The sequence below is a fragment of the Kitasatospora sp. NPDC050543 genome, from assembly GCF_044457565.1.
Classification (GTDB): domain Bacteria; phylum Actinomycetota; class Actinomycetes; order Streptomycetales; family Streptomycetaceae; genus Kitasatospora.
On sequence record NZ_JBITGZ010000001.1, the window covers coordinates 505,630 to 548,735 of the forward strand.

The 43,106-nt window shown below is 72.8% G+C and carries 40 protein-coding genes, 2 tRNA genes and 3 pseudogenes (1 of these 45 running past the window's edge); 25 read left to right on the forward strand and 20 right to left on the reverse strand.

The annotated features are described in order from the left end of the window. The 3 genes and pseudogenes from ACIBH3_RS02095 to ACIBH3_RS02105 form a co-directional block, all read left to right on the forward strand. Positions 1-513, forward strand: the 3' portion of a protein-coding gene (locus ACIBH3_RS02095) for a nuclease-related domain-containing protein (RefSeq protein WP_396309895.1). It extends 429 nt beyond the left edge of the window; only the last 513 of its 942 coding nucleotides appear in the window; the start codon falls outside the window, past its left edge; it ends in the stop codon at positions 511-513. A gap of 97 nt (positions 514-610) precedes the next feature. Further along, on the forward strand, positions 611-1,267 hold the full coding sequence (locus ACIBH3_RS02100; protein WP_396309896.1) for a DUF6461 domain-containing protein: 657 nt from the start codon (positions 611-613) through the stop codon (positions 1,265-1,267). Positions 1,268-1,289: 22 nt separating this feature from the next. Continuing rightward, positions 1,290-1,934: pseudogene (locus tag ACIBH3_RS02105) on the forward strand (transposase). 20 nt (positions 1,935-1,954) lie between these two features. Here the strand turns inward: ACIBH3_RS02105 and ACIBH3_RS02110 are convergent. Then, a pseudogene (locus ACIBH3_RS02110) lies at positions 1,955-2,113 on the reverse strand (NUDIX hydrolase); the annotation flags it as partial. A gap of 168 nt (positions 2,114-2,281) precedes the next feature. Between ACIBH3_RS02110 and ACIBH3_RS02115 the strand changes: the two are divergent. Next, positions 2,282-2,836, forward strand: a pseudogene (locus tag ACIBH3_RS02115) (site-specific integrase); the annotation flags it as partial. Positions 2,837-2,909: 73 nt separating this feature from the next. Here the strand turns inward: ACIBH3_RS02115 and ACIBH3_RS02120 are convergent. From ACIBH3_RS02120 to ACIBH3_RS02155, 8 genes are all read right to left on the reverse strand, one after another. Further along, positions 2,910-2,983: transfer RNA gene (locus tag ACIBH3_RS02120), tRNA-Ala, on the reverse strand. A 77-nt stretch (positions 2,984-3,060) separates the two neighbouring features. After that, the gene (gene glpR, locus ACIBH3_RS02125) at positions 3,061-4,263 is read right to left on the reverse strand and encodes a gephyrin-like molybdotransferase receptor GlpR (RefSeq protein WP_396309897.1); all 1,203 of its coding nucleotides are present in this window, start codon (positions 4,261-4,263) and stop codon (positions 3,061-3,063) included. A gap of 150 nt (positions 4,264-4,413) precedes the next feature. Beyond that, complete coding sequence (locus ACIBH3_RS02130) at positions 4,414-5,040, reverse strand: GNAT family N-acetyltransferase (RefSeq protein WP_396309953.1); 627 nt, start codon at positions 5,038-5,040, stop codon at positions 4,414-4,416. Beyond that, a complete protein-coding gene (locus tag ACIBH3_RS02135; protein WP_396309954.1) occupies positions 5,037-5,558 on the reverse strand; it encodes a molybdenum cofactor biosynthesis protein B in 522 nt (173 codons plus the stop codon). Before ACIBH3_RS02135 ends, ACIBH3_RS02130 begins: the two co-directional genes overlap by 4 nt. A gap of 74 nt (positions 5,559-5,632) precedes the next feature. Further along, positions 5,633-6,067, reverse strand: coding sequence for a cyclic pyranopterin monophosphate synthase MoaC (moaC, locus tag ACIBH3_RS02140; protein WP_396309955.1), 435 nt, complete (start codon positions 6,065-6,067; stop codon positions 5,633-5,635). Positions 6,068-6,273: 206 nt separating this feature from the next. After that, on the reverse strand, positions 6,274-7,533 hold the full coding sequence (glp, locus tag ACIBH3_RS02145; protein WP_396309956.1) for a gephyrin-like molybdotransferase Glp: 1,260 nt from the start codon (positions 7,531-7,533) through the stop codon (positions 6,274-6,276). 157 nt (positions 7,534-7,690) lie between these two features. After that, positions 7,691-8,611 carry a UTP--glucose-1-phosphate uridylyltransferase GalU gene (gene galU / locus ACIBH3_RS02150; protein ID WP_396309898.1) on the reverse strand — a complete coding sequence of 307 codons (921 nt, stop codon included), beginning with the start codon at positions 8,609-8,611 and terminating at the stop codon, positions 7,691-7,693. 53 nt (positions 8,612-8,664) lie between these two features. Next, a complete protein-coding gene (locus tag ACIBH3_RS02155; protein WP_396309899.1) occupies positions 8,665-9,528 on the reverse strand; it encodes a GGDEF domain-containing protein in 864 nt (287 codons plus the stop codon). Between the two features lie 61 nt (positions 9,529-9,589). Between ACIBH3_RS02155 and ACIBH3_RS02160 the strand changes: the two genes are divergently transcribed. Continuing rightward, the gene (locus ACIBH3_RS02160; RefSeq protein ID WP_396309900.1) at positions 9,590-10,165 is read left to right on the forward strand and encodes a 5-formyltetrahydrofolate cyclo-ligase; all 576 of its coding nucleotides are present in this window, start codon (positions 9,590-9,592) and stop codon (positions 10,163-10,165) included. A 58-nt stretch (positions 10,166-10,223) separates the two neighbouring features. Here ACIBH3_RS02160 and ACIBH3_RS02165 read toward each other — a convergent pair whose 3' ends face one another. Continuing rightward, positions 10,224-12,965 carry a penicillin acylase family protein gene (locus tag ACIBH3_RS02165; RefSeq protein WP_396309901.1) on the reverse strand — a complete coding sequence of 914 codons (2,742 nt, stop codon included), beginning with the start codon at positions 12,963-12,965 and terminating at the stop codon, positions 10,224-10,226. Positions 12,966-13,252: 287 nt separating this feature from the next. Between ACIBH3_RS02165 and ACIBH3_RS02170 the strand changes: the two genes are divergently transcribed. The 5 genes from ACIBH3_RS02170 (at position 13,253) to ACIBH3_RS02190 (ending at position 18,392) form a co-directional block, all read left to right on the forward strand. Beyond that, a complete protein-coding gene (locus ACIBH3_RS02170; RefSeq protein WP_396309902.1) occupies positions 13,253-14,737 on the forward strand; it encodes a potassium/proton antiporter in 1,485 nt (494 codons plus the stop codon). A gap of 378 nt (positions 14,738-15,115) precedes the next feature. Continuing rightward, entirely contained in the window at positions 15,116-16,405 is a 1,290-nt protein-coding gene (locus ACIBH3_RS02175; RefSeq protein WP_396309903.1) for an MFS transporter, read from the forward strand. A 303-nt stretch (positions 16,406-16,708) separates the two neighbouring features. Further along, positions 16,709-17,050: an FmdB family zinc ribbon protein gene (locus ACIBH3_RS02180; protein ID WP_396309904.1), complete on the forward strand. Its 342-nt coding sequence runs from the start codon at positions 16,709-16,711 to the stop codon at positions 17,048-17,050. Positions 17,051-17,633: 583 nt separating this feature from the next. Further along, positions 17,634-17,906 (forward strand): hypothetical protein, encoded by a 273-nt coding sequence (locus tag ACIBH3_RS02185; protein WP_396309905.1) that lies wholly within the window; start codon positions 17,634-17,636, stop codon positions 17,904-17,906. Between the two features lie 45 nt (positions 17,907-17,951). Continuing rightward, positions 17,952-18,392 carry an MscL family protein gene (locus ACIBH3_RS02190; RefSeq protein WP_396309957.1) on the forward strand — a complete coding sequence of 147 codons (441 nt, stop codon included), beginning with the start codon at positions 17,952-17,954 and terminating at the stop codon, positions 18,390-18,392. Positions 18,393-18,434: 42 nt separating this feature from the next. Here the strand turns inward: ACIBH3_RS02190 and ACIBH3_RS02195 are convergent, their stop codons facing one another. Both ACIBH3_RS02195 and ACIBH3_RS02200 read right to left on the reverse strand, forming a co-directional pair. Next, positions 18,435-18,710: a hypothetical protein gene (locus ACIBH3_RS02195; RefSeq protein ID WP_396309906.1), complete on the reverse strand. Its 276-nt coding sequence runs from the start codon at positions 18,708-18,710 to the stop codon at positions 18,435-18,437. A gap of 249 nt (positions 18,711-18,959) precedes the next feature. Then, positions 18,960-19,931, reverse strand: a complete 972-nt coding sequence (locus ACIBH3_RS02200) for a sigma-70 family RNA polymerase sigma factor (RefSeq protein WP_396309907.1) — start codon at positions 19,929-19,931, stop codon at positions 18,960-18,962. 465 nt (positions 19,932-20,396) lie between these two features. Here ACIBH3_RS02200 and ACIBH3_RS02205 point away from each other — a divergent pair, with 465 nt between their 5' ends. From ACIBH3_RS02205 to ACIBH3_RS02215, 3 genes are all read left to right on the forward strand, one after another. After that, complete coding sequence (locus tag ACIBH3_RS02205) at positions 20,397-21,335, forward strand: phosphatase PAP2 family protein (protein ID WP_396309908.1); 939 nt, start codon at positions 20,397-20,399, stop codon at positions 21,333-21,335. Positions 21,336-21,437: 102 nt separating this feature from the next. Further along, positions 21,438-21,965, forward strand: a complete 528-nt coding sequence (locus tag ACIBH3_RS02210) for a GNAT family N-acetyltransferase (RefSeq protein ID WP_396309909.1) — start codon at positions 21,438-21,440, stop codon at positions 21,963-21,965. Positions 21,966-22,009: 44 nt separating this feature from the next. After that, positions 22,010-23,080 carry a carbohydrate kinase gene (locus ACIBH3_RS02215; protein ID WP_396309910.1) on the forward strand — a complete coding sequence of 357 codons (1,071 nt, stop codon included), beginning with the start codon at positions 22,010-22,012 and terminating at the stop codon, positions 23,078-23,080. 88 nt (positions 23,081-23,168) lie between these two features. On the opposite strand, the gene ACIBH3_RS02220 is transcribed toward ACIBH3_RS02215, so the two are convergent. Then, a complete protein-coding gene (locus ACIBH3_RS02220; RefSeq protein WP_396309911.1) occupies positions 23,169-24,221 on the reverse strand; it encodes an NAD(P)-dependent alcohol dehydrogenase in 1,053 nt (350 codons plus the stop codon). Positions 24,222-24,321: 100 nt separating this feature from the next. Here ACIBH3_RS02220 and ACIBH3_RS02225 point away from each other — a divergent pair, with 100 nt between their 5' ends. After that, complete coding sequence (locus tag ACIBH3_RS02225) at positions 24,322-25,176, forward strand: helix-turn-helix domain-containing protein (protein WP_396309912.1); 855 nt, start codon at positions 24,322-24,324, stop codon at positions 25,174-25,176. 172 nt (positions 25,177-25,348) lie between these two features. Here ACIBH3_RS02225 and ACIBH3_RS02230 read toward each other — a convergent pair whose 3' ends face one another. Together ACIBH3_RS02230 and ACIBH3_RS02235 are read right to left on the reverse strand one after the other, a co-directional pair. Next, complete coding sequence (locus tag ACIBH3_RS02230) at positions 25,349-26,284, reverse strand: M56 family metallopeptidase (protein ID WP_396309913.1); 936 nt, start codon at positions 26,282-26,284, stop codon at positions 25,349-25,351. 3 nt (positions 26,285-26,287) lie between these two features. After that, a complete protein-coding gene (locus ACIBH3_RS02235; protein WP_396309914.1) occupies positions 26,288-26,749 on the reverse strand; it encodes a BlaI/MecI/CopY family transcriptional regulator in 462 nt (153 codons plus the stop codon). A 380-nt stretch (positions 26,750-27,129) separates the two neighbouring features. Here ACIBH3_RS02235 and ACIBH3_RS02240 point away from each other — a divergent pair, with 380 nt between their 5' ends. Continuing rightward, positions 27,130-27,705, forward strand: a complete 576-nt coding sequence (locus tag ACIBH3_RS02240; protein WP_396309915.1) for a TerD family protein — start codon at positions 27,130-27,132, stop codon at positions 27,703-27,705. Positions 27,706-27,844: 139 nt separating this feature from the next. After that, entirely contained in the window at positions 27,845-28,420 is a 576-nt protein-coding gene (locus tag ACIBH3_RS02245; protein ID WP_396309916.1) for a TerD family protein, read from the forward strand. Positions 28,421-28,473: 53 nt separating this feature from the next. On the opposite strand, the gene ACIBH3_RS02250 is transcribed toward ACIBH3_RS02245, so the two are convergent. After that, positions 28,474-30,483: a sigma-70 family RNA polymerase sigma factor gene (locus ACIBH3_RS02250; RefSeq protein WP_396309917.1), complete on the reverse strand. Its 2,010-nt coding sequence runs from the start codon at positions 30,481-30,483 to the stop codon at positions 28,474-28,476. A 100-nt stretch (positions 30,484-30,583) separates the two neighbouring features. Then, the gene (locus ACIBH3_RS02255; protein WP_396309918.1) at positions 30,584-30,907 is read right to left on the reverse strand and encodes a YciI family protein; all 324 of its coding nucleotides are present in this window, start codon (positions 30,905-30,907) and stop codon (positions 30,584-30,586) included. Positions 30,908-31,165: 258 nt separating this feature from the next. On the opposite strand from ACIBH3_RS02255, the gene ACIBH3_RS02260 reads away from it, so the two are divergent. From ACIBH3_RS02260 to ACIBH3_RS02270, 3 genes are all read left to right on the forward strand, one after another. Further along, positions 31,166-31,300, forward strand: coding sequence for a hypothetical protein (locus ACIBH3_RS02260; protein ID WP_396309919.1), 135 nt, complete (start codon positions 31,166-31,168; stop codon positions 31,298-31,300). A 165-nt stretch (positions 31,301-31,465) separates the two neighbouring features. Next, on the forward strand, positions 31,466-32,134 hold the full coding sequence (locus ACIBH3_RS02265; RefSeq protein ID WP_396309920.1) for a DUF998 domain-containing protein: 669 nt from the start codon (positions 31,466-31,468) through the stop codon (positions 32,132-32,134). Between the two features lie 103 nt (positions 32,135-32,237). Then, on the forward strand, positions 32,238-32,609 hold the full coding sequence (locus tag ACIBH3_RS02270) for a DUF1801 domain-containing protein (protein ID WP_396309921.1): 372 nt from the start codon (positions 32,238-32,240) through the stop codon (positions 32,607-32,609). Positions 32,610-32,818: 209 nt separating this feature from the next. On the opposite strand, the gene ACIBH3_RS02275 is transcribed toward ACIBH3_RS02270, so the two are convergent. Continuing rightward, positions 32,819-33,544 carry a TetR/AcrR family transcriptional regulator gene (locus tag ACIBH3_RS02275; RefSeq protein ID WP_396309922.1) on the reverse strand — a complete coding sequence of 242 codons (726 nt, stop codon included), beginning with the start codon at positions 33,542-33,544 and terminating at the stop codon, positions 32,819-32,821. A 104-nt stretch (positions 33,545-33,648) separates the two neighbouring features. Between ACIBH3_RS02275 and ACIBH3_RS02280 the strand changes: the two genes are divergently transcribed. Continuing rightward, the gene (locus ACIBH3_RS02280) at positions 33,649-34,719 is read left to right on the forward strand and encodes an alpha/beta fold hydrolase (protein ID WP_396309923.1); all 1,071 of its coding nucleotides are present in this window, start codon (positions 33,649-33,651) and stop codon (positions 34,717-34,719) included. Between the two features lie 175 nt (positions 34,720-34,894). On the opposite strand, the gene ACIBH3_RS02285 is transcribed toward ACIBH3_RS02280, so the two are convergent. Further along, positions 34,895-34,967, reverse strand: a tRNA-Arg gene (locus ACIBH3_RS02285). Positions 34,968-35,237: 270 nt separating this feature from the next. Between ACIBH3_RS02285 and ACIBH3_RS02290 the strand changes: the two genes are divergently transcribed. Next, positions 35,238-36,749, forward strand: a complete 1,512-nt coding sequence (locus ACIBH3_RS02290; RefSeq protein WP_396309924.1) for a glycosyltransferase family 39 protein — start codon at positions 35,238-35,240, stop codon at positions 36,747-36,749. Positions 36,750-36,907: 158 nt separating this feature from the next. Next, complete coding sequence (locus tag ACIBH3_RS02295; RefSeq protein ID WP_396309925.1) at positions 36,908-37,936, forward strand: YhjD/YihY/BrkB family envelope integrity protein; 1,029 nt, start codon at positions 36,908-36,910, stop codon at positions 37,934-37,936. A gap of 102 nt (positions 37,937-38,038) precedes the next feature. Here the strand turns inward: ACIBH3_RS02295 and ACIBH3_RS02300 are convergent, their stop codons facing one another. Then, on the reverse strand, positions 38,039-40,057 hold the full coding sequence (locus tag ACIBH3_RS02300) for a D-alanyl-D-alanine carboxypeptidase (RefSeq protein ID WP_396309926.1): 2,019 nt from the start codon (positions 40,055-40,057) through the stop codon (positions 38,039-38,041). Between the two features lie 624 nt (positions 40,058-40,681). Between ACIBH3_RS02300 and ACIBH3_RS02305 the strand changes: the two genes are divergently transcribed. From ACIBH3_RS02305 to ACIBH3_RS02315, 3 genes are all read left to right on the forward strand, one after another. Beyond that, a complete protein-coding gene (locus ACIBH3_RS02305) occupies positions 40,682-41,419 on the forward strand; it encodes a GPP34 family phosphoprotein (RefSeq protein WP_396309927.1) in 738 nt (245 codons plus the stop codon). 371 nt (positions 41,420-41,790) lie between these two features. Next, a complete protein-coding gene (locus ACIBH3_RS02310; RefSeq protein ID WP_396309928.1) occupies positions 41,791-42,648 on the forward strand; it encodes a helix-turn-helix domain-containing protein in 858 nt (285 codons plus the stop codon). Continuing rightward, positions 42,645-42,854: a DUF397 domain-containing protein gene (locus ACIBH3_RS02315; protein WP_396309929.1), complete on the forward strand. Its 210-nt coding sequence runs from the start codon at positions 42,645-42,647 to the stop codon at positions 42,852-42,854. The genes ACIBH3_RS02310 and ACIBH3_RS02315 overlap by 4 nt, the downstream gene beginning before the upstream one ends. Positions 42,855-43,106 lie beyond the last annotated feature (252 nt).

Genomic DNA, 43,106 nt, shown 5'->3' on the forward strand with positions numbered 1-43,106 from the left:
ACCACGCTCCTGGGGCTGGAAGGCGAGCGCATCGTCGGGGCTGGCTTGGAACCGCTGAGGATCGCCGGGTGGAAGGTCCTGCACGGTATGCCGCTGCCCAGCGGTGCCGACATCGACCACGTGGTGATCGGCCCACCGGGCGTCTTCACGATCAATACCAAGCATCATCCGGACGCCACCGTGCGGGTCGGCGACAAGATGGTCGGCGTCAACCGCAACAGCTTCCCGTACCTGGCTAACGCCGAGTTCGAGGCCTCACGAACGGCGGCACTGCTGGAGGAGTGGTGCGGGTTCGAGGTGCCCGTTCACCCGATCATCGCTGTGGTCGGCGCCCGGAAGATCACTCGTGCCGGAGCCTCCCCCGTGGCCGTGGTCGCCGGCGAGCAGATCGCCTCGAACCTCCCGCAAACGCCGACACGGCTGACACCGGAACGCGTTGAGAGGGTCTTCACCGTCGCGCGACACCGACACGTCTGGAGCCAGATGGGAAGCCGCGGCAAGAAGTCCAGCTAGGAGCTGTCTCCTTGATCGGGCCGGGTCGGCGGCCGGGTCGGAGCAGTCCCGCGGCCCGGGGCGGGGCGTGTCGGTGTGATGCGGCAGGATCACCTGCATGACGGACGGAATCGCCTGGCTCGCGGAGCCACAGAGCATTGCCTTCGGCGGCTACAGCGTGACCCTGGCCCGAGGGCTCGGGATCGAGGTGCTGGCGGCGCGGATCGCGGCCTCGGCCCAGTGGTCGGAGCGGACCGTGGAGCCGGTCGGGGAGCTCACCGGGGACGAGCTGGTCGAGGCGTTGGACTCGGAGTACGGGGACGCCTGGGACGGGATCGGGCTGCGACTGGGGGTGAGCGACGGGTGGACCTTCGCGGTGGCGTACGGGGGCTGGTTCGGGGAATTCCGGGACGATCCGGCGATCTCCGAAGGCGGGGCCGACGTCTTCCTGCTGGAGTACGAGGAGGAGAACGGCAAGCCGGTGCCGCCGACCTTCCACTACCACCGGGACGGCCGGACGGTCTGCTCGTTCAATCTGCACCTGGACGACTCCTGGGGCAACGGCCAGGTCGCCGGAGACCCCGAACTCGTAGATACGGTCATGGGGTTGCTGAGCATAGAAGGTCTGCCGGACGAGGAACGAGCGCACCGAGAGGTGCACCGGACCACCCTGGGGGTGCTGGAGCGGCAATTCGGTCTGACACTCCCCCGGGCCATAGTGCTGGAGGCCCCCCTGCCGGCCGTCCTGCTCGCCGACCAGAGCGTGACTCTTTGATGGGTTGAGCTGTTGATCGGATGTGTCTGTCCGATTGATGATCAGTGATGCCGTGTGGGAACGGATCGAGCCGTTAATGCCGGCCGATCCGGTCCGCGGCGGCGATGGGCGAACCACCGCCGCACTCTGGAGGCGATCGCGTGGAAGTACCGCACGTGCTCGCCCTGGCGGGACCTGCCCCACGAGCTCGGCTCGTTCAAGACCGCCCACAAACGGCTGCTGCGCTGGGCAGTCGACGGTACCTGGGCCAGGGCCTTCGCAGCTGTTCTCGCCGCAGCGGACGCGGGCGACGAGATCGGCTGGACCGTCTCGGTGGACTCCACCGTCTGCCGGGCCCACCCGGTCGTCCCGGACCGGTGCGTGGGACGTGGTGCTCGCGGACCGCGCCTACTCCTCCCGCGCGATCCGCGCCCACCTGCGCAACCGTCACATCCGGGCCGTCATCCCACAGCCCGCCGACCAGGTCCAGCACCGCCGACGACGTGGTCCTCACGGCGGCAGGCCACCTGCCTTCGACCCCGAGTCCTACAAGGAACGCAACACCGTCGAGCGGTGCATCAACCGCTTCAAGCAGTGGCGCGGCCTGGCCATGCGCACCGACAAACTCGCCATCGCCTACCAAGCCGCACTCCACCTCGCCGCCATCCTCATCTGGGCCCGCAGATAACCAAAGAGACAGACCCTAGCTCAGCTCGCCTGCGGCAAGTCGATGAGCGTCCGACCGTCGTGGGTACGGATGTGCGGGGCTGCTTCGTCCTGGAGGGCGTCGAGCAGGCGGACGGCGTAGACCTCGCCCATCCGGGCGGCTACCTCGTCCGGGGTCAGCCATGCCACCGCCGTCGACTCCTGACCACCGCCATCGCCGAAGAGCTGATCACGAAGAACCTGGCGGCCCTGGTGAAGCTCCGGTCGCCTCGGCGGACCGCCCGGAACCCCTGGTCGGTGGAGGAGGCGAAGACCTTCCTGGAGTCGGCACGCCGCGATGGTGACCCGCTCTACCCGGCGTACGTGCTGATCCTGGTCCTCGGGCTACGGCGCGGGGAGGTGCTGGGCCTGACCTGGGGTTCGGTGGACCTGGACGCCGAGCTGCTGACGGTGGAGGCCCAACTCCAGCGGATCCGGCGTCAGCTCGTTCACGACGAGACCAAGACCGACGCGTCGACCGCCGTCCTCCCGCTGCCGGACATCTGCACCGCGGCACTGAAGTTCCGCCGTCAGGTACAGGCCGCCGCCAAGCGGGCCGCCGGCGACTTGTGGGCGGGGCTCGACTTCGCGTTCACCACCCGCACCGGCTCACCGATCGAACCGCGCAACTTCAACCGGTCGTTCAAGCGGCGGTGCGAGCTGGCCGGCGTCCGGGTCATCCGACTGCACGACACCCGGCACACCTGCGGGTCGCTCCTCGCCGCCCTGGATGTGCACCCGCGGATCGCGATGCAGATCCTGCGGCACAGCAAGATCGCCGTCACGATGGAGATCTACACCCACGTGCCGTCAGAGGCCACCCGGCGGGCGCTGAAGAAGCTCGGCCGGCACATCACCACCGAAGCACCAGAGCAGCCGGAGTAGCTGCTGTACTTCACTGCTGTACAGACGATCAAAGGCCCTCCCGGATGATCCCGGGAGGGCCTTTGACATTGGGTGGAGCTGAGGGGATTCGAACCCCTGACCCCCTCGATGCGAACGAGGTGCGCTACCGGACTGCGCCACAGCCCCAACGAGAAGAAACTTTAGCACCTTCGGGAGGGGGTTCGTGACCACCCCCTCCCCCGGCCGGCCCGGCGGGCCCGCGATCACTCGTTGGCGGCGCGGGGGCGGTGGGCGTACTCGTCGTCGTGGACCTCGGCGCCGGCGGCCGGCGGTTCGGCGTACTGGTCGTAGAGCGGGGTGTTGCGGGCCTCCCCGGGGCGCCCGGCCGTCCAGGTGCCGGGGGCGCCGAGGTCGAGGCCGCGGGTGACCCGGGGCGCCACCGGTGCGGTGACATAGGTCGGCAGCGGGACGGGGACGGGCTCCCAGGAGTCGGGGCCGGCCGCGCCGCGCTCGCGCATGCCGTCGACCCATTCCTCGTGGTCGGTCGCCTCGGCGAGCGCCGAGGAGGCCTTCGCGGTCTGCGGGGTCGGGTCGGCGGCCAGCCGCAGGTGCGGGCGGCCCCGGTCGGCGGGGTGCGTCGCATTGTGCGGGGTGTCCGCCCGGCCGCCCTGGTGGGCGGGCCCGTCATGGGCGCCCTGCCGGCCGTCCACGCCGGCCTCCTCGGCCCCGCGCTCCTCCGTACGCCGGCGCTCGCGCTTGCGTAGCTGCTCGGCGGCCTGCGCTGCGCGCGAGCGGTCGAGCTTCACCTCGTACCGCTGGCGCTCCAGCTTGCGCAGGTGGCCGATGTAGAGCGTGAGGAGCACGGCGGGCAGGGCCGGCACCCAGAGGAAGGCCAGGCCGGCCACCGCCGCGATGACCGCGCCGCACGCGAAGGCGAGGAAGAGGACGGTGACCATGCGGCGGCGGCGGGCGAGCAGCCTGGCGCGGCGCTCGGCGCCCGCGCGCTGATCGGCCCGGTGTTCCGCCCGCTCCTCCGTACGCTCGTCGGCGTGGCGCGAGGATGGCTGCCCGCCGTCGTCCGCCGGCTCGGCCTGCCCGGTCGGCGCACCGGAGGCTTCGGCCGCGTCGGGCACGCCAGGGGCGACCTCGTCCGTTTCGGACAGGTCGTCGCCGGTGCTCGTCCGGTCCTCGCGCGGGTCGTCGCGCGGGTCGTCGCGCGAGTCACCGTCGCCCGAGTCGCCGTCCCGCGAGTCGTCCTCGCGTGAATCGTCACGCTTGTCGTCACCAAGGGCCCGGGACACCCGCCGCTCCATCGCCGAACGCCCGGCCAGCAGGCGGATGGCGGTGCTGAAGCGTTCCGTCGGGCGCGCCTCGTTGAGCTCGTCCTGCCTGCGGAGCCACATCGGCACCAGATAGGCGGCCCAGGCCCCTACGATGACCGCGTAGATAAGGCCGCTACTGCTCACGTTTCACACCGTACGGGCGTAGGGGAAGGCCTGGCAGCAATTTGGCGCGGCGTGTCGTGTGATCAAGCTGATTCTCCGACTATTTTGCCGGCATTTGTGCCCGTCCGTCGCGGCGACGATGCCATATCGATATTTGATTCGAACATATATTCAATTACTGCTCTCGCGGCCCGCCCTGATCTCCCGCCAGCGCTCCAGCATGCCCTCGGGGACCTCGTCGACGGTCAGCGCGTACACGAGGTGGTCGCGCCAGTCGCCGTCGATGTGCAGATAGCGCGGGCGCATTCCCTCCGGCCGGAAGCCCAGCTTTTCCACCACCCGGCGGCTCGGCACGTTCTCCGGCCGGATGCAGACCTCGATCCGGTGCAGCCCCAGTGTCCGGAAACAGTGGTCGACCGAAAGCGCGACCGCCGTCGGCATGATGCCCCGGCCGGCCACCGTCTCGTCGATCCAGTAGCCGACATTGGCGGAGCACATCGAGCCCCAGGTGATGCCGCCCACGGTCAGCTGGCCGACCAGCTGGCCCTTGTAGAGGACGACGAAGGGCAGCATCCGGCCCGCCGAGGCCTCGCCGCGCAGGTAACGGACCATCTGCCGGTACGTCGGGCGCGGGCCCGCCGGGCGGCCCGGGCCGGCCGGGGGGACGGTCGCCTCCCACCGCCGCAGCCAGTCCCGGTTGCGGCGGCTCACCTCCTGCCAGGACCGCTGGTCGCGGACCCTGATCGGGCGCAGCGCGACCTCCCCCTCGTGGAGTTCTACCGGCCAGCCGGCGTTCAGTGCGTACTCCCGTCAGCATCAGCACCGGCACCGGCGTCGGCGTCGGGCCGGGGGTGGTCACCGCCGCCGAGCTGGTCGACGGCGTGCGCGAGCAGCGGCTCCAGCACGACGAGGCCGTCCTTGACGCCGCCGGTCGAGCCCGGCAGGTTGACGATCAGGGTACGTCCGGCGAGCCCGGCCAGCCCCCGGGACAGCGCGGAGGTGGGGACCTTGGCCCGGCCGTACGCCCTGATGGACTCGGGGATGCCGGGGATCTCGCGGTCGATGACGCGGGCGGTCATCTCGGGGGTGAGGTCCATCGGCGAGATGCCGGTGCCGCCGGTGGTCAGCACGACGTCGTAGCCGGCCGCGGCGGCCTCGCGCAGCACCGCCTCCACCGGCTCGCCGTCCGGCACGACGCGGGGGCCGTCGGTGGCGAAGCCCATCGCGCGCAGGCCGGCCACCAGCAGCGGGCCGCCCTTGTCCTCGTACACGCCGGCGGAGGCGCGGTTGGAGACTGTGACGGCGAGCGCCCTCATCCCGCCGCTCGCGCCGGGGCGGGCGCCGGCGGGCGTGCTCGACCCGGCGGGCGTGCCCGGCCCCGCAGGCGCGCTCATTCGGCGCCCCGCTGCCAGTCGCCGCTCTTTCCGCCGGTCTTGGTGAGCACCCGGACGTCCTCGATGCTGGCGGCCTTGTCCACGGCCTTGACCATGTCGATCACCGTCAGCCCGGCGACCGCGACCGCGGTCAGGGCCTCCATCTCGACCCCCGTACGGTCGGCGGTGCGCACCGTGGCGGTGATCTCGACGGCCTCGTCGGTGACGGCGAGGTCGACCTTGACGCCGGAGATGGCGATCGGGTGGCAGAGCGGGATCAGCTCGGGGGTCTTCTTGGCACCCATGATCCCGGCGATCCGGGCCACCGCGAGGGCGTCGCCCTTGGGGACGCCCTCGCCGCGCAGCAGCGCCACGACGTCGGGCGCCACCCGCACCCGGCCGGCGGCGACCGCCGTGCGCACGGTGGCGGCCTTCTCGGAGACGTCGACCATGCGGGCCGCGCCGCTCTCGTCGACGTGGGTGAGGCGGTCACCGGGGGGTGTGGTGGTCACGGGTGCTCCAGGGAGGGCGCGCAGATCGAATACCGCGCTACCGTACCCCCAGCTCCCGCCGCAGGGTGGGACGGGCCGTGTCAGTGGGTGAGAACGCCCGGCCCGCCGGGCCCGCCGACCCGGGGGGCGAGCCCGGTGGCGGGGCGTCAGTCGGTGAGCAGGACAACGTCGACCTCGCTGCCGGCCGGCAGGGCGGTGACGTTCTCGGGCACGGTGATCAGACAGTTCGCCATGGCCAGCGCCCCGACCAGGTGCGAGCCCTCGCCGCCGACCGGCTCCACCCGGCCGGCCCCGTCGTAGTGGCCGCGCAGGAACTGCCGGCGCCCGGCGGGCGAGCGCAGCTCGGCCGGGCAGACGGCCCGGACCACCGGCCGGTGGACGTCGGGGGCACCGAGCATGGTGCGGATCATCGGGCGGACGAACAGCTCGAAGGAGATGTACGAGCTCACGGGGTTGCCGGGAAGTGCCAGCAGCGGGACGCCGGTGCCGGCCCGGGAGCCGATCCGGCCGAAGCCCTGCGGCTTGCCGGGCTGCATCCGCAGCCTGCGGAAGTCCACCCCGCCGTAGCTCTCGAAGACCTCCTTGACCACGTCGTACGCGCCGACGCTGACGCCCCCGCTGGTGACGATCAGGTCGGCCCGGCCGAGCTGGTCCTCCAGGACGCCCCGCAGCACGGCGGCGTCGTCGGGCACGCCGCCGACCCGGTAGGCGATGGCGCCGGCGGCCCGGGCCGCGGCGGTGAGGGTGAAGCTGTTGGAGTCCGGGATCTGCCCGGGGCCCACCGGCTCGCCGGGCTGGACGAGCTCGCTTCCGGTGGAGAGCACCACCACGCGCGGGCGGGGGCGGACCTTGACGGTGGCCCGGCCGATGGCGGCGAGCAGGCCGAGCTGGGTGGGGCCGAGCAGGGTGCCGGCGGTGAGCACCTGCCGGCCGGCCGTGATGTCGCTGCCGCGGCGGCGGATGTGCGCGCCCTCGGTGACCGGGCGCAGCACCCGTACCTCTTCACCGGCGGCCGCCGCGCCCATCGAGTCGGCGGCCTCGCCGGTGCCGGTGCCACCGTCGGTCCACTCCACCGGGGCGACGGCTTCGGCGCCCGGAGGTACCGGGGCGCCGGTCATGATGCGGGCGCTCTGGCCGGGGCCGACCTTGGGGAGGTCGCCCGCGCCAGCGGCGATGTCGCCGATGACGGTGAGCACCGAGGGGTAGCGGTCGCTGGCCCCCGCGGTGTCGGCGGTGCGGACGGCGTAGCCGTCCATCGAGCTGTTGTCGAAGGGCGGCAGGTCACCGTCGGCCGTGACGTCCTCGGCGAGCAGGCAGCCCTGCGCCTCCAGCAGCTGCAACTCGATCGCGGGCAGCGGGGCGGCGGCCGCCAGGACATCGGCGAGGTGCTCGTCGACCGTCCACATCCGGGCGGCGGGCGGCTGCCCGGCGGGGGACGGCACCGAGTCGGCGGACGGCCCCGGGGACGGCGATGCCGGGCCTGCGGATCCTCCGCAGCAGGAAGCTGGGGCGGTACTGCTCTCCGTGGGCCCGGTCATCGCTGGCTCGCTCTCCGTCGTCGGATCAGTCCTGCATCTCGGTGCGGACGAACTCCTTGAGCCAGGTGCGGAACTCCGGGCCCAGGTCGTCGCGCTCGGACGCCAGTCGGACGATAGCGCGCAGGTAGTCCGCGCGGTCGCCGGTGTCGTAGCGGCGGCCCTTGAAGAGCACACCGTGCACGGGGCCGCCGATCCCGGAGTCACGGGTGGCCAGCTCGCGCAGCGCGTCGGTGAGCTGGATCTCTCCGCCGCGGCCGGGTGCGGTGTTGCGCAGCACCTCGAAGATGGCCGGGTCGAGGACGTAGCGGCCGATCACCGCGTAGTTCGACGGGGCGTCGGCGGTGTCGGGCTTCTCGACCAGGTCGGTGACGTGGAAGACGTCCTCGCCGAAGCCGTTCGGCTTGACGGCGGCGCAGCCGTACAGGTGGATCTGGGAGGGCTCGACCTCCATCAGCGCGACGACCGAGCCGCCGAGCTCCTGCTGCACCTCGATCATGCGGGCGAGCAGCGGGTCACGCGGGTCGATCAGGTCGTCGCCGAGCAGGACGGCGAAGGGCTGGCCGGCGACGTGCTGCTCGGCGACCAGGACGGCGTGGCCCAGGCCCTTGGGGTCGCCCTGGCGCACGTAGTGCATGTTGGCCAGCTCGACGGACTCGCGCACCCGGCGCAGGCGGTCCTGGTCACCCTTGCGGGCGAGCAGCTCCTCCAGCTCGTAGGCGCGGTCGAAGTGGTCCTCAAGGGCGCGCTTGTTGCGGCCGGTCACCATCAGTATGTCGCTGAGGCCGGCGGCCGAGGCCTCCTCCACCACGTACTGGATGGCGGGCTTGTCGACGACGGGCAGCATCTCCTTGGGAGTCGCCTTGGTAGCCGGAAGGAACCTCGTGCCGAGGCCTGCGGCGGGCACCACGGCCTTGGTGACGGGGATGCGGGGGTTCGTCGTCGTCATGCGTTTACCTTACTAAGGCGTGTTTTCGCCTGGCTGAGCGCGAGGTCAAGCGGCTATGAAAGGACGTCGCGGGGCGCGGCCACGGCTGCTGGCTTGTACGGAAGTCCGGTGGGGGCGAGGGGCTCCCCTCCGGCACAGGGCGACACACTACCGGGCTTTTCCGAACGGTCACGCTCGGCATCGGAGCCGCCCTTGGACACCCGGGGGCCGGGCGCCCCGCGCCAGCAGTCCCCGCCCTCCTTCTTCGCCTGGGCCAGGGCCCCGTCGGCCGCCCGCAGCAGCAGCGCGGCATGGGTGCCGTCCCTGGGCAGCACGGCCAGGCCGGCGGCGGCGGTCAGTCCGTTGCCGTGTGCGTGGCTCGGTTCGCGCGGGCCCGACGACCAGTCCAGCAGCCGGTGCCGGCGGACGGACCAGATCAGCCGCTCGGCGACGGTGATCGCCCCCTCGACGCCGGTGTCCGGCAGCACGATCAGGAACTCGCCTCCGCCGCACCGGCCGAGGGTGTCGGAGCGGCGGATCTCCATGCCGAGCCGCTGGGCGAGGTCGCGCAGGATGGCGTTGCCCCGGCCCCGGCCGTGCTCGGCGATGACCGCCTCGAAGCCGGAGATCTCCAGCATCAGCAGGGCCAGCGGCCGGGGCTCCTCGTGCTCGTCCGCGCGCCGGCAGCGCTCGACCTCGCGGTCGAGGGTGAGCTGGAGGTGCCGGTGGTTCCACACCCCGGTGAGCGGGTCACAGGAGGCGGTGCGCGCCAGTTCGGCGCAGCGGGCCTCCAGCTCGGCGATCCGCCCGCGCAGCCCCGACTCCCGGGCGGCGGCGGCCCGCTCGCCGCAGCGCGCGCGCAGGCCGAGGAGGACGGCGCCGCCGAGCGCGGGCGCGCTGAGCACGGCCAGGGCCTGGACCAGGAGCGGGGTGGACATCGGGGCGCCTTCCGCATGTCAGGCTCTGAGCGTCACCGGGCCCAGAGCTGTGGAGGATCCCATGTACAACGAGAAGGCGGAGCTGAGGACACGGCTGCTCGGCGAGCGGCGGGCACTGTCCCCGCAGGCGCGCGAGGCGGCCGCGCTGGCGCTGGCGGGCCACGCCCTGGAGCTGGCCGGGCCCGGGCAGAGCGTCGCGGCGTATGTCTCGGTCGGCGCGGAGCCGGGCACCCGTCCGCTGCTGGACGCGCTGCTGGCGGGCGGCGTCCGGGTGCTGCTCCCGGTGCTGCTGGCGGACAACGACCTGGACTGGGCCACCTATACCGGCCCGGGGCGGCTCGCCCCGGCCACGCGCGGGCTGCTGGAGCCGACCGGGGCGCGGCTGGGGCCGCAGGCGGTGTGCGAGGCGTCGGTGGTGCTGCTGCCCGGCCTGGCGGTGGACCGCCGGGGCCTTCGGCTGGGCCGGGGCGGCGGCTCGTACGACCGGGTGCTGGCCCGGCTGGCCCTGGCCGGGGCCCGGCCGCTGCTGGCCACGCTGCTGTACGAGCACGAGCTGCTGGAGCAGGTGCCGGCCGAGCCGCACGACCGGCCGGTGGACGCGGCCGTCACCCCGTCCGGGGTGCACCGGCTGGGGTGACGGGTCCGGCCCGGGCGGGGTGGCGGCCGGCGGGGCCGTCGGCGTCGGCCGCCGGGCGTCAGCCGTTGGTGAGGATCAGCCGGTTCTTGGTCGCCTTGTCGACGGCCTCGGCCGAGTAGGACCAGCTCAGCAGCCTGCCCTTGAGCCAGAGGTCGGTCTGGTCGTTGTAGTTGGGGTGGAAGGCGTGGCCCGAGGCACCGCCGACGTTGATCCAGCGTGAGGCGTCGAAGTCGCTCAGGTCGACGACCATCCGCATCGAGGGGATCCAGTCGACCTGGTACCCGGCGGCCGCGTTCCAGCCGGCCGCGTCGACCGCCGCCGTACCGCCGGAGAGCCGGTACGGACCGCGGTTGAGCAGTCGCTGCACGACGCCGGAGGCGATCGAGGAGTCGTCGGTGCCCATCGTCTGCTCACGCAGGGTCAGGGTGTGCAGCCGGCCCCAGTTCCAGGTGGAGATGTCCTTGCTGAGCAGCGAGGTGAGGTCCTGGCGGGCGTTCTTCATCGCCTCGCCGAGCAGGTTCTCCAGGCCCTTCTGCTCGTGGTGCTCGGAGTCGATGTACGTCCACCAGCTGCTGTCCGGCTTGGAGAGCTGCTGGAACACGATCTCCATCCAGCGGTCGCCGCCGTCGGGCTGGGCCTTGCCGGGCTCGCGGGTGCCGCACTCGGTGATGATCTTGTTGGCGTCGGCGGCGTCCGGCTTGGTCGGGTCCTGCTGCGCGTGGACCAGCAGGCAGTTGTCCTTGGCGCGCAGGTCGGCGGGGAACTTCTGCCCGAAGGCGAGGGTCAGGATCTGGCGCCAGACGCCGTTGTAGTACGCGGCGGCCGCGGAGGAGGCGTCCTGCCGGTAGTTCCAGTCCTTCAGCAGATCCTGCGCCTCGCGCACGTACGGATCGTCGATCTGCACCTTGAGCAGCAGCGGGACGAGCGTCGTGGCGAGCACGCTGGTGTTGTCGAGCTGCATGGACTGCATGTCGTCCGGCGAGATCTTCCCGCCGTTCTTGAGCTTGGCCTCGATCTGGCCGGTGATCTCCTTGGCCCGGGTGCCGTACTCCCAGTCCTTGGTCAGCGGGTACTTGTAGCTGCGGTCGACCACGGCCTGGTTGGCGGTGACGATGAAGCCGGCCGCCGGGTTGAGGCTGTAGGGCAGCGCGGTGAAGGGGATCATGCCCTTCCAGGCGTAGGCGGAGTCCCAGCCGAGCGCGGGGTAGGTGCCGTCGCCGCTCTCGCGGATCGGGATGCTGCCCGGTGCCTGGTAGCCGATGTTGTTCTTGGTGTCGGCGTAGATCAGGTTCTGCGCGGGGACGGCGAAGTCCTTGGCGGCGGCCCGGAACTCGTCCCAGCCGGTGGCCCTGTCGAGCTTGAAGACGGCGTCCATGGTCTTGCCCGGGGTGAGCGCCGTCCACTGCAGGGCGACGCCGTAGCCGGTGGTGCCGCGGTCCGGGGCGGCATTGCCGGCGGGCGCGTACCTGCCGACGTTCTGCTGCTCGGTGCTCGGGTCGGAGATCAGCGGGGCACCGCTCTGGGTGGTGCGGACGGTGATGACGCGGTCGGCGCCGCCGGCGACCTTGATGGTCTCCTTGCGCAGCTCGAACTTCACGTCCTTGCCGTCGACCAGGTAGGTGTCCGGGCCGGTGACCTTCTCCAGGTAGAGGTCGGTGACGTCGGCGCCGAGGTTGGTGAAGCCCCAGGAGATGTCCTTGTTGTGGCCGATGACCACACCGGGCATCCCGGCGAAGGTGAAGCCCGAGGTGTCGAAGCCGCAGGCCCCGGAGACCGTCCGGCAGTGCAGGCCCATCTGGTACCAGACCGAGGGCAGGCCCGGGCCGAGGTGCGGGTCGTTGGCCAGCAGCGGCTTGTTCGTGGTGGTGTGGCTGCCGGCGACCACCCAGGAGTTGGAGCCGATGCCCTGGCCCTGGCGGCCGAGCAGCTGCGGCATCTCGTCGATCCGGTCCGAGACGTCCTTGAGCATCGCCTTGGTGACGGTCGAGCCCTGGACGGCGCCGCCGGTGGCCGGAGCCGCGGGCTGGGCCGCGCCGTCGGCGGGGCGGTAGGTGTCACCGCTGACGGTGCCGGTCTTCACGATGGTGCCGTTGCGCGCGTACGGGTACTCGGGGTACAGCTCGGCGATCTTGTCCGGGGTGAAGTCCTGGGCGAGCAGCGAGCGGTCGATCTCCTCCTGCATGTTGCCGGAGAGGTTCCAGGCCATCGCCTTGAGCCAGGCCACCGAGTCGACGGGCGTCCACTGCTCCGGCTTGTAGTCGCCGTTCGCCACACCGAGCAGGGCGTACTCCAGCGAGGCGCTCTCGCCGCCCGGGTGCTCCGCGAGCCAGGCGTTGACACCGTCCGAGTAGGCCTGGAGGTACTTCTTGGCGTCGGCGGAGAGCTGGGAGTCGAACTCCTTCTGTGCGACCTGGTGCCAGCCCATGGTCCGCAGGAACGAATCGGTCTCTACCTGGCTGGATCCGAACATTTCGGACAGCCGCCCCGAGGTGATGTGCCGTCGCACGTCCATCTCCCAGAAGCGGTCCTGGGCCTGCACGTACCCCTGGGCCCGGAAGAGGTCCTCGGAGGTGTCGGCGTACAGCTGGGGAATGCCGTTGGCGTCCCGCTTGACGTCGACCGGCGCCGACATCCCGGCCACCTTGATGGTGCCGGCCAGCTCCGGGAAGGACGCACGAACCGCCGCGACCCCCCGGTAACCGCCGTAGCCGACGCCGGCCACCAGGAGCACGGCCAGCACGAGCACGATCAGACGGGCGCGCCGGAACTTCTTCGAGCGGGGCATCTGGGTCCTTGGCATCAGAGCGGTGTCGCCCGGAGGGCGTCGTTTGGCGGACGTCGTTTGGCGGGGGATGGGGGCGGTGGGCAGGTGGAGTCCAGGGCACTCGGCCGTGACAGACCACCACATTAGGCCGACTCAGGTGGCGCACGTGCACGGGGGACGCCCACGGTGGGATCACTGGACCCTACTGGGCGCTGATCAGGGAGGATGCGGAAAATCCGGTTAACTAAAGAGCTAGTAAAATGTTAGACTGAGTAACGAGCCATCAGCCACCCCGTCCGCCCTGCTGCCCGAGGTGCTCCTGCGTGACTGTCGACCACCTGAACCACTTCCTGCTCGAGTTCTCCGTGATCCTCCTGGTCGCGGTGGTCGCCGTGCGCATCTCAACCCGCTCCGGACTCCCCAGCCTGCTGATCTACCTCGGCATCGGCGTCGCGCTCGGCCAGGACGGCCTGGGCATCACCTTCAACAACGCCGAACTCACCCAGGTCCTCGGGTACGCGGCCCTGGTGGTGATCCTCGCCGAGGGCGGACTCAAGACCAACTGGCGCGAGGTCAGACCGGCGATGCCGGCCGCGACCGTGCTGGCCACCGTCGGCGTCGCGGTCAGCGTCTTCGTCACCGCGGCCGGCGCGCACTGGCTGGTCGGGCTGGACTGGCGGACCTCCCTGCTGCTCGGCGCCATCGTCTCCTCGACCGATGCCGCCGCCGTCTTCTCCGTCCTGCGGATGGTGCCGCTGCCACCCCGGCTGACCGGCCTGCTGGAAGCCGAGTCGGGTTTCAACGACGCCCCCGTGGTCATCCTGGTCGTCGCCTTCGCGACCACCGGTGAGCTGGACCCCTGGTACGTGCTGATCGGCACCATCATCGGCGAGCTGGCGATCGGCGCCGCCGTCGGCCTGGCCGTCGGCAGGCTCGGCGCCTTCGCGGTGAAGCGCGTCGCCCTGCCCTCCTCCGGCCTGTACCCGATCGCCGTCATGGCGCTCACCGTCCTCGCGTACGCCGGCGGCGCCCTGCTGCACGGCTCGGGCTTCCTCGCCGTCTACATCAGCGCCGTGGTGCTCGGCAACGCCAAGCTGCCGCACGGCCCGGCGGTGCGCGGCTTCGCGGACGGGCTGGCGTGGATAGGGCAGATCGGCATGTTCGTGCTGCTCGGTCTGCTCTGCTCCCCCGCGAGCATGGGCTCGGCCATCGCGCCCGCGCTGGTCATAGGCACGGTGCTGGTGTTCCTGGCCCGCCCGCTGTCGGTGGGGCTCACCCTCACGCCGTTCCGGCTGCCCATCCGCGAACAGGCCCTGCTCAGCTGGGCGGGCCTGCGCGGGGCGGTGCCCATCGTGCTGGCGACCATCCCGCTGGTCTCGGACGCCCCGCAGGCCCAGCACGTCTTCAACATCGTCTTCATCCTGGTCGTGGTCTTCACCCTGCTCCAGGGCCCGACCCTGCCCTGGGTCGCCAAGTGGCTGCGGATCTCCGAAGGGGCGATGGGCCAGGACCTGGGCATCGAATCCGCCCCGCTGGAGAAGCTGCACGGACACCTGCTGTCGGTGACGCTGTCGCCGACCTCCCGGATGTCCGGCGTCGAGGTCAGCGAACTCCGACTACCGGCCGGGGCCGCCGTCACGCTGGTGGTGCGGGAGGGCAGCAGCTTCGTACCCGACAAGGCCACCGTGCTGCGCGGCGGGGACGAACTGCTGGTGGTCACCACGGACGCCGTCGGGGAGGCCGCCGAGCGGCGGCTGCGGGCGGTGGACCGGGGCGGCAAGCTGGCCGGCTGGCTGTACGGGCGGTAGGCGCCGGGGCCGGCAGGGGGCGGGCGCGGGGCAGTGCGGGCGGCGAGGCGCGGGGCAGTGCGGGGGGCGGGGCGCTGCGGGGCGGGCCTGCGAGGCCTTCGCCGGCTTCACGGGTTGTTCACCTGTGCTAAGCGGGACGAATCGCAGAGGAGCCTGTAGTCTCTGAGGAACGCGCGCATCTACGCGCGTATATGCAGGATGACTGATACACCCGCAACATCTGCCTGAAGCAGAGTTGGCGCGACCGCTCGGCGGCCGCGGCCCGCGACCCGCAGCGGCCCCGGTATCACCCCGGTCGACGCGCGAGAGGACGACTCTCGGCGCCGTCGGGGCCACCCATGCCCCTTCCGCGCTACCAGGCAGCAGGAAGGACCGACCGTGACGGCCCGCCGAACGGTCGAAAACGCCCCCGCACGAGTCGGGTACGGAGCGCTGCTGCGCACCCCCGGCGCCTGGACGTTCCTGGTCCCCGCGTTCGCCGCGCGGCTGCCCTACGCGATGCTGAGCCTGGGCATCGTGCTGCTCGTCCTGGACACCCACGGCTCATACGGCACGGCCGGCACCGTCGCCGCGGTCTCCGCCGTCGCCCAGGCCTTCGTCGGCCCGCAGACCGGCCGGCTCGCCGACCGCTTCGGGCAGGCCGCCGTGCTGCTGCCCAGCGTCGCCGTGCACGCCGTCTCGGTCGCCGCGCTGATCGCGCTGGCCCTCGGGCACGCCCCGGCCTGGACCCTGTTCCTCGCCGCCGCCCCGGCCGGCGCCAGCGTGCCGCAGATCGGCGCGATGGTCAGGTCCCGGTGGGTCACGAAGCTGGCCGAGTCCTCGCCCAGCACGCTGAACACCGCGTTCGCCTTCGAGTCCGTCACGGACGAGTTCACCTTCGTGATCGGCCCGGTCCTGGCCACCGCCATCGCCACCGGGATCTCCCCGTCCGCCGGGCTGATCGCCGAGGCCGCACTGACCGTCGCCGGCGGCCTGGCCTTCGCCGCGCAGCGCCGTACGGCCCCCGCCCGGCACCCGCACGTACCCGGCGCCAAGCGCGTCTCCGCTCTCTCCGCGCCCGGTGTGCGGCTGCTGGCCGGTGCGTTCCTCGGCGTCGGCAGCGTCTTCGGCGCGATGCAGGTCTCGGTGACCGCGTTCGCCGAGGCCGCCGGGCAGCCCGGCCTGAGCGGCACCGTCTACGGCGTCTTCGCCGGCGGCTCGATGCTGGCCGGGGCGCTCTACGGCATGATCGCCTGGCGGCGCTCGGCCCAGCAGCGGATGCTGGCCAGCTACGCGCTGCTGGTCCTGGGCTGCTGCACGCTGTGGGCGATGCCCAACCTGACCGCCCTGGCGGTCGCCGGGCTGGTCTGCGGGCTGGCCATCGCCCCCACCCTGATCACCGGCTACACGCTGGTGGAGACCCTCGTCCCGGCCGGCGCCAAGACCGAGGCCTTCACCTGGCTGACCGGCGCGATCGGCCTCGGCCTCGCGGCGGGCTCCACGGCGGCCGGGCAGCTGATCGACGGCTTCGGCCCGTGGGCCGGCTTCCTGGTGCCGATGGGCGGCGCCGGGCTGGGCCTGATCGCCCTGGTCTCGCTGCGCCGGCTGCTGGTCGCGCCGAGCGCGCCGAGCCGGGCGGTGGCGCAGGGGAACGCCTCGATGCAGCTGGTCGGGGCGGCCAAGAGCTGACCCGCGGGGTCGGGGTCGGACCGGGTCACGTCGGGCCGGGTCACGTCGGGCCGGGTCACGTCGGGCCGGGGCGGGCTTCGGGTCCGACTCCGGGTCCCGACCGGCGTGCCGGCCGCCGTCCCCGGGTCGCTCCCGGCGGCCTGAGCGCGCCGGTCATCGGAGGGTTGAGGGCCGCCGGACGGCGCGTCGCCGGTGCTATCTCACACCAGCGGCGCTGGACTGATCCAGCGGAATGCCGCATCATTGACCGTCGTTAGCACTCATCAGGCGAGAGTGCCAGGGGGAAGTGCAGGAGGAAGACAAGTGCCCACGTACCAGTACCAGTGCACCGAGTGCGGCGACGGCCTGGAGGCGGTGCAGAAGTTCACCGACGACGCGCTGACCACGTGCCCCGCGTGCCAGGGAAAGCTCCGCAAGGTCTTCTCGGCCGTGGGCGTGGTCTTCAAGGGCTCGGGCTTCTACCGGACCGACAGCCGCTCGTCCTCCAGCAGCTCGGTCGGCGGTGGCTCCTCCACCGGTTCGAACGGCAGCGGCTCCACCGGCGGCTCGGCGGGCAGCGGGTCCTCCTCGGGCAGCAGCTCCACGTCCTCCGCGAGCCCGGCCCCGGCGGCCGCCAAGACGGCGGGCAGCACCTCGGCAAGCTGATCGGCGAGCCGATCCGGCCCCGCCGGTCGGATCATCCGATCAGCAAGGGTGGCGATCGCGCAGCCGCGGTCGCAGCAGACAGGCTTCGAAGGCCCGGTACCACCGCATTTCGCGGTGGTACCGGGCCTTCTGCATTCCGGTCGCCGATCGCGCGCCATGCCGATCACGCGGCCTGTCGCGGCATTCCGTTCACTCTTGTGGGTGCACGAAGTTATCCACAGCCCCTGGTTGTCCACAGGAATGCAAAAGGGGATTCCGCTGCCGTCGTGACGGGCGCAAGCTTGGCGCACGACATCGGCCTGGGGCGTCTCCCACCCCGGGGGCGGTGATCGGCACTCGCGTACCTGCCCTCCGACCCAGGCGGTGTTCCTCCGACATGACGATCTTCACCCCACCCCCGCCCTCGCCCCAGCCGCCGCCCTCACCCCCGCCCGAGCCGTTCGCAGCCGACCCCGACGTCACGTCTCGGCATGGGGCCTCCCACCCCGCCGGCCCCGCACGCGGGGCGCCGCGCCACCGGGCGGGCGCCCGGCACGCCGTACCCACCGGCGCCCCCGCCGTGCCGCCACGACGGGTGGTGCCGGTGTTTGCGCCGATCCGGCGCGGCGGCAGCGGACGGCACCGGATCCAGCAGGCCGTACGCCACCGGCCCGGCGCACTGGTCTTCGGCCTGCTCGCGGTGGCGGCCGCCCTGACCTCATGCCCCCTGGATCGCTGGCCGCTGCACCCCTGGCCACCACCGCCCGCCGCCACGTCGGCCGCCCAGGAGACTCATGGGCCCGCCCCGCGCTGTACCCCGGCCGCCGGTCGCACCGACGCGGACCCGGCCGCCGAGGCCCACGCCCAGGGTCCATGAGCAGCCGACCGTCAACCAAGCATCCGAGGAGTCACCCGGAACGTGATGCCGGCTTCGTCGTTCACGCGACATGAAGGGCTTCAAGGAATTCCTGCTGCGCGGAAATGTCACGAGCTCGCCGTCGCGGTCGTGATCGGCGCAGCGTTCACCAATGTCATCAACGCCTTTGTGAAAGGCGTCATCAATCCGATCGTCGGACTGTTCGGGGCCAAGGATCTCGCGTCCTACACCTCCTGCCTGAAGGGCCCGTGCGCGCTGAACGCGGCCGGAGAGGTCACCTCGGGAATCCTCATCCTCTGGGGGCTCGTGCTCAGCGCGATCCTTCAGTTCCTGATCACCGCGGCAGTCGTCTACTTCTGCCTGATCCTGCCGATGAACAAGTTCGCCGCCCGGCGTAAGAACCCGGTCGAGGTCCAGGCCGAAGCCGAGGTCAAGGAGGTCGCCCTGCTCACCGAGATCCGCGACGCCCTGGTCAGCCAACGCTGAGCCGGGCCTGGCCCGAGCCCACAGGACGGCCCGCCGGCCGGGCTAGCCGCCGTGGTGCGGGGGGCGCTGGCTCAGGTACCAGTCCAGCCCCCGGCCGCCGCCGTCCCCTGCACCCGGCCGCTCGCCCCAACCACTGTCCGTGTCATCACTGGACTGCCGTTCCAGCGGATCCCCGAAGACCAGCCGAGCCTGCTGCCCGCCCGTGCCCACGGTGGCCTTGGCGCCCGCAGGCCCGACCCCCGCCCCGCCCGCATCACCGGCACGCGGGCCCTGCGGCGCGAGGTCCGCGTCGTCCTGCTTCTTGCCCTGCTCACCCATCGCGCCGCCTCCAGCCGCCCGTGCCACCGATCCCTACCAGCCTAAGAGCTGCGGCCCGCCAATCCCGCGCCCGATCCGACGCCCAATCGATCCGGCGCCCCCGTACCCCGCTCACTCAGCTACCCCCTCAATCCCTGCCTGGCCCCGACGTGGGCGCGTGTCGGCACCCGGCGCGGTGTGACCCGCGCCGGAGGCCCAAGACTCCCAGCCCTGCTGATCACCCTCCCCGTCGAGCAGCGCAGCTGCCGCTTACGCCGCTTCAAAGCCCGCGTGGTCGGCGATCTTCTTGAGTTCGGCGAGCGCGTGCTTCTCGATCTGCCGAATCCGCTCACGGGTGAGCCCGTGCTGCTTGCCCACCTCGGTGAGGGTGCGCTCGCGGCCGTCCTCCATCCCGTAGCGGGACCGGATGATCGACGCCGTCCGGTCGTCGAGCCGGCCGATCAGATCATCCAGCTCCTCGCGGCGCAGCATGACCATCACGGCGTCCTCGGGGGAGGTCGCACCGGTGTCCTCGACCAAGTCGCCGAACTGGGTCTCGCCCTCGTCATCGACCGACATGTTCAGACTGACCGGGTCACGCGCCCAGTCCAGTACGTCCTTGATCCGTGTCTCGGTCGTGTCCAGCTCGGCCGCGATCTCGGCCGGCTCGGGCTCGCGGCCCAGCTCCTTGGACTTCTCGCGCTGCACCCGGCGGATCCGCCCGAGCTCCTCGACGAGGTGAACGGGCAGCCGGATCGTGCGGGACTGGTCCGCGATGGACCGGGTGATCGCCTGGCGGATCCACCACGTCGCGTACGTGGAGAACTTGAAGCCCTTGGCGTAGTCGAACTTCTCCACCGCCCTGACCAGGCCGGCGTTGCCCTCCTGGATCAGGTCGAGCAATGGCAGCCCGCTGCGCGGATAGCGCCTGGCCACAGCGACCACCAGACGGAGATTGGAACGGATGAAGACGTCCTTGGCGCGCTCGGCGTCCTCGGCTATCGCCTCCAGCTCCTCGCGCTTGGCGCCCTTGGGGAGTGCGCCCTCCTCCAGCAGATGCTGGGCGTACACCCCGGCCTCGATCCGCAGCGAGAGCTCGACCTCCTCGGCGGCATCGAGCAGGGGCGTCCTGGCGATCTCGTCGAGGTACATGCCGACCAGGTCACGGTCGGCCTCAAGGTTGGTCGGGCGGGCCGCGCGAGTCCGGTCGGCCCTGTCGCGAACGACGGCACGGGTGGCCATGCTTGCTCCCTTGCTGGTGTTGCCGAGATCTGCCTGCCTGCCCGTCGGGGGCAAGAACGTGCGGGCCCCGAGGGGCTCACACGTAACGATCCAACGTGCAGAATCCGGACAACATTCCCAAGTTGCTCAGATTCTTCGCCCGATGCAGTATCCTGCCGATTTTCACCCCGAATATGGACGGAGGGTGACCATCGGAGTACGCCGGGTGCGACGCCCGCGACCGATCCCGCCGCAGGCCCGGCCGGGCACTCCCCGCACCAACCGGGCACCGCGACATCCGCTCGGCCCACGACTGCGCACCATCTGCATCCTGAACACCTGGGCCGCGCTCCGCGTTCCCATCAGGCCCGACACCACGCACCCACGTGCCCGCCGCCACCCACACTCAGCTTCTCCGCACAAAAGATGCCAAATCGCTATCCGACCACGCCCCACTCGGCACGGTCGGCTGGGAAGGTGTCAGCCATGCACCTGACCAAGGGCTCACGAGCCGCCACTGAGCGCGATCGCCGCCTGCTGCGGTACACGGCGCTGACGGCCGGCTGCGCCGCACTCCTCGGGGTGCTGACGGGCCTGGTGAAGTCCGCCTGGAGGCCGCTGGCCGCGCTCGACCAGGGCTGGATCGACCACACGCACGACTACGCCCTCGGTCACACCGCGTGGACCGCGGCCACCCAGACCCTGTCCGACATCGGCGGCACGATCACCATGCGGGTCCTGCTGGGCGTCGCCGCGCTCTGGCTCTGGTTGATCGGCGCCCGCGTACTCGCCGCCTGGACGGCCGCTCAGGCGCTGATCGGCTGGGCCGTGCTGTGGGGGCTCAAGATCCCCATCGCGCGCGCCCGCCCGCACTTCAGCGATCCGGTCTCGCACGCGGACGGCCCGGCCTTCCCCTCCGGGCACGCGATGGCCGCGACGACCACCTGTGCCGCTCTGGTCTGGTTGTTCTGGCCACGCGCCAACCGCCTCGGCCGCTCCCTGGCCTGCGCGGTCGCGGTCCTGGCCGTCCTGATGGTCAGCTGGACGCGGATCGCGCTCGGCGTGCACTGGCCGAGCGACGTGGTCGGCGGCTGGCTGGCGGCCGGAGTGGTGTTCGGCGTGATCACCATCGCCGTGGAGCTCTGGCGGCCGGGCGCCCTCGCCCGCGACGTCCGGCGGGTGGACTGGCGCACCAGACCCCGGGTGCAGCGGGTCCTGGTCGGCGGCGCCCGCCCCACTGACGAGCCCGGGCTTCCCGGCAAGCCCGGGCATCCTGAGGACGGCGGCGCAGACTCCGACGAGCAGGGCGGGCATCCCGAGTTCACCGGGCAACGGCCGGCGATCCCGCTCCGGGCCGTCGGTGAGCTCGGGGCGCCCCGGGGCCTCCCGGGCCCCCGCGAGCGGCCGGACGCCACCGCTGGCTGACGGCCGCGCGTGGACTGACGACCCATCGACCGAGGCGGCCCGCCCGCCGACACCGTCCACCGGGCCCGACACCGGCGCCCCGTCCCGACTACGCTCCCGGACATGCAGACGACGACACTGCACGGCAGCCAGGTGGCCCTGCGGCCGGCCACCGCCCACGACGTGCCGACGCTCGCCACGATCCGCGCCACGCCCGAGGTCCACCGGTGGTGGCGCGGCGGGGACGACCTGACGGCGGAGGTCGCCGGAGATATTGAGGACCCGGACGTCCGTACGCTCGCGATCGTGTACGAGGGGCGGGTCGTCGGAGCCATCCAGTGGGGTGCGGAGACCGAACCCGACTACCGGCACGCCAACATCGACATCTACCTCGACCCGTCGGTGCACGGTCGCGGCCTCGGCACCGACGCCGTCCACACCCTGGCCCGGCATCTGTGCACCGAGATCGGGCACCATCGGGTGGTGATCGATCCGGCGGCCGACAACGCCGCCGCGATCCGCAGCTACACCAAGGCGGGGTTCCGCCCGGTCGGCATCATGCGCAACTACGAGCGCGGCGCGGACGGCAGGTGGCACGACAACCTGCTGATGGACCTGGTGGCCGAGGAACTGCCCGAGAAGCCGGCCTGACCCAGGGCCGGTCACCGCTCATCACACCCCCGGAGCCCGAGGGAATGACCGACCACTCCACAGCCTCCACACCCGCCTCCACCGCCGACCGGACCGGCGCGGCCGAGGCCACCGCCCCTGCCACCGCCACCGCCACCGCCACCGCCACCGCCGGCCCCAACGTACCCGCCCCTGCCGCGGGTGACTTCCTCGTGATCGGCGAGAGCGTGGCCGACATCGTCCGTACGCCCGGCCGGGCCGATGCCACCCACCCGGGCGGCAGCCCCGCGAACGTCGCGTACGGGTTGGCCCGGCTCGGGCGGCGGGCGGTACTGCTGACACAGCTGGGCGAGGACCCGGAGGGCGCGCTGATCGGGGCCCACCTGCGCTCGGCAGGGGTCGAGGTGCTGACGGACCGGCAGGTGGGGGTGCGCACGCCGACGGCCGTCGTCACGCTCGACGCGCAGGGCCGCGCGCGGTACGCCTTCGACATCAGCTGGACGTTGCGACCGGTGGTGTTGCCGGCCGTCGCACCGCGGCATGTACACCTCGGCTCGATCGCCGCCGTCCAGGATCCCGGTGCGGCGGCGGCACTGGCCCTGGTGGAGCGGCTGCGCCCGGCCGCGTCCGTGAGCTATGACCCCAACGTCCGCGCGGACCTGCTGGGACCGCGTACCGAGGTGATACCCCGGGTCGAGCGGTGCGTCGCGCTGAGCGACGTCGTCAAGGCCAGTGACGAGGACCTGGACTGGCTCTACCCCGGGGTCGGGCACCGGGAGATCGCCGCCCGGTGGCTGGCCCTGGGCACGGCGCTGGTGCTGGTCACGCGGGGCGGCGACGGCGCCGTGGCGCTCACCCGGAGCGGGCGCGCCGAGACTGCTGCGGCCCCCGCCACCGTGGTGGACACGGTGGGCGCCGGCGACTCCTTCATGTCCGCGGCCCTGGACGCCCTCGCCGGGCCGGGCCTGCTCGGCGCGCCCGCCCGGTCCGCCCTCGCGGCACTCGACACCCCGGCCCTCGCCCGCCTGCTCCACCACGCGAGCACCGCGGCCGCCATCACGGTCTCCCGCGCCGGGGCCAACCCGCCGGATGCGAGGGAGCTCCGGGAGCGGCTGTCGGCGGCCGCGCCCGCCTGAGCGCCGACGACCCGCGCAACCTGAGCAACCTGATCGCCCCGAGCTGCCCGAGCAGCCGCATGCGGGCGGGCCGTCAGCCCGTCCACCGTCAGATGGTGGCGGTGTCGATCACGAAGCGGTACCGGACGTCGCTGGCGACGACGCGCTCGTACGCCTCGTTGATCTGGTCCGCACCGATCACCTCGATCTCGGTGAGGATGCCGTGCTCGGCGCAGAAGTCGAGCATCTCCTGGGTCTCCGGCAGCCCGCCGATCATGGAACCGGCCAGCGACTTGCGGGCGGGGATGAGGGCGAACGGCTCCACCGACACCGGGTTCTCCGGCACGCCCAGCTGCACCAGGGTGCCGCCGGTCCTGAGCAGCCCGAGGTAGGCGTTCAGATCGAGGTTGGCGGAGACGGTGTTGAGGATCAGGTCGAAGGTGCCCGTCAGCTGCTCGAAGGTGGCCGGGTGCGAGGTGGCGTAGTAGTGGTCCGCGCCGAACTTGAGGCCGGCCTCGCGCTTGCGCAGCGACTGGCTCAGCACGGTGACCTCGGCGCCCATCGCATGGGCGATCTTCACCCCGAGGTGACCGAGGCCGCCGAGGCCGATCACGGCGACCTTCTTGCCCGGGCCGGCCTGCCAGTGCACGAGCGGCGAGTAGAGCGTGATGCCCGCGCAGAGCAGCGGCGCGGCGGCGTCCAGCGGGATGGCCTCCGGGATGCTCAGCGCGTACTTCTCGTCCACCACCAGGTGCGTGGAGTACCCGCCGTAGGTGGGCCGGCCGGCCGCGTCGGTGTCGTTGTACGTCAGGGTGGCGCCCTGCTCACCGGTGCAGTACTGCTGGAGCCCGGCGGTGCAGTTGTCGCACCCGCGGCAGCTGTCGACGAAGCAGCCGACACCCACCCGGTCCCCCACGGCGTACCGGGTGACGCCCGGCCCGACCTCGGCGACGAGGCCGGCGATCTCGTGTCCGGGGACCATCGGGAAGATCGCCTCGCCCCACTCGGATCGGGCCTGGTGGATGTCGGAGTGGCAGATGCCGGCGTACTTGATGTCGATCAGGATGTCGTGCTCGCCCAGCGCCCGACGAGGAATGGTCACCCGCTCCAGCGGGGCCTTCGGGGACTGCGCGGCGTAGGCGGCGACTGTGGTGTGCGTCATGTCGACAAGCCTGCCGCCGGGCACCGGCCGTAGCCAGGACCTCCTTGATCGTACGACCGGCGTGCCTACCACCGGCAGTGTCAGGCTCATACTTTCCGCTATGGACCAACGCACCGAGTTGAGCGAGTTCCTCCGCTCCCGACGGGCCCGACTGCGGCCTGAGGACTTGGGGTTGTCGCACCACGGCGGCCGGCGCCGGGTGCCCGGCCTGCGCCGGGAGGAGCTGGCACAGGCCGCCGGGGTCAGCGTCGCCTACTACACCCGTTTGGAGCAGGGCCACGGGCAGAACGTCTCCACTGCCGTACTGGAGGCCATCGCCGACGCGCTGCGGCTGAGCCCGGCCGAGCGCGCGCACCTGACCCACCTCACCGAGCCCGTCCGGCGCCGCGCCCGCGTGGTCACCCGGCCGCAGACCGTACGCCCGGCGCTCCAGCTGCTGCTGGACGCGATGGACGGCGTGCCCGCGTACGTGCTCGGACGGCGGCTGGACATCATCGCCTGGAACCGGCTCGGCTGCGCACTGGCCGGCGACTTCGCGGCGATGCGGCCGGAGCAGCGGAACATGGCCTGGCAGGTGTTCCTGGAGCCGACCGCGCGGGAGTTCTACGACGACTGGGAGGGCAAGGCGGCCGACCTGGTCGCCATGCTGCGTCTGGACGCCGGCCGCTACCCCGACGATCCGAAGCTGGCCTCGCTGATCGGCGAACTGTCGGTCAAGAGCGAGGAGTTCCGCCACCTCTGGGCCACCCACGACGTCCACGACAAGGGCCACGGCGTGAAGGAGCTGCACCACCCGCTGGTCGGCCGGCTCACCCTCTCGTACGAGACGCTCAAGCCGCCCGGCGATGTGGACCAGGTGCTGGTCACCTACCACGCCGAGCCCGGCTCGACCTCCGCCGAGTCCCTGCGGCTGCTGGCCAGCTGGGCGGCCTCGGAGCCGGCCCAGCGGCCCTGAAGGTCCGCCACCGCCACCGCCACCGCCACGGCCGCGGCCGCGGCGGCAAGTCCCTGCCGCCGGCAGCCCGTCACCGCACCCGGACGGCGGGCAGCCGGTGGCCGGCGTCGACGCGCGGGCCGTCGGGTCCGCGCGCAGTCGCCCGAACGCCACGCGCGGACCAGCACCCCGGCTACCAGGGTGTGGCGGCCTTGAGGATGAGCAGCAGCGCGACCGCCGCGTTGAGCGCGGACAGGGCCGACACCGCGGTGCCCACCGTGGCGACCATCGCGGCCAGGCCCGCCGGGCTGTGCGCCGGCGGCCAGCTGCCGGCGGGCGGGGCCGGCCCGAGCAAGGCCGCCACCCTGCGCGGGATGGGGCCGGGTGCGGCGAAGGCCGCCAGCCCCGGTGCGACGGCCGTCCGGGGCGCGAGCAGCGCGGCCCTGGCGACCGCGCGTGCCGTCAGCCGGCGGTCGCCCACCACGCGGGCCGCCTCCTCGTCGGCCCAGCGTTCGGCGCTGTAGGCGACGGCCTGCTGCAACGGCCGGAGGAACGGGTTGACGCTGCTGGCGAGCCGGGTGGCCAGCAGGAAGCGGTGATGCCGGTCGGCCAGGTGGGCCCGCTCGTGCGCGACCAGGGCCTGGCACTCGTCGGCGGCCAGCCCGTCCAGCATCGCGGTGGAGATGACGATCCGTCCGGGCGAGCCGGGCAGCGCGTACGCGTACGGTTCGTCGTCGGGCAGCACGGCGAGACCTGAGCGGTCCACCACCCCGGCCACCGCCCGGCGGGCCCGCGCCCGTACCCGCAGATGGCGCCGGACGGTCAGGAAGGCCGCCGCCGAGACGGCCACGAGGACGCCGATCGCGGCCCGGCCGGCCAGTTCGGAGTGCGGGACGGAGGCCCGGACCTCGGGGTCAGACCAGTGGTCCGGCAGCGGATTGCCGGGAATCTGCGCGGTGCCGACCACGAAGAGCAGCAGCAGGCAGAGCGTGCTGCAGACGGCCATCACCACGCTGATGAGGGTGAGCAGCCGGGTGGTGTGGCGAGGGTGGAGATGCTGTTCGGCGAGCCGGGCGATCGGCAGCGCCGTCAGCGGCAGGATGAGCGGGAGAAGGACGAAGACGCCCATCGGTCAGCCCCGGGGCCCGTCCGTCGCGCTGTCGAGCAGCGATCGCAGCAGGCCCTCGTCGTCCGGGAGCAGGGCGCTGACGAAGCTGGCCAGTACGGCGTCCCGGTCCCGTTCGCCGTCCAGCAGCCGGCGCATCCGCAGCGCGGCGAGCCCGGCCTCGTCGGAGGCGGCGCTCCAGAGGTAGGAGCGGCCCGCCCGGGTCCGGGAGACCGCCTGCTTGGTGTGCAGCCGGGAGAGGATGGTCACGACCGTGGTGTACGCGAGGTCGCCGTCCAGCCGCTGTTGCACCCAGCCGGCGGTCGCGGGGCCGGGCGCCGTCCGCAGCACGGCCAGTACCTGGGACTCCAGCTGGCCCTGGCCGCGGCGTCGGGCGCGCTGGTCGTGGCCGGCGGGGTAGTCGGGGCCGTCCGCGCCGGTCGTCGCGCTTGTCGTCGCGCCCGGCGCCGCGTCCGTGGTGTCGCTCATCACTCGTCTCCCTCCGCTCTGCTCCCGTACCCACCCGCTGCTGCCGGCCCACCGACCGGGCGCTCGACAGGCGACCGTCCGTGCGACCGACCCGGTGGCCATCCGTACGACCGACCGTCCGGGCGGCCGACCTGGCGACCGTCCGGGCGGCCGACTCCGGCAACGGCCGTTGCCCGGCGCACGACAATCCTACTGAGCCGACGCCCGGTGCCCGCCCGGCCCGCCCGCCGGCCTCCAGTGCGCCGTTGACCGGCCGTCATATCGGTGCATTCGGGGATCGATGGATTCCCGCAAGCTCTACAGTGTTGTAGATTCAATTCCCCGTCACCAAGCTTGCCGGGCAGACCGAGCCCGGCGCGGGGAAGTTCCAGGAGGTCACTGTGGGAGTCTCGCTGGCCAAGGGCGGCAATGTCTCGCTGAGCAAGGAGGCGCCCGGGCTGACCGCGGTCATCGTCGGCCTCGGATGGGACGTGCGCTCCACCACCGGCGCCGACTTCGACCTCGACGCCAGCGCTCTGCTGTGCGACCAGGGCGGCCGGGTCGTCTCCGACCAGCACTTCGTCTTCTTCAACAACCTGAAGAGCCCCGAGGGTTCGGTCGAGCACAGCGGCGACAACCTCACCGGCGGTGGGGACGGCGACGACGAGCAGATCAAGGTCGACCTCGCGAGCGTGCCGGCGAACGTCGCCAAGGTCGTCTTCCCGGTCTCCATCTACGACGCGGACGCCCGGCTGCAGAGCTTCGGCCAGGTCCGCAACGCCTTCATCCGCGTCGTCAACCAGGCCAACGGCAGCGAGATCGCCCGCTACGACCTCACCGAGGACGCCTCCACCGAGACCGCGATGGTCTTCGGCGAGCTCTACCGCAACGGCGCCGAGTGGAAGTTCCGCGCCATCGGCCAGGGTTACGCCTCCGGTCTGCGGGGCATTGCCTCCGACTACGGCGTCAACGTCTGACGCCGGCCCGCGCGTCGGCGAGAGCACTCGCCGACCCGGCCGGCCCGGCCGCCGACCGCACCGGTTCACCGCAGGTCACCCCGGGTCACCCCGGATCGCCCCGAACCGCAGCACCGACCGACGACAGGAGACAGTGCCCGTGACGGTCAATCTCGCCAAGGGACAGAAGCTCAGCCTGGAGAAGCCCGGCGGCGGCTCGCTGAGCGTGGTGCGGATGGGGCTCGGCTGGCGGGCCGCGCCGCGCAAGGGCTTCTTCGCGAAGCTGTTCGCCCAGGAGATCGACCTGGACGCCTCCGCCGTGCTCCTCACCGGGTCGAACCTGGTCGAGGTGGTGTACTTCCGCAAGCTCGTCAGCTCGGACGGCGCCGTGCGGCACAGCGGTGACAACCTGGTCGGCGGCGCCGGCGGCGACGACGAGTCGATCGTGGTGGACCTGCGCCGGGTGCCGCAGGCGGTGGACCGGATCGTCTTCACGGTGAACTCCTTCACCGGCCAGACCTTCCAGGAGGTCCAGGACGCCTTCTGCCGTCTGGTGGACGAGACGAACGGGCAGGAACTGGCCCGCTACACGCTCACCGGCGGCGGCTCGCACACCGCGCAGATCATGGCCAAGGTGCAGCGTGACGGCACCGGCTGGCAGCTCACCGCGATCGGCGCCCCCGCCGACGGCCGGACGTTCAAGGACCTCGTCCCGGCCATCCTCCAGCACCTCTGACGCGGCGCTGCCGACCCCGGCGCCACAACTCCCGGCGCCCGTGCGTCCGCGCGTCAGGGCCGGGGCCTGAGCCGGCGCAGGGTGTAGCCGTCCCCCGCCGGGTCGAGCGGCCTGGTGGCCCGCTTGAAGAGGTACTCGGCCCGCTCGTAGGACAGCCGGCTGCGGCCGGTCTCCGGGCACAGGTCGGCGGCGGGCGGGGTCCTGGCCGGCCCGGGCCGCCGGTCGGCCAGGAAGACCGGGCCCCTGGTCCGGCCGGCCAGCAGGTGCGGCAGGAGCAGGGCCGTCCCGGCGCACCAGCTCACCCGGGTGTCGCCGCCGCGGACCCGGCACGCGTCCAGGTCCAGGTCCTCGACATCCAGGGACAGGGCGGCCCGCGCCCCGGCCGCCGACTCGTGCAGCAGCCGCCACAGGGTCCGTTCCCGCAGCGCCGCGCCGGGGAGCTCCCAGAGTGCCGCGAGCTGTGCCGGGCCGATCGGCTCGGCCCGGCCCCGGGCCTGCGCCCGCCGCTCGACGCCCGCGGCGAGGCCGTCCAGCGACGCCCAGCTGCCGAACGAGCGGACGGCCGACCGGTGCCGGTTCCACGTCCGGGCCGCCGCGCCACCCCACGCCGTGGCGAACACCCGTGCCACCTGTTCGGCGGTCAGGGCCGACAGCGGCAGCCCGTCCCCCAGGGTCAGGCACAGCCGCCGCAGCGTCTGCCCGTACGAGCGGATCGTGGCGGTGTCCAGGTCCCCGCGTCGCAGGAAGTCCTGCGCGGCGTCCCCGAGGGTGACGCCCGGCGTGACGGCGACGGCGATCCCCTCCGCCCGGCGCCGCAGGAAGGCCCGCTCGGCCGCGTTCCCGGTGAGCGCCGCAGCCCGCAGGAACTCCCCCCGGGCCTGCTCGGAGCGGCCCAGCCTGGCCAGCAGGTCGCCCCGCACGCTCGGGAGGAGGTGGTAGTCCCGCAGCGCGGGATCGGCGAGCAGCTCGTCGGTCAGCGCGAGCCCCGCCTTGGGCCCGCCGGCCATCGCGAGCGCCACCGCCCGGTTCAGCCGCACGATCGGGGTCGGCAGCAACCGGGCCAGCGCCTCGTACAGGGCGGCGATCTGCGCCCAGTCGGTGTCCTCGGCGGTGCGCGCCCGCGCGTGGCACACCGCGATCGCGGCCTGGAGCACGTACGGGCCCGGCGGGGCGCCGAGCTCACGGGCCCGCAGCAGCGCGGTGAAGCCACGGCGGATCAGCAGCTGGTTCCAGCGGGCCCGGTCCTGCTCGTGCAGCTGGACCGGCTCGCCCGCCGGTCCGGTCCGGGCGGCCGAGCGGGACGCCTGGATCTCCATCAGCGCGACCAGCCCGTGCACCTCGGCCTCGCCCGGCGCCAGCTCCGCCAGTAGCCGGCCCAGCCGCAGCGCCTCGTGGCAGAGCCCGGGCCGCATCAGGTCGTCGCCGGATGTCGCCGAGTAGCCCTCGTTGAAGATCAGGTAGATGACCTCCAGCACCGAGGACAGCCGCTCGGCCAGCTCCGGGCCTTCGGGCAGCGCGAACGCCACCCGCTTCTCGGCCAGCGTGCGCTTCGCCGCGGCGATGCGCCGGGCGATCGTGACCTCGCCGGCCAGGAAGGCCCGTGCGATCTCCTCGGCCGTCAGCCCGCCGAGCAGGCGGAGCGTCAGGGCGACCCGCGCCTCGGTCGGCAGTACCGGGTGGCACGAGATGAACATCAGTCGCAGGACGTCGTCCTGCTCGGGGTCCGGCTCCTGGCGGCCGGACCCCGAGGGCTGCTCCTGAGGCTGTTCCGGCCGCCCGTCGCCCTGGTGTGCCAGCTCGTGGGCGAGTTGCTCGCGCGTGCGGTCCAGCCGCCGGGACCGCCGGAGGTGATCGAGGGCGCGCCGTTTGGCGACGGTCGTCAGCCAGGCGCCGGGGTTGTCGGGGACGCCCGAGGCGGGCCACTGTTCGAGCGCCTGAACCAGCGCGTCCTGGGCCAGTTCCTCGGCCAGGCCGACATCGTGCAGCATCCGCGTCAGCGCGGCGATGATCTTCGCCGACTCGATCTTCCAGACCGCGTCGATGGTGCGGTGGGCATCAGGCACGGTCGTGATCACAGCAGCCGGCCCGGACCGCCCGCAAGCCGGGCCACCCGCAAGCCAGTCGGGTGCCACCGGTACGGGAACTGCGGGCCGCCCGGCGGGTTCAGGGGCCGAAGACCTGCTGGACCACGCTCTCGCCGTCGCCGACGATCCTGCGGAAGCGGCGGGCCAGCTCGACCGCCTCCTCCCTGGTCGCCACCTCGATCAGCGCGAAGCCCGCCACCGCCTCCTTGGCCTCCGCGAACGGCCCGTCCGTCACGGTGATCTCCCGGCCCGAGGACGCGACCCGCACCCCGCCCGGCTCCAGCCCACCGGTCGCCAGCAGGACGCCCGCCGCGGTCAGCTCCTCGACGAACCTGGCCATCTCGGCGTACAGGTTCTCGTCGGGCTCGGTGTCGGAGGCCTTGGTCGTCATCAGGTAGCGCATGGTTCCCTCTCTGTCCTGCTCGTCCGTGCGTCTCGGTGACGCTGCTCGTCCGTGCCGCCCATCCGTGCCGCTCGCCCTCGCCACTCCCCTTGCCTGATCGATCCCCGGCCTTGGCGGTGACCGACGGCAAGGCCGGGGGGAGGCCTGGCAGCCGGCGCCCATAACGCCGCATCAGGCGGCCGGCGCCCCAACAGGGTCCCAGCCGGTGGCGGCGTCCGGCCAGGGGGGCACGTACCGGCGGGCGGGCTCCTCGGGAGCATGGTCTACGACCTGGCGTTCGACATCGCGCGCAAGCGGCTGGACACCTGGGCCGGTTGGGAATCCGTCAGCCGGGCCGCCGAACAGGCCATCCCCGCCCCCGGGTTCGCGGCCGAAGGCGCGGGCCAGGTGTGACCCCCGACGGCCGGGTGTGATCCCCGACGGCCCCGCGCCTCCCGGATCCGCCGCCCCTCCCGCGCTCGGCCCGGTCCACGGTGCGCGGCGTTCCCTGTCACATCGCCCGAGCGACGTGTCGGTGAGAACCGAAACCGGACGCATCCGAAAGAGGCACCCACCGCCATGACCACCGCCCAGCTCCCCACCTCCCCCGCCGCCGCGACCACCTCGAACAGCACACGCGCCCTGCTCACCTGCGCGGCCGTCGCGGCCCCGCTCTGGGCGGCCGTCTCGCTGGCCCAGGCCGCCACCCGCGAGGGGTTCGACCCGACCCGCCACCCGCTGAGCGCGCTCAGCAACGGCCCACTCGGCTGGGTCCAGATCACCAACTTCCTGGTCGCCGGCGCCCTGAGCGCCGTCGGTGCGGTCGGCCTGCGCCGGGTACTGCGCGGCACCCCGGGCGGGACGTGGGTACCCCGGCTGGTGCTGCTCAGCGGCCTCGGCATGATCGCCGCCGGAGCGTTCGTGATGGACCCGGCCGACGGCTTCCCGATCGGCACCCCGGACGGCATGCCCCCGGCTCTCAGCTGGCGCAGCTACGCGCACTTCGCCGCCGGCTCGGTCACCTTCACCGCCCTGATCGCCGCCTGCTACCTCCTCGGCCGCCACTTCCGGCGGGCGGGCGACCGCGCCCGCGCGATCGCCTCCCGCGCGGCCGGCACCGCCCTCCTGGTCGGCAACGGCTGGGCGATGAGCGGCGCAAGGGCGGGCTCGGTGACCCTGGCCGTCGGCGTGATCAGCGCGATGCTCTGGGTCTCCGCGACCGCCGCCCGGTACCGCCGGAGCCTGTGACCCCTCCCGCACCACCCGCCCGCCCGCACCCGCCCACCCCGCCGCACCCGAGGCCTCCACCACACCCGAAGCCTCCACCTCACGACAAGGACACCTGATCACCATGACCAAGTTCGCCACCCTGGACGAGTACCTCGCCGCCCTGCCCGCCGCCCAGCGGGAGATCACCGACAAGCTCCGGCCGGTCATCGACGCGGCCCTGCCCGGCGCCGGCGCCCTGTGGCACGGCCACCCCGTCTGGAGCCTGGGCGCGGCGCCCGGCAAGAACCCCGTCTGCTACCTCAAGGCCTACGCCAACCACATCGCCTTCGGCTTCTGGCGCGGCCAGGAGCTCTCCGACCCCTCCGGGCGCCTCGTGGCCGGCGCCCGCGAGATGGCCGGCCTCAAGCTCCGCACACCCGCCGACGTCGACGCCGCCCTCCTCACCGACTGGCTGCACCAGGCCCGCAAGCTCGAACACCCCGCCGGTGACTGATCAACAGCACCATCCGCCGACGGCGATGTGTTCACGGTGCGATCAAGGCCGTGGCGCGCTTCCCGCTGGAGATCGACCTCGCACTCTCTGACGCAAGGCCTCCGCCCCGCGCAGCGCGGGCCGGGAGACCGTAGGCCCCGCCACCGGGACGACGCATTCCAGGTGGCGGGGCCTACGGCGTTGCGGGGTGATCGGATTCGGCCCGGGTCTCAGGGCCGGCCGGTCAGAGCAGCGATGCCGTCCAGGATCCGTTCCAGGCCGAAGTCGAGCGGATCGGCGTCCTGCGGCACGAAGGCGCCGGCGGCGATGGCGGCGGTCAGCGCCGGGTAGCGGTGGCCGTGGCGCTCCAGGACGTCGGCCGCAAGGCGGTCCCACTCCTCGGCGCCGTCCTCGTCGGCGTCGACGAGCTGCTGGGCGAGGCTGCGGATGTGGCCGATGATCAGCAGGAAGGCGTCGTGCTGCTGCGCCGCGCCGAGCCCGGTCTGCGACAGGGCGGCCAGGGCGGCGTCGAGCCAGGCGAGCTGGTTGGGGCCCATGAGCTGGCGGCGCATGGTGGTGGCCGTCAGGATCCACCGGTGGCGGCGGTAGAGCGCCCAGCACTGCCGGGCCCAGGCGGCCAGCTGGGGGCGCCAGCCACCGGGGATGTCGCCGACCGGGGTGGGGGTGCCGAGCGCGGAGTCGACCATCAGGTCGACCAGTTCGGCCTTCCCGGGGACGTACCGGTAGAGCGCCATGGTGGTGACGTCCAGTTCGGCCGCCACCCGCTGCATGGAGAGCGCGTCCAGGCCCTCGGCGTCGGCGATCGCGATGGCGCCGGCCACGATGCGCTGGGGCGTCAGCGAGGGCTTCGGTCCCCGGCGGGGCTGCTCCTGCTCCCCCCAGAGCAGCGCCAGGCCGGCCTTCGGGTCGCGCTTCTTCTCCCTGTTCCCGGCCATGCGGGCCCTCCTTCAGCTTGTCGGCGGACGGTTGACGCTCTCTCAGAACTGTGTATAACATACACTCAATTGCGTAGCCGATAAACAGTTTAGGGGAGTCAACTGTGCTCAGCGCCATCCTCATCGCGTCCGCCACCGCCCTCGCCGCGCCCGCCGCCGGCGCACTGGGCCACCGCCGCCTCAAGCAGGCCGCCAACGCCCGGCTGATGCGGATCGACACTCCGAACGGCGTCGACGAGCAGGGCTTCGTCCGGATCGGCGGCATCGAGCAGTGGATCTCGGTCCGTGGCGAGGACCGCGCCAACCCGGTGATGCTGGAGATCCACGGCGGCCCCGGCGCGTCCAACGCGATCCACGGGCCGCGGACCCGGGCCTGGGAGAAGCACTTCACGATCGTCCGCTGGGACATGCGCGGCACCGGCAAGACCCTCGGCCGCGGCGGCGCGGCCGGCCAGGGCGAGCTGAGCTTCGCCCGCCTGTACGAGGACGCCGTCGAGGTCACCCGGCACGTACACGACAGGCTCGGCGTCGACCGGGTCGTCCTGGTCGCCAACTCGTTCGGGAGCGCGTTCGGCCTGCGACTGGCCCGCCGGCACCCGCACCTGTACTCCGCCTACGTCGGCACCGACCAGAACATCCACGACGGCGGCCGCGACGACCGCGCCCACCGGGCCCTGCTCGCCCGGCTGCGCGCCGCCGGCAAGCGCAAGGAGCTCGCGGCCGTCGAGAAGATCGGCCCCGACGCCCGCGCCTGGACCGCCGAGCAGTACGGCGCCTACGCCAAGATCGTCGCCACCACCGACCCGCTGACCCTGCGAACCATGAAGTCCGTGGTCATGAAGTCGCTGTGGTTCTCCCCCCTGCACTCGCTGCGCGAGCTGGGCACGCTCGGCAAGGGCATGAAGCTCTCCGAGCAGATCCTCCCCGCCACGGCCGCATTCGACGACTGGGCCGACGGCACCCGCTTCGACCTGCCGTTCTTCGTCTTCCAGGGCGACCAGGACGTGCTCACCCCCACCGACCGCGCCCGGAGCTTCTTCGACGACGTGCAGGCGCCGGTCAAGGACTTCGCCCTGATCGAGGACGCCGCCCACTTCGCGTCCTTCCGCCACCCCGAGCGCTTCCTCGACCTGATGCTGACCAAGGTGCGTCCCGTCGTCACCGGCCGCCGGTAGTGCGCCGCCACCGCCCGGCGCCGGGCGGTGGCGGGCAGTGCCGGGCGGTGTGGACGAGCGTTGCCGGCGCCGTGCGGCAGGGCGGCGGGCTCGTGACCGGCGCCGAATCCGGGCCGAAAGCGGCGAGGCCCCTCGCCGCACGCGGCGAAGGGCCTCTTGACCTACAGGTCTCTCGTGCCCCAGGCAGGATTCGAACCTGCGACACCGGCTTTAGGAGAGCCGTGCTCTATCCCCTGAGCTACTGAGGCGGGGGTCTGCCGGGCCCGGGTGTGGGGTGGCAAACGGGGTGCGGCGGACAACCTCGAAGGGTGGCCGACCGACCCCTGACAGACTAGCGGATGGCGCCTCCGGAGATCGCCCCTGTTTGGGCTGCCGGGTCGGCGCGGTGCGTGGAGCGATGGGCCGGCGGCGGGCCGCCGGGGCCGGGCGGGGAGCGGATGCACCGTCAGGTGGCGTCTCCAGTAGCCTGAGATCAACTGTTCGGATTCCTCCACTCCCAGCACCTGAGGCTCCACGTCATGACGCCAGCCGTGCCCTTCCGATCCGCCCGGCGGCTGCTGGGCGCCGTCTGGTTCTGGCCGGCGCTGGCGATGTTCTTCGTCGGCGTGTACCGGCTGAGCGGGCCCGAGCTGTGGCGGGACGAGGTCTCCAGCTGGAGCGCCGCGACCCGGGGCCTGGGCGACCTGCTGCGGATGCTCCAGCACGTGGACGCCAGCAACGGCGCGTACTACGTGGTGCTGCACGGCTGGACGGAGCTCTTCGGGGACTCCCCGGCCGCACTGCGGCTGCCATCGGTGCTGGCGATGGCGGGAGCCGCCGCGTTCACGGCGCTCACCGCGCAGCGGATGTTCGACAGCCGGGTGGCGGCAGTGGCGGCCGGGCTGCTGCTGGCCACCGTGCCGAACATCTCGCGGTACGCCCAGGAGGCCCGCTCGTACGCCCTGGTGACCTGTGCGGTCGCCGCCTCGACCTGGCTGCTGCTGCGCGCCCTCGACCGGCCGGGGATCGGGCGCTGGGCCGCCTACAGCGGCTGCCTGGCGGCGGCCGGGGTGGCGCACCTGATCTCGTTCAGTACGGTGGGCGGCCAGCTGGCGCTGGTGCTGCTGCACCTGTGGCGTACCCGGGCCGCACGGCAGCGGCGGCTGCTCTGGCAGTACCCACTGGCCGTGGTCGCCGCGCTGGTGCCCGCGGCCCCGGTGATCGTGCTCGGCGGCCGGCAGTCCGAACGACAGCTCGGCTGGATCCCGGCCCCCACGCTCTACCGGCTGCGGACCTTCGGCGACCAGCTCTTCGGCTCCCCGGCCGTGCTGTACGGCTTCCTGGCACTGGCCGTACTCGCCCTGGCGTGGCCGGGGCGCCGGCTGGCGTCGGTGCAGCTGCTGCTGCTCGCGACGGTACCGGTGGCGGTGGTCTGGCTGGCGTCGCACGGCGGGACGTCGTACTTCATAGACCGCTATCTGCTCTTCACGCTGCCCGCGTGGGCGGCGCTGGCCGGCGGTGGGGTGGCGGCGCTGCACGCGTTCAGCCGGCGCTGGGCGCCGGCCCCGCTCTGCGCGGCGCTGGCGGTGGCCGTGGTCGCCGCGTCGGCGGTGCTGTCGGCACCCGCACAGCGGGAGGTACGGACCGTCGACTCCCACGAGCCCGACGAGGACTACCGGGGCGCGGCGGCGCTGGTCGCGGCCGGCTACCGGCCGGGGGACGGGCTGGCGGCCTCCGGCGGGGAGAGCAGCTGGGCGATGGTCGGGCCGGGCGTCTCCTACTACCTGCCGGACCGGGTCCGGCCGTACCCCGTCTTCGTAGCCCGCTCAGCGGCCCACGCGGCGGACCTCTACCCGGTCGAGTGCCCGGCGGCCGCCGAGTGCCTCGGCCACGGCGACCGGATCTGGCTGGTCACCCTCGGCACCGACGAGGACCAGTTCCAGAGCCTGGCACCGGACCAGGTACGGGCGCTCCGCGGCGGCTACACGGCGTCCGAGGTACGGCGGATCCGGGGGATCACCGTCACGCTGCTGACCCGCACCGGCGCCTGACGCGAGCCGGGGCCGACCCGCGCAGGCGGCCGGCAGCCTGGCGGCGCCCGGCCCGCGGCAGGCCCTCGGCGGCGGCTCCGGTTGCGGATGCGGCGGCGGGCGGGCCGGGGCGATGATGGAGCGCCGGGACGCCCAGCGGCAGCCGAGGAGGCCGACCAGTGACCAGACGGCGGGCCGGACCCCAGCCCGGGGGAGTCTCCGGGCCGGCCCGCCTCAAGGCCCGCGCGGCGGCCGGTTCGGCGTACGCGAAGGCGCTGCCCGAGCATCTGCCGGTGGTCGGCCGGGCGATCGGGCAGCTGCTGCGGGTCAATCTGCTGGACTGCGCGACCCGGCTGGCGGCCCAGGCCTTCCTCAGCGCGCTGCCGGCCCTGCTCGTGGTGGGGGTGTTCGCACCGGCGGCGGTACGCAGCGGGGTGACGACCACCCTGCGCGAGCAGCTCGGGCTCCAGGGCCCGGCACAGCAGGCGGCCCAGCAGATGCTCTCGGCCGGGCACGGCGGGGACGCGGAGTCCTTCGGGGTGCTGGGCGTCGTACTGACGCTGCTCTCCGCGACGGCGCTGAGCCGGGCGATGCAGCGGGTCTGCGAGCGGTGCTGGGAACTGCCCCGGGCGGGGACCAGGCTCGCGGCCTGGCGCTGGCTGGCCTGGCTGCTGGTGTGGCTGGCCTACCTGACCCTGCTGTCACCGGTCCGCGACGGCTTCGGCCTCGGGGACTGGCTCGGGATCCCGCTCAGCTTCGTGTCGGCGACGGCGCTGTGGTGGTGGACCCAGCACCTGCTGCTCGGAAGCCGGGTGCACTGGCTGCCGCTGCTGCCGGGGGCGTTGCTCTGCGGGGTCGCCATGGTCGGGGTGAGCATCGCGTCCCGGGTGTACCTGCCGGGGGCGATGTCGCGCAGCGTGTCGAAGTTCGGCCCGTACGGGGTGGTGTTCACCAGCCTGTCCTGGCTGATCGTGATGTTCACGACGGTGACGCTGGCGATCGCCCTGGGCCGGGTGATCGCGGAGGAGGAGGCGGTGGCTCACCGGCTGGGGCAGCCCGCCCGCCAGGGTCCGGGTCCGGGTCCGGGTCCGGGAGCAGGTGGCGCGGGCGCAAAGGCCGGCAGCACGGAAGCGGAGGCCGAGGGCACGGGCGCCGGGGGCGCGGATCGGGATCCGGGCGCCGACGCGGGACCGGCTGCGAAGGACTGAGCCCGCCCCGCCGCCGTCATCGGGCAGCGGGGCGGGCTCGGTTGCGCCGGGCTCGGCCGCGTCAGACGCCCGGACCGCCGGGTCGGCGTCCGGACCACCGGGTCAGAGCAGCCGGAGCAGGCGGGAGGCGATGGACGGCGGCGCCAGGTCGGACTTCAGGGCCACCGGGACCTCGACCTTGCCCTCGCCCTCCCCCGCCTTGATCACGCCGACCTGGGTGCCGGCCTTGGCGCGGTGGCCGACCTTGGCCGGGTCGAGCGTCACGGTGGCGGTGATGCCGGGCCAGCCGGCGACCGTGAGGTCCTTGGTGGCCACCACCGGGGCCTTGCCGCCCAGGCCGTCGTCGACGTAACCGACGACCTCGCCCTGCTTGGCCAGGGTCTGGCCGGTGAGGCCGTTCTGCGCGGCGGCGATCTGCTTGGCGCTGACGTTCTGGACGACCTTGAGGATGCCCTCGGTGCTGGTCGCCGGCTGGCCGAGGGTGACGCCGAGGATCATGCGCTGGGTGCCGCCGATGTCCTTGACCGCCGCCCACATCAGGCAGCCGCCGGCCGGGGTGCTGGAACCGGTCTTGACGCCGATGATCCCGTTCTTCGCGGAGAGCAGCGTGTTGGTGTTGAAGACCTTCTGGCCGTTGAAGTTGGTGTCGGACTCGGCCACGATCTGCCGGAAGATCTCGTTCTGCATGACCTGCTCGGCCAGCTTGAGCTGGTCCTTCGCGGTGCTCTTGCTGTCAGAGTTGTAGCCGGCCGGGTCGGCGTAGACGGTGTTGTCCATGCCGAACTTGGCGGCCGTGTCGTTCATCTTCTTGACGAAGGCCTCCTCCGAGCCGGCGTCCCAGCGGGCGAGCAGCCGGGCGACGTTGTTCGCCGACGGCAGCATCAGCATCTCCAGCGCCTCGTACTGGCTGATCTGCTGGTTCTCGGTAAGGGTGATCTTCGACTGGTCCGCGTCGCTGGACTCCTGGGCGGCCTGCTTGTCGACGGTGATCTTCGGGCCGCTCTCCCCCTTCTTCAGCGGGTGGGCCTGGAGGATCAGGTGGGCGTTCATGACCTTGGTGACGCTGGCGATCGGCGCCGGCGTCTCCTGGCCCGAGCCGCCCAGGCTGCCGACACCGACCACCTCGGCGGCCGACTGGCCCTTGGCGGGCCAGGGGATCTCCATGGCGTTCCCGGAGAAGGCGAAGGAGGTGGGGGTGCTCAGCTTCACCGAGCTGCCGGGCAGCGGCCGCAGCAGCTGGGCGACCACGACGACACCGAGGACGATGGCCAGGAAGACCGTCCAGATGGTGATCCGCTTGAGCGCGCGGCGCAGCGGCGACACCGGGCGGGCGCTGAGGGCGGCCAGCACCTCCATCGCCTCGGAGGTGCTCTCCGGGCTCGGGAGCGGCGCGGGCGGCGCGGGCGGCTGCGGTACGGGCTTGGGCAGCGGCTCGGGGTCGGGTTCCGGCAGCGGCTCGGGGGCCGGTACCGGAGCGGGCTCGGGGGCCGGTACCGGAGCGGGCTCGGGGGCCGGCTCGGGAGCGGGCTCCGGGGTCGGCCCGGGCTCCGGGTCCGGGGTGGGTTCCGGGTCCGGGGTGGGTTCCGGTTCGGGCAGCGGTGCGGGGGCGGGTGGGGGCGGCACCGTACCGGCCGAGGCGGTCGTCTGCGGCTGCCGAGGCTTCTCCAACTTCTCGGCCCCGGCGGACTTCTCGGCCCCGGCGGACTTCTCTTCCGGCGCGGCCTTCTCCGACGCGGCCTTCCCGGCAGGCTCGGCCTTCCCGGCCGACTCGGCGTCGGCCTCGGGCACGGCGGCGGACGCAGCGGCAGGCTTGACGGCAGGCTTGACGGGACCGGCCGCCGCGGAGGCGGCCGGGGTCGTCCGAATGGCGAGACGGGGGTCGGCACCGGCCGGCCGGACCGACTCCTCGTCAGCAACCTTGGCCGAGGCGCGCGCCGGCGTGCCGGACGCGGCGGAACCCTCCCCGCCGCTGCCCTCACCGGCACTGTCCCCGCTCTCGGGTGCGGCGGCGGGCTTCGGCGCGAGCATGTCGTCGGGCAGCCGCAGCGCGGTGGTCGCGTTGTCCACCGGCAGCCGCAGCATGGTCGTCTTGGTGTCCACTTCCCGGACACGGAGCTGCACGGTCGAGCCCCCCTTGGCCGCCGCGACCGCCCCCGACTCCGAAGCTGCCGCCGCGGGTGCCGTCGCGTCACCGGACTCCGGCTCAGCCTCGGCAGCCGAGACCGCAGTCGATGCCGAGGCCTCAACCGACTCGGACGCCTCAACCGACTCGACAGCCCCGACCGAGGCAGCAGCCGAAGACGTCCCGTTCACCGGCACCGCCGCGCCCTCCCCGGCCGCCGCCTCGCCCCCAGGCCGGCCAGGCCGGGCGCCCGAGGCCGCCCGCTCCCGGCCCTGCTCCTGCGCCCGCTCCCCGTCGCCCAGCACCCTGTCGGGGGACTCGCCCACGTAACCCAGCCTCCTCATACGCCCGGCGGGGCACCGGCACACCCGATTTCGGGAAGCCGACGCCCCGCCCCAAGTACCTGTACAGTCTCCGCCACCGACGGCCGATCCCGCCGCCCGACCCCGCCCGACCGGCGGTTATTGCGGCCGCACGGCCCATCCCCGGCCCGCCCGATGGTCAGACGCCGGCCCCACGGCCGCCGGTTCCCCGCGCCCGGGCAAGGTCACGATTCGGAGGCGTACTCGACAAGGCCGTGTGAGAGGCGTCACTCTGTCATTCATCCACGCGGGGAGGCTTGGATGGGCAAGAGCCGCAGAACAATTCCCGAGGAACTCTTGCTGCTCGCATTGGACCCGACCACGGGTACCACGGCGCAGCCGCAGACCCTCGACCTCGGACTCGCCGGGGCACAGCTCGTCGAGCTGTCCCTGGCCGGACGGATCGTCCCGGACGGAGACCGGATCGCCGTGGTGCTGCCACGGCCGACCGGCGACCCCACCCTGGACCACGCCCTGGAACTGCTGCGCCGACGCGGCAGTCCGGTGCGGGCCGCGCACTGGATCGGCGGGCCCCGGCTGGGGCTCCGGCAGACCTACCTGGCGCACCTGGAACGGTGCGGCATGGTGACTGCGGTGCCGGGACAGGTGTGCGGGGTTCTGCCGACGACGCGCTACCAGGCATCGGACGACTGTACGAACGCCGCCATCAAGCAGCGTCTCGACACCGCGATCCGCACCGGGGTACCACCGGACCCCAGGACGGCCGCACTCGCCGCCCTGGCCCACGCCGTGGGCCTCGGCAAGCACCTCTACCCCGGTAACGAGGGGCGGTCCTCGCGGTCACGGCTGCGCGACCTGATTCGTTACGACCCGCTCGGCGGGATGGTCGCGCACGCCGTCATGGACGTGCAGAACGGCCTTCCGGCCCAGCAGAACCGCACCGAGCGGACCGGCGGGGCTCCGGCCCCGAACGGCCGTCCGGCCCAGCGTCCGGCCGTTCGGGGCCGGGCCGTGCCCACCCAGGTCGGCGCCCGGTGACAGCCGGGTACCGCGGCGCCGGGCACCGGACGGCCGGGCGCGGTTCGACCGGGCGCGCGGCAGGCGAGTCCCGCCGCTAGCCGGGGGTGAGCAACCAGCACGTATCGAGGGGCGTTCGCCCGGCATGGAAGTCGCCGGGCGGCCGCCCCTCTGCCGTACCCAGTCGCAGCGTCACCCCTACCACTGTCCGGCGTCCGCCGTCTCGCCGAAGCGTCTTCCGATGATCTGTTCTAGCGCGCTCCTGCGATTCCCCGGCGCCGACCTGATCCAAGGTGACATGCTGCTCCAAGTCAGGGGGGTTGGTACCAATTTCCGCAGTGTTCCGAGGATTGCCGTTCCAACGATCACCAGAGGTCCGGCCGGAGGTCGATGTGTCCGCGAGCATCAATCCCACAGTGCGCCGCAGGAGGCTCGGCGCCGAGCTGAGGCGCCTGCGCGAGACCTTGGGGATGACGGCCGAAGAGGTCGCCGGACGGCTGATGGTCTCCCAGTCCAAGATCAGCCGACTGGAGAACGGCCGGCGCAGCATCAGCCAACGGGACGTCCGGGACCTCTGCGACGTCTACAACGTCGACGACGAGCGGGTGCGCGCCGGGCTGATGGAGATGGCCAAGGAGTCGCGGCAGCGCGGCTGGTGGCACGAGTTCAGCGACATCCCGTACAGCGTCTACATCGGCCTGGAGGCGGAGGCCTCCTCGATCCGCGCCTACGAGTCCTCCTTCGTCCCCGGGCTGTTGCAGACCCAGGAGTACGCCGAGGCCGTCGTGCTGGGTACCCAGCCGGACACGGACGCGACGGCGGTGCGCAGGCGGGTGGAGGTCCGGCTCAAGCGCCAGAGCCGGATCAACGGTGAGAACCAGCTCGGCAGTCTCTGGGCGGTGATAGACGAGGCGGTCCTGCGCCGCGAGGTCGGCAGCAAGGTGGTGATGCGGGGTCAGCTGCGGCAGCTGCTCGAACTGAGCGAGCGGCCCAACATCAATCTGCAGGTGATCCCCTTCTCGCACGGGGCACATCCCGGTATGACCGGGACATTCTCCCTGCTGGAGTTCCCCGAGTCAGCTGATTCGACCGTTGTCTACTTCGAAGGGGTGACAAGCGACCTCTACCTGGAGAAGGACGCGGACGTGCGCCGCTATACCGGACTGTACGACCACCTGAGAGCCGCAGCCCTCAGTGTCGCGGAGAGCCGGTCACTGATAGCCAAGATTGCAGAGGGGTACCAACCATGACCACCCAGTTCGAGAACGCTCTGGCCTGGCGCAAGAGCAGCCACAGTGGTGGCAACGGTGCATGTGTGGAGATCGCCGTCCCGAGTACCGCCACGGTCGCGGTACGCGACTCCAAGGACCCCGATGGACCGCAGCTGCGCTTCTCCGCGGAGGCCTGGGCGGCATTCGCCGTCGCCGCCGGCTCCGGGGTATTCGGCGAGGTCTGAGCGGCCGCCGCAGCAGACGCCCGAGCGGCACCCGAGCCGGCACCTGCCGGCCGGCGCCCGGAACGCCGCCCGAGCGGACGTCAGCCCCTCTTTGCCCCCGATCACCCGCACCGGTGCCCGCCGCACTCCGCGGCGGGCCCCGCCCCCCCCCCCCGGCCCCCCCCCCCCCCCCCCCGCCCCCCCCCCCCCCCCCCCCCCCGGGGCGGCGCCCCCCCCGCGCCCCCCCCCCCGCAGCGCCCCCCCCCCCCCGCC

Coding starts and splice junctions, on each gene's coding strand:
- ACIBH3_RS02305 (WP_396309927.1), top strand. CDS start 40,682: ATGGGCAAGAGCCGCAGAACAATTCCCGAGGAACTCTTGCTGCTCGCA.
- ACIBH3_RS02100 (WP_396309896.1), top strand. CDS start 611: ATGACGGACGGAATCGCCTGGCTCGCGGAGCCACAGAGCATTGCCTTC.
- ACIBH3_RS02265 (WP_396309920.1), top strand. CDS start 31,466: ATGACCACCGCCCAGCTCCCCACCTCCCCCGCCGCCGCGACCACCTCG.
- ACIBH3_RS02135 (WP_396309954.1), bottom strand. CDS start 5,558: ATGAGGGCGCTCGCCGTCACAGTCTCCAACCGCGCCTCCGCCGGCGTG.
- ACIBH3_RS02220 (WP_396309911.1), bottom strand. CDS start 24,221: ATGACGCACACCACAGTCGCCGCCTACGCCGCGCAGTCCCCGAAGGCC.
- ACIBH3_RS02205 (WP_396309908.1), top strand. CDS start 20,397: ATGCACCTGACCAAGGGCTCACGAGCCGCCACTGAGCGCGATCGCCGC.
- ACIBH3_RS02290 (WP_396309924.1), top strand. CDS start 35,238: ATGACGCCAGCCGTGCCCTTCCGATCCGCCCGGCGGCTGCTGGGCGCC.
- ACIBH3_RS02260 (WP_396309919.1), top strand. CDS start 31,166: ATGGTCTACGACCTGGCGTTCGACATCGCGCGCAAGCGGCTGGACACC.
- ACIBH3_RS02230 (WP_396309913.1), bottom strand. CDS start 26,284: ATGGGCGTCTTCGTCCTTCTCCCGCTCATCCTGCCGCTGACGGCGCTG.
- ACIBH3_RS02235 (WP_396309914.1), bottom strand. CDS start 26,749: ATGAGCGACACCACGGACGCGGCGCCGGGCGCGACGACAAGCGCGACG.
- ACIBH3_RS02200 (WP_396309907.1), bottom strand. CDS start 19,931: ATGGCCACCCGTGCCGTCGTTCGCGACAGGGCCGACCGGACTCGCGCG.
- ACIBH3_RS02195 (WP_396309906.1), bottom strand. CDS start 18,710: ATGGGTGAGCAGGGCAAGAAGCAGGACGACGCGGACCTCGCGCCGCAG.
- ACIBH3_RS02275 (WP_396309922.1), bottom strand. CDS start 33,544: ATGGCCGGGAACAGGGAGAAGAAGCGCGACCCGAAGGCCGGCCTGGCG.
- ACIBH3_RS02315 (WP_396309929.1), top strand. CDS start 42,645: ATGACCACCCAGTTCGAGAACGCTCTGGCCTGGCGCAAGAGCAGCCAC.
- ACIBH3_RS02160 (WP_396309900.1), top strand. CDS start 9,590: ATGTACAACGAGAAGGCGGAGCTGAGGACACGGCTGCTCGGCGAGCGG.
- ACIBH3_RS02255 (WP_396309918.1), bottom strand. CDS start 30,907: ATGCGCTACCTGATGACGACCAAGGCCTCCGACACCGAGCCCGACGAG.
- ACIBH3_RS02210 (WP_396309909.1), top strand. CDS start 21,438: ATGCAGACGACGACACTGCACGGCAGCCAGGTGGCCCTGCGGCCGGCC.
- ACIBH3_RS02225 (WP_396309912.1), top strand. CDS start 24,322: ATGGACCAACGCACCGAGTTGAGCGAGTTCCTCCGCTCCCGACGGGCC.
- moaC (WP_396309955.1), bottom strand. CDS start 6,067: ATGGTCGACGTCTCCGAGAAGGCCGCCACCGTGCGCACGGCGGTCGCC.
- ACIBH3_RS02270 (WP_396309921.1), top strand. CDS start 32,238: ATGACCAAGTTCGCCACCCTGGACGAGTACCTCGCCGCCCTGCCCGCC.
- ACIBH3_RS02215 (WP_396309910.1), top strand. CDS start 22,010: ATGACCGACCACTCCACAGCCTCCACACCCGCCTCCACCGCCGACCGG.
- ACIBH3_RS02190 (WP_396309957.1), top strand. CDS start 17,952: ATGCCGGCTTCGTCGTTCACGCGACATGAAGGGCTTCAAGGAATTCCT.
- ACIBH3_RS02165 (WP_396309901.1), bottom strand. CDS start 12,965: ATGCCAAGGACCCAGATGCCCCGCTCGAAGAAGTTCCGGCGCGCCCGT.
- galU (WP_396309898.1), bottom strand. CDS start 8,611: ATGACGACGACGAACCCCCGCATCCCCGTCACCAAGGCCGTGGTGCCC.
- ACIBH3_RS02155 (WP_396309899.1), bottom strand. CDS start 9,528: ATGTCCACCCCGCTCCTGGTCCAGGCCCTGGCCGTGCTCAGCGCGCCC.
- glp (WP_396309956.1), bottom strand. CDS start 7,533: ATGTGGACGGTCGACGAGCACCTCGCCGATGTCCTGGCGGCCGCCGCC.